The sequence below is a fragment of the Vibrio sp. D417a genome, from assembly GCF_030248595.1.
Classification (GTDB): domain Bacteria; phylum Pseudomonadota; class Gammaproteobacteria; order Enterobacterales; family Vibrionaceae; genus Vibrio; species Vibrio alginolyticus.
Genome location: NZ_JAHGAM010000011.1, coordinates 173,015 through 230,685 on the forward strand (window position 1 = coordinate 173,015; position 57,671 = coordinate 230,685).

The 57,671-nt window shown below is 44.8% G+C and carries 50 protein-coding genes and 2 tRNA genes (2 of these 52 running past the window's edge); 15 read left to right on the forward strand and 37 right to left on the reverse strand.

Annotated features, from left to right (window positions below):
• A protein-coding gene (gene radA, locus KI742_RS12600; protein WP_005386443.1) for a DNA repair protein RadA crosses the window boundary here: on the reverse strand, window positions 1-74 show its 5' portion. 1,306 nt of this gene lie to the left of the window's left edge; only the first 74 of its 1,380 coding nucleotides appear in the window; it begins with the start codon at window positions 72-74; its stop codon lies off the left edge, out of view.
• A 136-nt stretch (window positions 75-210) separates the two neighbouring features.
• On the opposite strand from radA, the gene KI742_RS12605 reads away from it, so the two are divergent.
• A complete protein-coding gene (locus KI742_RS12605) occupies window positions 211-2,559 on the forward strand; it encodes a PilZ domain-containing protein (protein WP_017635880.1) in 2,349 nt (782 codons plus the stop codon).
• Window positions 2,560-2,622: 63 nt separating this feature from the next.
• On the opposite strand, the gene serB is transcribed toward KI742_RS12605, so the two are convergent.
• The gene (serB, locus tag KI742_RS12610) at window positions 2,623-3,603 is read right to left on the reverse strand and encodes a phosphoserine phosphatase (protein WP_005386439.1); all 981 of its coding nucleotides are present in this window, start codon (window positions 3,601-3,603) and stop codon (window positions 2,623-2,625) included.
• A gap of 91 nt (window positions 3,604-3,694) precedes the next feature.
• On the opposite strand from serB, the gene KI742_RS12615 reads away from it, so the two are divergent.
• Window positions 3,695-4,300 carry a YtjB family periplasmic protein gene (locus KI742_RS12615; protein ID WP_005391677.1) on the forward strand — a complete coding sequence of 202 codons (606 nt, stop codon included), beginning with the start codon at window positions 3,695-3,697 and terminating at the stop codon, window positions 4,298-4,300.
• 95 nt (window positions 4,301-4,395) lie between these two features.
• Here the strand turns inward: KI742_RS12615 and deoD are convergent, their stop codons facing one another.
• The 4 genes from deoD to deoC all read right to left on the reverse strand — a co-directional run bounded on the left by deoD (window position 4,396) and on the right by deoC (window position 8,750).
• A complete protein-coding gene (deoD, locus tag KI742_RS12620) occupies window positions 4,396-5,115 on the reverse strand; it encodes a purine-nucleoside phosphorylase (RefSeq protein ID WP_005380140.1) in 720 nt (239 codons plus the stop codon).
• Between the two features lie 143 nt (window positions 5,116-5,258).
• The gene (locus tag KI742_RS12625) at window positions 5,259-6,479 is read right to left on the reverse strand and encodes a phosphopentomutase (RefSeq protein ID WP_238952099.1); all 1,221 of its coding nucleotides are present in this window, start codon (window positions 6,477-6,479) and stop codon (window positions 5,259-5,261) included.
• 68 nt (window positions 6,480-6,547) lie between these two features.
• Window positions 6,548-7,876 carry a thymidine phosphorylase gene (deoA, locus tag KI742_RS12630; protein ID WP_238952100.1) on the reverse strand — a complete coding sequence of 443 codons (1,329 nt, stop codon included), beginning with the start codon at window positions 7,874-7,876 and terminating at the stop codon, window positions 6,548-6,550.
• Between the two features lie 97 nt (window positions 7,877-7,973).
• Window positions 7,974-8,750 (reverse strand): deoxyribose-phosphate aldolase, encoded by a 777-nt coding sequence (gene deoC / locus KI742_RS12635; RefSeq protein ID WP_005380133.1) that lies wholly within the window; start codon window positions 8,748-8,750, stop codon window positions 7,974-7,976.
• 90 nt (window positions 8,751-8,840) lie between these two features.
• Between deoC and KI742_RS12640 the strand changes: the two genes are divergently transcribed.
• On the forward strand, window positions 8,841-8,975 hold the full coding sequence (locus KI742_RS12640) for a hypothetical protein (RefSeq protein ID WP_005391675.1): 135 nt from the start codon (window positions 8,841-8,843) through the stop codon (window positions 8,973-8,975).
• Window positions 8,976-9,333: 358 nt separating this feature from the next.
• On the opposite strand, the gene KI742_RS12645 is transcribed toward KI742_RS12640, so the two are convergent.
• From KI742_RS12645 to KI742_RS12670, 6 genes are all read right to left on the reverse strand, one after another.
• Complete coding sequence (locus KI742_RS12645) at window positions 9,334-10,617, reverse strand: NupC/NupG family nucleoside CNT transporter (RefSeq protein ID WP_005380131.1); 1,284 nt, start codon at window positions 10,615-10,617, stop codon at window positions 9,334-9,336.
• Between the two features lie 204 nt (window positions 10,618-10,821).
• A complete protein-coding gene (locus KI742_RS12650; RefSeq protein ID WP_031781042.1) occupies window positions 10,822-11,595 on the reverse strand; it encodes a TatD family hydrolase in 774 nt (257 codons plus the stop codon).
• Complete coding sequence (locus tag KI742_RS12655; protein ID WP_285385484.1) at window positions 11,582-11,779, reverse strand: DUF5363 family protein; 198 nt, start codon at window positions 11,777-11,779, stop codon at window positions 11,582-11,584. The genes KI742_RS12650 and KI742_RS12655 overlap by 14 nt, the downstream gene beginning before the upstream one ends.
• A gap of 94 nt (window positions 11,780-11,873) precedes the next feature.
• A complete protein-coding gene (prfC, locus tag KI742_RS12660; RefSeq protein ID WP_005380123.1) occupies window positions 11,874-13,463 on the reverse strand; it encodes a peptide chain release factor 3 in 1,590 nt (529 codons plus the stop codon).
• Window positions 13,464-13,748: 285 nt separating this feature from the next.
• The gene (rimI, locus tag KI742_RS12665; RefSeq protein ID WP_005386430.1) at window positions 13,749-14,204 is read right to left on the reverse strand and encodes a ribosomal protein S18-alanine N-acetyltransferase; all 456 of its coding nucleotides are present in this window, start codon (window positions 14,202-14,204) and stop codon (window positions 13,749-13,751) included.
• 12 nt (window positions 14,205-14,216) lie between these two features.
• Window positions 14,217-14,615 carry a DNA polymerase III subunit psi gene (locus KI742_RS12670; protein ID WP_053306748.1) on the reverse strand — a complete coding sequence of 133 codons (399 nt, stop codon included), beginning with the start codon at window positions 14,613-14,615 and terminating at the stop codon, window positions 14,217-14,219.
• Between the two features lie 159 nt (window positions 14,616-14,774).
• Here KI742_RS12670 and KI742_RS12675 point away from each other — a divergent pair, with 159 nt between their 5' ends.
• Window positions 14,775-15,221, forward strand: a complete 447-nt coding sequence (locus KI742_RS12675; protein WP_262656609.1) for a hypothetical protein — start codon at window positions 14,775-14,777, stop codon at window positions 15,219-15,221.
• A 62-nt stretch (window positions 15,222-15,283) separates the two neighbouring features.
• On the opposite strand, the gene KI742_RS12680 is transcribed toward KI742_RS12675, so the two are convergent.
• Together KI742_RS12680 and KI742_RS12685 are read right to left on the reverse strand one after the other, a co-directional pair.
• Window positions 15,284-15,787: a GNAT family N-acetyltransferase gene (locus KI742_RS12680; protein ID WP_017820425.1), complete on the reverse strand. Its 504-nt coding sequence runs from the start codon at window positions 15,785-15,787 to the stop codon at window positions 15,284-15,286.
• Window positions 15,771-16,298 carry an SCP2 domain-containing protein gene (locus KI742_RS12685; protein ID WP_285385513.1) on the reverse strand — a complete coding sequence of 176 codons (528 nt, stop codon included), beginning with the start codon at window positions 16,296-16,298 and terminating at the stop codon, window positions 15,771-15,773. Before KI742_RS12685 ends, KI742_RS12680 begins: the two co-directional genes overlap by 17 nt.
• Window positions 16,299-16,661: 363 nt before the next feature.
• Here KI742_RS12685 and KI742_RS12690 point away from each other — a divergent pair, with 363 nt between their 5' ends.
• The 3 genes from KI742_RS12690 (at window position 16,662) to KI742_RS12700 (ending at window position 20,747) form a co-directional block, all read left to right on the forward strand.
• A complete protein-coding gene (locus KI742_RS12690) occupies window positions 16,662-18,701 on the forward strand; it encodes a bifunctional diguanylate cyclase/phosphodiesterase (protein WP_005380112.1) in 2,040 nt (679 codons plus the stop codon).
• A 133-nt stretch (window positions 18,702-18,834) separates the two neighbouring features.
• Window positions 18,835-19,848, forward strand: a complete 1,014-nt coding sequence (locus KI742_RS12695; protein ID WP_005386427.1) for a peptidase U32 family protein — start codon at window positions 18,835-18,837, stop codon at window positions 19,846-19,848.
• Window positions 19,849-19,868: 20 nt separating this feature from the next.
• A complete protein-coding gene (locus KI742_RS12700) occupies window positions 19,869-20,747 on the forward strand; it encodes a U32 family peptidase (protein WP_031781039.1) in 879 nt (292 codons plus the stop codon).
• A 51-nt stretch (window positions 20,748-20,798) separates the two neighbouring features.
• Here KI742_RS12700 and KI742_RS12705 read toward each other — a convergent pair whose 3' ends face one another.
• From KI742_RS12705 to rlmE, 17 genes are all read right to left on the reverse strand, one after another.
• The gene (locus tag KI742_RS12705) at window positions 20,799-22,145 is read right to left on the reverse strand and encodes an MATE family efflux transporter (protein WP_005386425.1); all 1,347 of its coding nucleotides are present in this window, start codon (window positions 22,143-22,145) and stop codon (window positions 20,799-20,801) included.
• A gap of 124 nt (window positions 22,146-22,269) precedes the next feature.
• A complete protein-coding gene (locus KI742_RS12710; protein ID WP_213973341.1) occupies window positions 22,270-22,692 on the reverse strand; it encodes a MarR family winged helix-turn-helix transcriptional regulator in 423 nt (140 codons plus the stop codon).
• 99 nt (window positions 22,693-22,791) lie between these two features.
• Entirely contained in the window at window positions 22,792-23,712 is a 921-nt protein-coding gene (gene nlpI / locus KI742_RS12715; RefSeq protein ID WP_005380101.1) for a lipoprotein NlpI, read from the reverse strand.
• Window positions 23,713-23,890: 178 nt separating this feature from the next.
• Window positions 23,891-26,026: a polyribonucleotide nucleotidyltransferase gene (pnp, locus tag KI742_RS12720; protein ID WP_005380098.1), complete on the reverse strand. Its 2,136-nt coding sequence runs from the start codon at window positions 26,024-26,026 to the stop codon at window positions 23,891-23,893.
• A 292-nt stretch (window positions 26,027-26,318) separates the two neighbouring features.
• Complete coding sequence (rpsO, locus tag KI742_RS12725) at window positions 26,319-26,588, reverse strand: 30S ribosomal protein S15 (protein WP_005380094.1); 270 nt, start codon at window positions 26,586-26,588, stop codon at window positions 26,319-26,321.
• Between the two features lie 141 nt (window positions 26,589-26,729).
• Window positions 26,730-27,683: a tRNA pseudouridine(55) synthase TruB gene (gene truB / locus KI742_RS12730; RefSeq protein WP_017820421.1), complete on the reverse strand. Its 954-nt coding sequence runs from the start codon at window positions 27,681-27,683 to the stop codon at window positions 26,730-26,732.
• Entirely contained in the window at window positions 27,683-28,078 is a 396-nt protein-coding gene (gene rbfA, locus KI742_RS12735) for a 30S ribosome-binding factor RbfA (RefSeq protein ID WP_005380087.1), read from the reverse strand. The genes truB and rbfA overlap by 1 nt, the downstream gene beginning before the upstream one ends.
• 115 nt (window positions 28,079-28,193) lie before the next feature.
• Entirely contained in the window at window positions 28,194-30,905 is a 2,712-nt protein-coding gene (infB, locus tag KI742_RS12740) for a translation initiation factor IF-2 (RefSeq protein WP_005380086.1), read from the reverse strand.
• 22 nt (window positions 30,906-30,927) lie between these two features.
• Window positions 30,928-32,415, reverse strand: a complete 1,488-nt coding sequence (gene nusA, locus KI742_RS12745) for a transcription termination factor NusA (protein ID WP_005380084.1) — start codon at window positions 32,413-32,415, stop codon at window positions 30,928-30,930.
• Between the two features lie 36 nt (window positions 32,416-32,451).
• Window positions 32,452-32,907 (reverse strand): ribosome maturation factor RimP, encoded by a 456-nt coding sequence (gene rimP, locus KI742_RS12750; RefSeq protein WP_005386424.1) that lies wholly within the window; start codon window positions 32,905-32,907, stop codon window positions 32,452-32,454.
• 225 nt (window positions 32,908-33,132) lie between these two features.
• Window positions 33,133-33,209 (reverse strand) — tRNA-Met (locus KI742_RS12755).
• Between the two features lie 56 nt (window positions 33,210-33,265).
• Window positions 33,266-33,349, reverse strand: a tRNA-Leu gene (locus KI742_RS12760).
• A gap of 16 nt (window positions 33,350-33,365) precedes the next feature.
• Window positions 33,366-33,704 carry a preprotein translocase subunit SecG gene (gene secG, locus KI742_RS12765; RefSeq protein ID WP_005380080.1) on the reverse strand — a complete coding sequence of 113 codons (339 nt, stop codon included), beginning with the start codon at window positions 33,702-33,704 and terminating at the stop codon, window positions 33,366-33,368.
• Window positions 33,705-33,924: 220 nt separating this feature from the next.
• Window positions 33,925-35,265 (reverse strand): phosphoglucosamine mutase, encoded by a 1,341-nt coding sequence (gene glmM, locus KI742_RS12770; protein WP_005388992.1) that lies wholly within the window; start codon window positions 35,263-35,265, stop codon window positions 33,925-33,927.
• Between the two features lie 19 nt (window positions 35,266-35,284).
• Window positions 35,285-36,115: a dihydropteroate synthase gene (folP, locus tag KI742_RS12775; protein WP_017820419.1), complete on the reverse strand. Its 831-nt coding sequence runs from the start codon at window positions 36,113-36,115 to the stop codon at window positions 35,285-35,287.
• A 52-nt stretch (window positions 36,116-36,167) separates the two neighbouring features.
• A complete protein-coding gene (gene ftsH / locus KI742_RS12780) occupies window positions 36,168-38,141 on the reverse strand; it encodes an ATP-dependent zinc metalloprotease FtsH (protein WP_031781272.1) in 1,974 nt (657 codons plus the stop codon).
• A 108-nt stretch (window positions 38,142-38,249) separates the two neighbouring features.
• Entirely contained in the window at window positions 38,250-38,879 is a 630-nt protein-coding gene (gene rlmE, locus KI742_RS12785) for a 23S rRNA (uridine(2552)-2'-O)-methyltransferase RlmE (RefSeq protein ID WP_005388985.1), read from the reverse strand.
• Window positions 38,880-39,017: 138 nt separating this feature from the next.
• On the opposite strand from rlmE, the gene yhbY reads away from it, so the two are divergent.
• Window positions 39,018-39,314 carry a ribosome assembly RNA-binding protein YhbY gene (gene yhbY, locus KI742_RS12790; RefSeq protein WP_005380066.1) on the forward strand — a complete coding sequence of 99 codons (297 nt, stop codon included), beginning with the start codon at window positions 39,018-39,020 and terminating at the stop codon, window positions 39,312-39,314.
• 84 nt (window positions 39,315-39,398) lie between these two features.
• Here the strand turns inward: yhbY and greA are convergent, their stop codons facing one another.
• Window positions 39,399-39,872, reverse strand: a complete 474-nt coding sequence (gene greA / locus KI742_RS12795) for a transcription elongation factor GreA (RefSeq protein WP_005380065.1) — start codon at window positions 39,870-39,872, stop codon at window positions 39,399-39,401.
• A gap of 545 nt (window positions 39,873-40,417) precedes the next feature.
• Here greA and KI742_RS12800 point away from each other — a divergent pair.
• Complete coding sequence (locus KI742_RS12800; protein ID WP_005380064.1) at window positions 40,418-41,440, forward strand: porin; 1,023 nt, start codon at window positions 40,418-40,420, stop codon at window positions 41,438-41,440.
• Window positions 41,441-41,626: 186 nt separating this feature from the next.
• Window positions 41,627-43,048 (forward strand): serine-type D-Ala-D-Ala carboxypeptidase, encoded by a 1,422-nt coding sequence (gene dacB, locus KI742_RS12805; protein ID WP_285385482.1) that lies wholly within the window; start codon window positions 41,627-41,629, stop codon window positions 43,046-43,048.
• Here dacB and KI742_RS12810 read toward each other — a convergent pair.
• Window positions 43,027-43,872, reverse strand: coding sequence for a magnesium transporter (locus KI742_RS12810; RefSeq protein ID WP_005380062.1), 846 nt, complete (start codon window positions 43,870-43,872; stop codon window positions 43,027-43,029). The genes dacB and KI742_RS12810 overlap by 22 nt on opposite strands.
• Before the next feature lie 417 nt (window positions 43,873-44,289).
• Entirely contained in the window at window positions 44,290-45,477 is a 1,188-nt protein-coding gene (gene tyrS / locus KI742_RS12815; RefSeq protein ID WP_005386528.1) for a tyrosine--tRNA ligase, read from the reverse strand.
• Between the two features lie 130 nt (window positions 45,478-45,607).
• Between tyrS and KI742_RS12820 the strand changes: the two genes are divergently transcribed.
• On the forward strand, window positions 45,608-46,900 hold the full coding sequence (locus KI742_RS12820) for a peptidoglycan DD-metalloendopeptidase family protein (protein ID WP_285385480.1): 1,293 nt from the start codon (window positions 45,608-45,610) through the stop codon (window positions 46,898-46,900).
• A 65-nt stretch (window positions 46,901-46,965) separates the two neighbouring features.
• On the opposite strand, the gene vmeK is transcribed toward KI742_RS12820, so the two are convergent.
• The 3 genes from vmeK to erpA all read right to left on the reverse strand — a co-directional run bounded on the left by vmeK (window position 46,966) and on the right by erpA (window position 51,642).
• Window positions 46,966-50,070, reverse strand: coding sequence for a multidrug efflux RND transporter permease subunit VmeK (vmeK, locus tag KI742_RS12825; RefSeq protein ID WP_104969763.1), 3,105 nt, complete (start codon window positions 50,068-50,070; stop codon window positions 46,966-46,968).
• Between the two features lie 9 nt (window positions 50,071-50,079).
• Window positions 50,080-51,195: an efflux RND transporter periplasmic adaptor subunit gene (locus KI742_RS12830; protein ID WP_005386537.1), complete on the reverse strand. Its 1,116-nt coding sequence runs from the start codon at window positions 51,193-51,195 to the stop codon at window positions 50,080-50,082.
• Window positions 51,196-51,300: 105 nt separating this feature from the next.
• Window positions 51,301-51,642: an iron-sulfur cluster insertion protein ErpA gene (erpA, locus tag KI742_RS12835; RefSeq protein WP_005380031.1), complete on the reverse strand. Its 342-nt coding sequence runs from the start codon at window positions 51,640-51,642 to the stop codon at window positions 51,301-51,303.
• Window positions 51,643-51,888: 246 nt separating this feature from the next.
• Between erpA and hemL the strand changes: the two genes are divergently transcribed.
• The 4 genes from hemL to KI742_RS12855 all read left to right on the forward strand — a co-directional run.
• On the forward strand, window positions 51,889-53,184 hold the full coding sequence (gene hemL, locus KI742_RS12840) for a glutamate-1-semialdehyde 2,1-aminomutase (RefSeq protein WP_005380032.1): 1,296 nt from the start codon (window positions 51,889-51,891) through the stop codon (window positions 53,182-53,184).
• 345 nt (window positions 53,185-53,529) lie between these two features.
• Complete coding sequence (locus KI742_RS12845; RefSeq protein ID WP_005386541.1) at window positions 53,530-54,615, forward strand: AI-2E family transporter; 1,086 nt, start codon at window positions 53,530-53,532, stop codon at window positions 54,613-54,615.
• Window positions 54,616-54,691: 76 nt separating this feature from the next.
• Entirely contained in the window at window positions 54,692-55,717 is a 1,026-nt protein-coding gene (gene rsmC, locus KI742_RS12850) for a 16S rRNA (guanine(1207)-N(2))-methyltransferase RsmC (RefSeq protein WP_167415425.1), read from the forward strand.
• Window positions 55,718-55,943: 226 nt separating this feature from the next.
• Window positions 55,944-57,671: the 5' portion of a response regulator gene (locus KI742_RS12855; protein WP_167415426.1), read on the forward strand. Its footprint extends 1,659 nt past the window's final position; the window shows 1,728 of its 3,387 coding nt (coding positions 1-1,728); its start codon is at window positions 55,944-55,946; its stop codon lies beyond the right edge, outside the window.

Below are 57,671 nucleotides of genomic sequence, written 5' to 3' on the forward strand. Positions count from 1 at the left end.
TTACACTGCCCCTGCCAACGGGGAAAGTCCGCGCCACAATCATTACAAACATACGCTCGTTTTGCTTTCGCCATGATGCCTCAATTTTTTCTACAAATGTGACTAAGCACAGCCAAGTCAGACCTGAACTGAAATGAACTATTGATATACTTAAGTATTACTTCGCTTAGCCGATACAATTTAAAGTAACTACATACTCTAACAGAAATAATGCAGCAATCTGAAATTCTCTCGCTCGCAGAACGACTCATTCCCGTTTACGGTACGAATGACTTTGACTTTGTCCTTGGCCAACTGACCGAGGAAGAGCCGCCTTCGGCCAAAATTTTGGTTAAAATGGAACTTAACCGCTTAATGGCTCCATGCAAAAAAAGCATTGATTTGCGAGGTCGCGTTCAAGGCGAATGTCGCGAGTATATTTTGGATGGTATTCCACATTGGTTGGATGATGTTGCTTTCAACGCTTACCATAAAAACATCAAAAAGTTTGGCTGCTACACGGAAGGAATGTGGGAAGCATTGGTCAACACGCGAAATAACTTTCGCGTAATGAGCAAGCGCCTTACTCAGCAAAAAACGCAATCGTTAACGGATCCTAAAAGCCCGTTCTTAGCAGAACCCGTTCACCTAGGCTACGATTTAAAGCGCCAAGAAAAACGCTTGAAAGTCCAATCTCAAGTTGAAATTTGCCGTTCTAAAGGACAGCTTCTTCATGGATTAAGCATTGATTTATCTAGCTCTGGCGCAAAGTTCAAAGTCCCGAGCGCATTTAAATATAACCTTGGGGAAATTATTCAGGTCACGTTTACTGAATTTGCCAGCAAATCTAACGTTGCAGGTATAGAGAAACCGCTTGCATACCGCATACTCGCGGTTGATGACTGTTACGAAAATGACTCAGTTCGATACCTCAGAACCATACGCTTAACTGACACCAATGTCGTCACCAGAGTGATAGATGAAGCGCTCAACAGTGCTGCTAAAAGGGCTCGTCACGACAATCAAGACAAGATTATTCGAGCTCGAACTCGCGGTTATGAGCACATCGCACTAAAGCACACCAGCAGCTTGCCTCTATTCTTTGATGGTAGTGACCTAAAATTAGCAATGTTAACGCCAAACAATCAAAAGCTTTGGCAATACTGGCACGATGAGAGAAACCAGCAAATGTTTGGTTCCTTATTCAACGAGCAACGCATCGCGTCACTCATTAAGCCTGGTGTTAAAGGAACAACCAATGTCCTTTATTCATTTACTCACGAGCACGAGAATCGAACCTATTTCTATTCGATGTTTCGTCCAGAAGCAACTCGCGAACAGCGCCAGCTATTTTGGCATTTAGGTGGCAAACGAGAGAGTTGGCGCGCCTTTAGAATTTCAATCTTTGAACTATCAGAGCAAGAACAGGAAGACCTAGCAGCATTCTCTCCAGAGTTGGCAGAAACGTCTCAATCACTGACTCATATTGGTATTTTGCAAGAAATTGCTGACGAAAAGTCAGGGCAGGATTACCTGCTAACTGAAAAGCCGCGCTTACCCGCTAATACATTAAACGCGTTTCGCCATCCGAGAAGAGTTATCGGCAATCCAAAGGGCATTTATTTTGATGCAAAGTCTCGTCGAAAAGAGCCTCGTTATCGTTTTAAAACACCTTTAGAGTTGTACTCAGGACAGACTAAAACAGGCGGCAGTACTGTTGACCTTTCCAAACGAGGACTCGGAATTAGGCTAAGTGAGCCCACGATGTTACGTTCTGGGCAAGAGGTAAGAATCAACTTTCGAGAATTACAACTCTACGATAAAAAATTGCCGTTAATGTCGGTGCCATACCGAGTAATTCGTGTAAGCCCAGACGGTTGTAGCGTGCAGCTAGTTATTGATGAAAGCAGCCAAACCATGAAGGTAATCGCTTTTTTCAACAGCATTATCGAGCACAATCAAGACAAGCTAATCCCGCAAAAAGAGACGCTACCAAGTAATGCTCTACTTGAAAGGCTACACTGCATGTTGCTCTCGCGTACGCTGAGCACGCCCATTTTTATCAGTAAGAGTACGTCATCTTCAATCAAAACCCCCGTTATCGGGGTGAACTTGCCGCTACCTAAACACATTGAGCTTTTTGCCCGTCTTGGGCATGACCAACTGTTGTCACTTGAACCTATCTTTAAAGGCCGGACAAGCACATTAATCGCAGAGCCAATAAAACGTGTAGAAGGTGCTCAAGCCAGACATCAGGATATCTACATAAGCGCCGCAAAAGTAGGCAATAAAATTACAGGCATTGAGTCAAAGCTTCATCAAGAGTTCAACAGCGTAAAAGAGCGGATTCAATTTATAAAGAAAGCGCGAATGATGGGTGACTTTTACGTGCTTCGCCTTTCTACTGCACCAATTTTCGATCCGATGACATCATTACTGCAACAAGATTTAAGTGACTTAACCCAATTTGGTGTACATCAAGCGAGCAAGTTAGAAAAAGAGTTGACGGCGCTCGTTGGTTACAGTGAATTTGAAGACATTACTGAAGAGGTTGTAATTAGATTGGAGTTAACCGAGTAAATTCAAAGTCATACCAAATTGAAAAAAAACACCGCCTTTCTGGCGGTGTTTTTGAATGGATGGTTAAGGTTTAGCTTTCCAGCTAACCTTTTGCTGCTTCACCAATGCGCCAGATAAAATACAGAGCACACCGCCCAACCCAGCAAAGCGAATCGCAGATTGCGCTTGAGCTTCCACTTTTGGTTTTGCGTGATACGCAATCCCTAATCCTGCCACCGACATCATCACAAGATCATTAGCGCCATCACCGACAGCAACCGTGTTGTGCTGCTCAATTTCATATTCATCCGCCAGTTCCACTAGAATGTCAGACTTCATCTGCGCCGTTACCACATCACCAAGTACGTTACCCGTGAGTTTGCCGTCAATAATTTCTAATTGATTGGAGCGAGCAAAATCTAAGTCGACTTTATCTTTGATGTAATCAGAGAAGTAAGTAAAACCACCGGAAGCAATCGCTGTTTTCCAGCCCAAGGCTTTCAACGTCGCAATTAGCGCTTCAAAGTCCGGCATGAATGGTAACTGGGAACGAACTTGTTCAAGAATTGATTCATCGGCACCTTTGAGCTTACCAACTCGCTGACGTAAACTTTGCTCAAAATCCAGCTCACCTTGCATGGCACGTTCAGTGACTTCAGCGACCTCATCCCCTACTCCTGCCAGTTTCGCGATTTCATCAATACACTCTATCTGGATCGCCGTTGAATCCATATCAAATACAATCAACCCTTGGGTTGATAGATCGGGCACTTCATTAAGCGAGGCGTAATCTAGGTTGAGACTTTGTAAGATCGTTTCATGTTGAGGAGTCAACTCTCCGGCCATCAGGGCTACTTCATATTGGCCAACTTTCCACGTTTCTAGTATCGGGTTGTAAAAGCCGGTGAAGAAATCAATGTCTTCGAAGTGACTTGGCGAAAGGTACTCAGCAAATACGATCCAGTTTGCTTTTGCTTTATCTAATTGGGAGGCAAATCGAGTCTCGGGTAATCGTTTTAAAAGTGTCGTATGTTTTCTGATAGGCAAGCTTTTTGACGCGTCCATGTATATAATCCCTTATGACTTTGCTAAAACGTTACCTCAACAAACTAAAAAGGCAAGTCTTTGTTTTATTTTAAATGGATGAGTAAAGAGCATGAGTGAATCTTTGTTCTCAGTAAGGAATGCCCTAAGAATTCTGGCACTAATCCTACTGTGTGTGATGTTGTTTATCACAATAAAAAACAGTGTTGTGATCAGTAAGGGTAATGAGAAAATTCAAGCACAACAGCTTGAAACACTCACCAAAGTTTTGATTTCACAGGCGTCTCTTTCTGCCAGTGAGATGATTTTAACTAAAGATCAAGAACGATTACTTCAGCTAACAAACCAGCTAGCACAAGACCGTTTAGTGTTTGATGCAACAATCTACGATGCACAGGGTGTACGTTTAGCGTCTAGTGAAGAGGCATTATCGGTACGCGAAGTTCTTGGCCTGGATACGCCTTTGGCAACAGCTTCCATTGGTCGCCAGCAGTTGGTTGAACCAGTTTTTGCAGATGGTGCGCTTATCGGTTTTGTTCGCGTGACCTTTGAGACGGGCCGGGTGACGGCTATTTCTGACCACCACTATCGCAAGAGCGATCGTTATATGTACATGATGGTCTTAATGAGCTTTGTCTGTGGTATGTTGTTCATCTTGATTTTACGTCGACAACCGATACGTCGTAAAAAAGCGCCAAACCTGCTGCTAACCAAGTAACTAGGTAGCGCTAACAACTCATATAAAAACAGCCCGTAATGTGCGGGCTGTTTTTTTAGCTCTTGAGAGCGAAAAATAGAATGACTCTTCGTCGCTTACTCTTCGTCACCAAGCAATACTGAATCTAGTGCGATTAGCATCATGTCGTTGAATGTCGTTTGACGCTCGTCAGATGTAGTCTGTTCGCCAGTCTTGATATGATCAGAAACCGTACAGATTGTCAGAGCTTTTGCACCGTATTCTGCCGCAACACCGTAAATACCAGCCGCTTCCATTTCAACACCAACAATGCCGTACTTGTCCATTACATCGAACATTTCTGGATCTGGCGTGTAGAAAAGCTCTGCTGAGAATAGGTTACCAACTTTAACGTCAATACCGCGAGCTTTTGCAGCGTCTTCTGCCGCACGAACCATGTTGTAGTCTGCGATTGCCGCGAAGTCATGACCTTTAAAGCGGATACGGTTCACTTTAGAGTCAGTACATGCACCCATGCCGATCACAACATCACGCACTTTGATGTCTTCATTCACTGCGCCACAGCTGCCAACACGGATGATTTTCTTCACGCCGAAGTCTTTGATTAGTTCAGTCGCGTAAATCGAGCATGATGGGATACCCATACCGTGGCCCATTACCGAGATCTTACGGCCTTTGTATGTACCTGTGTAACCAAACATATTACGAACGTCACACACTTGAACGACATCTTCAAGGAAAGTCTCTGCGATGTATTTTGCACGTAGTGGATCACCAGGCATCAGTACGACGTCTGCAAATGCACCCATTTCAGCATTGATATGTGGAGTTGCCATTTTCTTTTCCTTAACCTTTCTCTAGCGCTCCGCGCTTAAGGCGATATAAGCCAGAGTATTCTCATTTCCGACAAGCAGCATTTACATACTGCAAACATAAAACTAGGAGCAATCAAGCTCCTAGTTTTCAAAAACCTAACTAATTATAGGAAGTTCTTACCGTAATCCATTGGAGAAGTACCGAAGTAACTTGCCAATGTTTGACCGATATCTGCGAATGTTTCGCGGCGGCCAAGAGAACCAGCTGGTACTTTTTGACCATAAACCAATACTGGGATGTGCTCACGAGTATGGTCAGTGCCTGGCCATGTTGGGTCACAGCCGTGGTCTGCCGTTAGGATAAGCACATCGTCTTCTTCCATAATCTCTAGCACTTCGTTGATGCGACCATCGAAGTACTCAAGTGCCGCCGCGTAACCCGCTACGTCACGACGGTGACCGTAAGCTGAGTCGAAGTCTACAAAGTTAGTGAATACGATCGTGTTGTCGCCCGCTTCTTTGATTTGCTCTAGCGTTGCTTCGAACAATGCAGGGATACCTGTCGCTTTCACTTTCTTAGTGATGCCGCAGTTTGCGTAGATATCAGCAATCTTACCAATAGAAACCACGTTGCCTTGCTTCTCTTCAACAAGTTTCTGTAGAACCGTTGCTGATGGTGGCTCAACAGAAAGGTCACGACGGTTACCGGTACGCTCAAATTGACCTTTACCAGCACCAACAAATGGACGCGCGATAACACGACCAATGTTGTAATCTTCTAGCTCTTCACGTGCGATTTGGCAAAGCTCTAGTAGACGGTCTAGACCGAAAGTCTCTTCGTGACATGCGATTTGGAATACAGAGTCCGCAGAGGTGTAGAAGATTGGTTTGCCAGTCTTCATGTGCTCTTCACCAAGATCGTCAAGAACTTGAGTACCAGATGCGTGGCAGTTACCTAGGAAACCGTCAAGACCTGCACGCTCAAGAATGCGGTCAGTCAATTCTTTCGGGAAGCTGTTTGCTTTGTCAGTGAAGTAACCCCAGTCAAACAGAACAGGCACACCTGCGATTTCCCAGTGACCAGACGGCGTGTCTTTACCTGAAGAAAGCTCTGCTGCATGACCGTATGCACCAATGATTTCAGCGTCTGCGTCTAGTCCAGGTGCGAAGCGACCTGTCGATTCTTTATGCGCCATTGCCAAACCAAGTTTCGATAGATTTGGAAGGCGAAGTGCACCTTGGCGATTGTCGTTATCTGCTAAGCCTTTTTCACATTGGTCAGCGATGTGACCTAGTGTGTCTGAACCTACATCACCAAATTTTTTAGCGTCGGCAGTTGCACCGATACCGAATGAGTCTAGTACTAAAATAAATGCTCTTTTCATTGCTCGTTCCTTAGGCCCACTCGGCTTTTTATTATGGTTGAGTAGGCCTTGTGTAATTACTTGTTCTATTAGATATCTTCTGCACGAATTTGGCGGTAAACCTCTGGAGTTGGTGTGTATTCACCACCTACTTTGATTGCACTGCGCAGTGCTTTTGCCGCTTCTTCCCATTGCTCTTCAGTGCGAGCGTGGATGACCGCAAGAGGTTTATCACTGTCTGCGACCTCACCTAGGCGGATGAACTCGTCGAAACCAACTGCGTAGTCGATTTCATCAGTAGCAACTCGACGACCACCACCCATAGCAACCACAGCCATGCCGATAGCACGTGTATCCATTGCAGAGACAATGCCCGTTTCTGTTGCGTAAACTGGCTTGATGATTTCTGCTTTTTCTAAGTAGTTGTCGTAGTTTTCTACGAAGTCCGCAGGGCCGCCTAAGCCAGCAACCATCTTGCCGAAGCACTCAGCCGCTTTGCCGTTATCCAGCACTTCCATCAGTTTTGCGCGTGCGTCTTCTGTGTCCTCAGCAAGCTTGCCAAGTACTAACATTTCAGCACATGAAGCCATGGTCACTTCAAGTAGACGAGGGTTACGGTATTCACCTGTTAAGAAACGAACCGCTTCACGAACTTCTACCGCGTTACCCGCTGAAGACGCCAATACTTGATTCATGTCCGTAAGAATTGCCGTAGTCTTAGTGCCAGCACCGTTTGCTACCGCAACGATTGATTTTGCTAGCTCTTCAGACGCTTCGTAAGTTGGCATAAATGCACCTGAACCCACTTTTACGTCCATCACTAGCGATTCCAGACCCGCCGCCAGTTTCTTAGAAAGGATCGACGCCGTAATCAGGGAGATATTGTCTACCGTTGCGGTAATATCACGAGTCGCGTAAACACGCTTATCCGCAGGAGCAAGGTCACCAGTTTGACCGATGATCGCCACACCAGCGTCTTTGGTTACTTGACCAAAAACATCGTTGCTCGGCGTAATGTTGTAACCAGGGATAGATTCAAGTTTATCCAGCGTACCGCCTGTATGACCAAGACCGCGGCCAGAGATCATAGGTACGAAACCGCCACACGCTGCCACCATTGGGCCAAGCATTAAAGAAGTTACGTCACCCACACCACCGGTTGAATGTTTGTCGACAATTGGACCACCGAAATTCATGTGGCTCCAGTCGATAACCATGCCCGAATCACGCATTGCACACGTTAAGGCGATGCGCTCATCCATGGTCATTTCATTAAAGAAAATCGTCATAGCAAACGCCGCAATCTGACCTTCAGATACCGTGTTGTTCGCTACGCCTTGAATAAAGAAGTTGATTTCGTCGGCGGTTAGGACTTCGCCGTCACGTTTTTTACGAATGATTTCTTGTGGTAAATACATTAGTGCCTCCCAAGCTCTTTTGAGCCATGGTTGTAGTAGGATAGAAGAGGTTTGGTAGCACCCGTTTAGGTGCTACCGTTCAGACGTATTATTGGAATTAGTACGCTGTTGGATCAGCGACGTCGTCCGATACTTCTAATGTATTTAGTAGGTTGGTTAGCAGGCTAGACGCACCAAAACGGTAGTGACGAGCATCAACCCAGTTGTCACCTAGGATTTCGTCAGCCATTGCTAGGTATGCTGCTGCGTCTTCAGCAGTGCGCACACCACCTGCTGGTTTGAAACCAACAGTTTCTGCAACACCCATGTCGCGAATAACTTCAAGCATCATGCGAGCGTATTCTGGTGTTGCGTTTACTGGCACTTTACCAGTTGAAGTTTTAATGAAGTCAGCACCTGCTTCAATACAGATTTGAGATGCTTTCTTGATTAGTGCTTCTTCTTTTAGTTCACCTGTTTCGATGATCACTTTAAGAAGAATGTCACCACAAGCTTCTTTACATTGCTTAACTAGTTCGAAGCCTACTTTCTCATCACCCGCCATTAGCGCGCGGTAAGGAAAAACTACGTCAACTTCGTCTGCACCGTAAGCAACCGCCGCTTTTGTTTCAGCAACTGCGATTTCAATGTCGTCGTTACCATGTGGGAAGTTCGTTACTGTTGCAATACGAACCTCTGGCGTACCTTGCTCACGAAGTGTCTTCTTAGCAATAGGAATAAAGCGAGGGTAAATACAAATTGCAGCTGTGTTGCCTACTGCTGTTTTCGCGTCATGACATAGTGAGATCACTTTTGCATCAGTGTCATCGTCATTCAACGTAGTTAGGTCCATAAGTTTAAGTGCACGTAGCGCTGCTGCTTTTAAATCGCTCATTTCTATCTCCGATCAATATTCAAAAAATTCACTACTCAGCCTTACATCACGTCTTTAACTATAATCAACAAGTCGAGACAATGTGAGTAAATGGCTAAACAGTCTATTAATGAACGGACTTGGTTCCCTGAAGACTCGGCATATACAGCGAAAATTTATCATATGCCAATTGCTATCCTTGTCACCGCACAGTACCAGTTTGGCCTATGGCACAACAATCTATGATTGCGGTGTCTTTAATATCACATCACAAAGCAAAACGCCTATTAGATCTGATATTGCAGGGCAATTCATTTGCCCATCGATTATGTAATATTCATTACGTGATTAAGAATCAAGCTTAACCACTATCCTGTGATTAATACATTATAGAGTTTCACCGCAAAACTGTAGCACCAAATAGAGCGCAAACGGTTTGTATCTCAAAATTTCCTAGCCCCTATTCCATTGACTGCGTAATACCTCGACTAAGGCAAACACCCGATGAAATTTTGGAGCCCGAAAAACGAAAAATGCCCCGCAGCAATCTCTTGCTACAGGGCATGATGTAAAACGGCGTCTATATATTAAGAACCGATTCTAATTATAGTGCTGCAAGGCTTAAGCAGAAGCCTGCAATTGTCGCTGCCATAAGGTTAGACAACGTACCTGCAAGAACTGCTTTAACACCCATGCGAGCGATGTCACTACGACGGTTTGGTGCAAGGCTACCTAAACCACCAAGTAGAATCGCGATAGAAGAAAGGTTCGCGAAACCACATAGTGCGAATGAGATGATAGCTGTTGTCTTCTCAGACATTACTTCACCAGTTGCCGCGATTACTTGAGCGTTTTCACCTAGGTATGGTGTGAAGTTCAAGTAAGCAACGAATTCGTTCACTACGATTTTCTGACCGATGAATGAACCAGCTGTTACAGCTTCTGCCCATGGAACACCGATTAGGAATGCTAGTGGAGAGAACGCGTAACCTAGGATTAGCTCTAGTGTTAGTTCTGGCATGCCGAACCAACCACCGATGCCACCTAGCATACCGTTGATTAGCGCGATTAGACCAACGAATGCGATTAGCATTGCACCTACGTTAAGCGCAAGTTGTAGACCAGAAGCCGCACCGCCCGCAGCTGCGTCGATTACGTTAACTGGTTTGTCGTCACCGCCGTCCATCGCTTCTTCGATACTTTCGTGAGGCTGGTCAGTCTCAGGGTGAAGGATTTTAGCGAACAGTAGACCACCTGGTGCTGCCATGAATGATGCCGCAACTAGGTACTCTAGTGGAACACCCATAGATGCGTAACCAGCTAGTACACCACCAGCAACAGAAGCTAGACCACCACACATTACCGCGAATAGCTCTGATTGAGTCATTTTTGGAACGAATGGGCGAACAACTAGAGGTGCCTCAGTTTGACCTACGAAAATGTTAGCTGCAGCTGACATTGATTCCGCACGAGAAGTGCCTAGCGCTTTTTGTAGTGCGCCACCAAGAATCTTGATAACCCATTGCATAACGCCAATGTAGTAAAGAACTGAAATCAGTGCAGAGAAGAAGATCAGTGTAGGAAGAACACGGAATGCGAAGATGAAACCGCCGCCGCCGAATACTTCGAACATCTTGTCAGAAACAAGACCACCGAATAGGAATGATGAACCATCGTTACCGTAGTTGATAACGTTAGAAACACCTGAAGAGAAACCGTTTAGTAGATCACGGCCCCAAGGTACATACAGAACAAATGCACCTAATGCGAATTGGATAGCGAATGCGCCACCCACAGTTCTAAAGTTGATAGCTTTTCGGTTGTTAGAAAATGCTACTGCAATCGCAAGAAGCACTACCATACCGATTAGGCTCATAAACAGGCTCATAGTTTATGACTTCCTTATAAGTTATTTATTGGCGTGTTACAAAATGGAGCTATAAAGCGGGGGCAATTATACTCATGCAGAATCAATTAAAGTAATGCCAGCCTCACACTTTCCTATAAGATTCATGATTGATTCAACCAGCTTTGTGAGTTAATTCACAATAAGCAGGAAAACGTTTTCGATTTCAAACCACATCTTTAGATTTTATTCACATATCGAGAAAGCAAAATTGCTATTTTTCCACAGTTGAGAGGCAATCGATTGCTTTCGGCCGTTATGCAACTCTACGAGCTCATTAAAGACGTGAATGAGTTTGGCTGGGTGATTTGACTCCCCTTGATATCCAAGTATAGGCATATCTGGTGCGTCTGTTTCGATTACTAGGTTTTCGAGTGGTAATTTTTGAATTGCGTCGCGTGTTTTCTTGGCTCTTGGGTAGGTAATCGTTCCTCCTACACCGATAAAAAAACCTAATTTGACCCACTCCATGGCTTGCTGATAACTCCCAGAAAAAGCGTGTAGCACACCACCTCTAGGGAGATTCGCCGCTTTCACCATTTGAATGAGGCGATTGTGCGCTTTTCGGCTATGTAAAATAACTGGGAGTTCGAAGCGTCTAGCCAGCTCAAATTGAACTTCAAGTATCTTTTCTTGCAACTGTGGATCAACATCAATGGCAAAATCTAAACCACACTCTCCTATTGCCACGCACTGTGGCCCTTTTTGATTTAGATAGCCTTCTAGCTCTGTAAGGTGCTGCTCAACGTTATCTTCAAGAAAATACGGATGAAAGCCGAGCGCATAATACAAATTGGCATGTTGCTCTGCCAAAGTTTGAATACGAGCCCAGTTTTGCGGACCGACGGAAGGAATCAAAATTCTTGCGACGCCTTGCGTTTGAGCAAGCTCAAGTTGATGCGCAAAGTCATCTTGAAACACATCAAAATCAAAGTGGCAGTGCGTATCAAAGAGCTTCATCTTGACGCTTTTTATCTGTATCTGCGGGCAGAAAATCAGAGGATGGTTGGGCTTCACTCTTCTCTTCAGTTTGATGGGTAGGGTCTTTTCGATATGGGACACAACTGCGTTTCTGATCGGGAGTTAACCCCATATCTTTACACCAGTTGTCGTAACGCTTTAGCCCACGTTTAAACCAATTCATATCTTATCCTTATATAAAAACGCCCTTGGCTAAGTTTATAGCCAAGGGCGTTTTAAAATCTAGTTTGCGTTAAGGCTTACCCTAACCGCGCAAATTAGTGCTCGCGCGTCGCACGGAAATCAACGTCAGGGAAACGCTCTTTCGCTAAGTTTAAGTTAACCATTGTTGGAGCGATATACGTTAGGTTATCACCACCATCCAATGCTAAGTTCGCTTGATTCTTGCGTTGGAACTCATCCAGTTTCTTCGCATCACCACACTCAACCCAACGCGCAGTTGCAACGTTAATGCCTTCATAAATCGCTTCAACGTTATACTCAGACTTCAAACGAGCCACAACAACATCAAACTGAAGTACACCAACGGCACCAACGATCAGATCGTTGTTCTGTAGAGGACGGAATACCTGTACCGCACCTTCTTCTGATAGCTGAACCAAACCTTTGAGAAGCTGCTTCTGCTTTAGTGGATCTTTCAGGCGAATACGACGGAATAGTTCCGGAGCGAAGTTCGGAATACCAGAGAACTTAAGTGATTCACCTTGCGTAAAGGTATCACCAATCTGAATAGTGCCGTGGTTGTGTAGACCAATGATGTCTCCGGCGTAAGCGTGTTCTGCGCGTGCACGGTCACCAGCCATAAAGGTTACTGCATCAGAGATACTCACTTGCTTGCCAAGACGAACGTGGTTCATCTTCATACCTTGCGTGTAAGTGCCCGATACAATACGCATGAATGCGATACGGTCGCGGTGTTTTGGGTCCATGTTCGCTTGGATCTTAAATACGAAACCAGAGAACTTCTCTTCAGTCGCTTCAACTTCACGTTCAACCGCTTGACGAGTTTTCGGCGCTGGAGCCCATTCAGTTAGACCGTCTAGCATATGATCCACACCAAAGTTACCTAATGCAGTACCGAAGTAAACTGGCGTAAGATCACCGGTTAGGAACATTTCCAAATCAAACTCAGGGCAAGCACCCATGACAAGCTCAAGCTCTTCTCGAACACTTTCCGCAAGGCCTGCACCAACTTTTTCATCAAGCTCTGGGTTATCGAGACCTTTGATGATTCGAACTTCTTGAATCTCATGACCGTGACCTGATTCGTATAAAATCGTTTCATCACGGTGAATGTGGTACACACCTTTAAATTCTTTACCACAGCCGATTGGCCATGTAATTGGCGCACACATCATGCCCAACTCGTTTTCTACCTCGTCCAATACTTCCATTGGATCACGAACGTCACGGTCAAGTTTGTTCATGAAGGTTACGATTGGCGTGTCACGCAGACGCGTTACTTCCATCAGCTTACGTGTACGATCCTCGACACCTTTCGCCGCATCGATAACCATCAAACACGAGTCTACTGCTGTTAACGTACGGTATGTATCTTCCGAGAAGTCTTCGTGTCCAGGCGTATCAAGTAGGTTTACCAGACAGTCATTGTAAGGGAACTGCATTACAGAAGTGGTTACCGAGATACCACGTTCTTTTTCCATTTCCATCCAGTCTGATTTTGCGTGCTGTGCGTTACCACGACCTTTAACCGTACCTGCTTTTTGGATCGCGTTTCCGAATAAAAGGACTTTTTCAGTAATGGTGGTTTTACCCGCATCCGGGTGAGAAATAATAGCGAACGTTCTGCGCTTAGACACTTCGCCTAAAAAAAGGGGATTTGACATTAGTTAATCTTCTAAATTACTTTCATGCTCACAAAATAGGCAAGCATATCTACTATTCGATATTGTGCGGTATTCTCGCTTATTATCGCTGTGCTAGCAAACTGGAAAGACATGAACTGAATTTACTCGGCTCACCAGCCTTTACCTGCAACTAACAAGGGAAAGCCAGCGCCACACAAAGAGATGTAAAAATTCAAAAAATTGTTATTACATATTCAAAAGCCTCGAATCCGGATACGCATTTAAAGCATAAGTGTTGATGAGGTAATTAGTAACGGCCTAAAACTAACTCAAAAATAAGTAACTCATGATAATGGCGTCTTCCTTACCATTTCCCGATTTAGCTGGGTAATAGTTGTAACGACGGTCCACTTCATTAAAACCTGCTTGCTCATAAATATGGATAGCTGGGTGATTACTTTCACGCACTTCTAACCAAGCACTCTCTGCTTTGGCTTGTTCACAGTGTTCAATAAACGCGTCCAGCAATTTTTGCCCTAGCCCTCTGCCCTGTTGAGAAGGCGCTACTGCAATATTTAATAGTGTCACTTCTCCAACAATATTCTGTCCATAGAAGTAACCAACCACTTGAGAGCCTTCCAGCATCACATGATGGCAAGCACCGCGACTGGATAAGTCACGAACCAAAGATTCGGCCCAAGGGTGAGAATGTGCTTGCTGCTCGATTTGCCAAACTTGGTCGAGGTGCTCTGCACGCATCGGCGTAATTTCAATTGTCACGCATTAGCTCCGTTAAGAGTACGAACAGATTTGTTGCCACAATGCGCGGCGCTGTTCGTTATTACCATCAATATCTTGTAATAGTGGCGAGATCAGGTGCTTTGCCTTGATGCTTTTATCAGCCTCACAGCCTGCAAACCACACCCACTCTAGCTGATGTTCACCCAGCATGGATAAGCGCTCAGGCTCTAGGTGCAGCGCATCATCAAGCGTGAGCTTAATGCTTTTTAATACGCGCTCAAACATCAATGCCGTCTCGTTTTCTGGACATATTGGCGATACCAATAGGAGTTTACATGAACTTTGCAAATCCAATAATGGCGATTGATAGCCTTCCAGTCTTTCAGGGTGTACCAGCTCCCATGTGCTGATCCCCATTTCACGTAAATACTGTTTCTCGTTAATTGACATTTTCCGTCACCTATTTGAACGAGGGCAATCCTATCAAATTATCGCGATTATACCTAAAGGACTTCAAGGAACACCTGAACACAATGAGATGATTTGGATATTCCTGAACATAGCGTTTTGCCAACGGCCACACATTGGGTATGACATATGAGGTACATTATGAAATTCTTAAATACGCTACTGCTTTGCACACTGGTAGCCGCCACCAGCATGAGTGTTTTTGCTAATAACAGCGATGAGTGGGAGCTGATTGCAACGAAAACCGTTAACTTTCATACAGAAACAGATACCGTGACACCAAATAGCCTATTCCGAAACCGAAGCTTCAGTAAAATAAAACTAAAATGTGTGCAAGGAACGGTAGACATTAATGGTTTAAAAGTCGTCATGACAGATGGTAGTGAGAAAAAGCTTTCCTCTATGGGCGTACTAACAAGCGGATTGTCGACTCGTGCCTGGAGCCTTCCAGGTACAAAAGAAGCCAAGATAAAACAGATTGAAATGACTTACAGTAGCTGGGGAAGCACAAAACTCAGCCTGCTAGGGGTAAGTAAAAAAGCGAAAATAGAGATCTGGGGCAAGAAGAAAAGTAACCAGTCATCCTAACCTCCCTATCTCAGTTTTCAGTGAATAAGAAAGAAGCCCACTTAGTCGTGGGCTTCTTTCATTTACAACTCAGAGAACTCTGGCGCATAGTCTATACGTCCGGAGCGTCCGGCACATTGACCTTCGACCAACTCTGCGATTCGAAATGCACCTTTAGGGACATCCCAAGCACATTCAAAGCCCATCTCGTCGCATGATTGAAAACCCTGGCGCGCGTAATAATCAGGATCGCCCAACACCACACACACTGGATAGCCAAAATCACGCAGTGAATCAAAACCTTCTTTGATCAACTCTGCAGCGATGCCTTGGCGACGGTAATCTTCATGAACAGCCAATGGCGCTAGCCCTTGCCATGACAAATCTTCACCATTTAAGGTCACAGGGCTAAATAAAGCATGGCCTATCACCTCTCCCTCATCTGTACACGCGACTAAGGAAAGTGTGAATTTGCTGTTTTCGCGCAAACGCATCACAAGCTCAGCTTCAGCTTCCGTTGGGAAGGCGTGTTTCAATAAGCGGTCAATGGTAAGAATGTCCGCAGGGGCTTCAGTTCGAATAAGCATTCGCTACTCCGGTTGGTTGTGCAGGCGCTTGAACTCCTTTCTGAACAAAATCAGCCAATTGATTCAAAGCGACTTGCATTGCTTTCGGTAACTGCTCTAAGTCGACACTGTCCATTAAGTTTTTCACTTCTAAGCCAAGCTCAGTATCACCTTCAATTGAAAGGCGACGTTGGAAGAACAGTGTGTCAGGGTCTTCTTTACGACCAGCAATCAGTACTAGGTCGTTTAGATTACCACTAAAACTCACATCTTCCTGAACTGGTTTTTCAGCTACCACCAATTTTTCGTCTTGATAGCTGATGTACCATGCTAAGTTCAAGTCTTTAATCGCAACTTTTAACCACTTGTCTTCAAGGAACTCAAAGTCACCATCTTCCAAGGCTTCTTTAAACACCATTTTTAGCCCTTCCAGCAACGCTTTTTGCTGAATTGGCTGTGGTAATAACTGGACTGGAGAACGCAAAATATTAGCTGTGTTCTTTACTAGTTGACTGCGAATCTTGTTTAACACGTTCATTATCCGTTACTTTGTCATTAGGTTGCTTATATTAAGCAATCGTGGCGATGAGATTACTGTTATGTATCAATAAAGTGCTTATTTTAGATTGGTGGTTTATTGCTCACTAACGCTTCTTTTTTTGAACTTACGTGTATTATTGATGCGAACAGGTGGATAAACACTTTTACAACCGTATTTTCAAAGTTATAGTTATCTGAGCGTATCCATGTGATTGTCGACTGCACAGCTAAAACCGCGAGCCCTTTAATGGCAAGTAACACTTTAGCTTGGTGGTAGACCGCCGCAGGCTTATCAGGGTGTCGCTTTTTATACACGGACGAATAATCTGGCTCATTGGAGATCGGTAATACCCTAATGCCTTCCCAGCAATTAAAACATTGGTTTGCCACGCTAACCTCAAATAGCCCTTTCTTCTTTGCCATTCTTGATAAAAAACACAATTATCGAATGGTAAGTGACCGTTACTGCGATATCGCAGGTTTAAGTCATGAGGAAATCGTCGGCTTAAACGATTGCCAAGTGCTGGGTGAACAGTTTTATAAGAAGCTTGCACCATACTATCAGCGCGCGTTCAAAGGGGCACATGTCGAAGCCGAAATCACGCTCGATGAAACCGACCTTGAAACCAGTCTTCACTTTAGTCTTTCGCCAGTTTTTGAAGGTAACGACATTCGCTTTGTTGTTTTTCACGCTGTCGATACTTCAGAAAAGCAGATACTCGTTCGCTCCTTAGAAGAGTCCGAAAGTAAGTTTGCGAAGTTAACACAACTGCTACCAGACGGCTTACTGCTTATCGAAGATGATATTGTCATCTCTGCGAACCCCGCATCAGCGCGCCTTCTCGGACTTAACTCTCCTCATGAATTGTTGGGCGAAGAGCTAAGTCGTTTATTCATCGATGAAAACAGTAAAAAGGTATTTAGTCATCGATTGAGTACATTAATTTCTGACAAACCTTTTGTCTGCTTAACCAGCGCAAGATGCGGCTTTGAACGGAAAGTTCAGCTACACGCGGATTCCACGGCGATATTAGGTAGCGAATCTCAAATTATCCTAATCCAAGATGCTGATGATGCGCCCAAAAACCTGTCTTCTGCATCGAATGAAGACATACACATTGACTCGCTCACCAAACTCTACAACCGCTTTGGCTTCACCAAACGTTTGGAACAGCTGATCAAAAAGCAAACACCGCTTCTGGTGTTCTATTTGGATATCGATAACTTCAAAAACATTAATGACTCACTTGGTCACCATATTGGCGATAAAGTGATTCAAGAGGTATCGGCCCGTCTTAAACGGTTACTACCAAACCAAGCGATTATTGGTCATTTGGGTGGCGATGAGTTTGGCGTCATTCTACCGGAGCCAGAAAATACCCGCATGGCTGAAATTTTGTCCGATCGCATTATCTCGTTGATCAACCAACCTTTCGACCTGCACCACTTCAGCAAACGCCTTGCCTGTTCAATTGGTAGCGTTCGATACCCTGAAGACGGACAAGATGCACGAATCCTACTACAAAATGCCGATACTGCGATGTATGAAGCCAAAGATCGTGGTAGAAATCGTCTGATCAAATTTAACGATCAAATGAACAAAGAAGCGCGTATGCGTTTGTGGCTTGAAATCGAACTGCAAAAAGCATTGCAGCAGAACGGTTTGGAAGTGTGGTATCAACCTAAGGTTAACGCGCGAGACTTCAGTATCAACGGCGCAGAAGCGCTCGTTCGTTGGAAGCATCCAGTCGAAGGGTACATTAGTCCTGGCTCATTCATTCCTGTCGCCGAGCGCGCTGGGTTAATAGAACACCTTGGACGTGTCGTGATGCGTGATGTTTTCAATACGGTAAAACGTTGGAAGCAACAAGGCATACTGCCAGGCCGTGTCGCCATCAACCTCTCTCCCGAGCAATTTGGCAACCCACAGCTGATCGACTTTATGGAAAAGCTGCTTCGCACTACCGAGCTTGATCCAAGCTGCATTACCTTCGAGCTAACCGAAAGTGCCGTGATGAGTGATAGCGAACATACACTGCAAATGTTGAATGCGATTAAAAAGCTTGGCTTCGCTCTCTCTATCGATGACTTTGGTACCGGCTACTCTTCTCTTTCCTACTTAGCGCGTTTTCCTATTGACGAGCTAAAAATCGACCGCGCTTTTATTAATGATATCGACACACTACCGAAACAAGTCACTGTGATTGAAAACATCATTAATCTGGGTAAGTCGCTCGACTTAACTGTCGTTGCCGAGGGGGTGGAAACCCACCAGCAAGCGACCCTGCTCTCTAACCTTCAATGTAATGCGATTCAAGGATTCCATTTTTATCGCCCGCAGCCAAAACATGAAATTGAAGAGCTGTTTGTACAGAATCGTCGTCACAAGAACTAACCCCGACCCGATACCCTTACTCGCAAGGGGTAAATATCGACTTTATTGAGCTAAACCTAACTTAGGTCAATTTCGCTATTCATAATTCTTCATAAAATGCGGACACCTTTTTATTCTCAATGATTGTGAGCATATGGAACTCTTGTGTCCCGCGGGTAACCTGCCTGCGTTAAAAACTGCGATTGATTGCGGTGCCGATGCCGTCTACATTGGTTTCAAAGATGATACCAACGCCCGTCACTTTGCTGGCCTCAACTTTAACGGCAAAAAGTTAGAAAAAGCGGTGCAATACGTTCATGACCGCAATAAAAAAATTCATGTCGCGTTGAATACCTTCGCTCATCCCAATGGCTTCGAGCGCTGGACGAACGCAGTAGACAATGCAGCGGCACTGGGTGTAGACGCGCTGATTGTTGCAGACATTGCAGTGCTGGAGTACGCGGCTCGCAAATATCCCGATCTAGAACTACACCTTTCAGTGCAAGCATCAGCGACCAACGTCGCAGCCATTGATTTTTACAAACAAAACTTCAACGTAAAACGGGTAGTATTACCTCGCGTTTTATCGATTCATCAGGTCAAACAGCTTTCACGCAACATCACTAGCGATGTCGAGTTAGAAGTCTTTGCTTTTGGTAGCCTTTGCATCATGTCTGAAGGTCGCTGCTACCTATCGTCATATATGACAGGCGAGTCTCCAAACACTGTGGGAGCATGCTCTCCAGCTAAGTACGTTCGCTGGCAAGAAACAGAAAATGGTCTGGAATCCCGCCTTAACGACATTTTGATCGATCGCTACAGCGCCGGTGAAAATGCGGGCTACCCTACCTTGTGTAAAGGTCGTTTCGAAGCTGAAATCGAAGGCGAGAAAAAACGCTACCACGCACTGGAAGAACCAACCAGTTTGAACACCCTCTCTATGCTACCAGAACTATTTGCTGCAAATGTGGCGTCTGTAAAAATTGAAGGTCGCCAACGTAGCCCTGCTTACGTAGAACAAGTCACTCGAACATGGCGAGCCGCGATTGACCGTTACCAAGCAAACCCAGAAGCTTACCAAGTCGAAGCGGCTTGGGATGCCGCATTGGCAAACGTGTCTGAAGGTACGCAGACCACACTTGGTGCTTATCACCGCAAATGGCAGTAGAGGTTAAGATGGATAATTCAATGAAATACGCGCTTGGCCCGCTGTTGTACTTCTGGCCAAAACAAGACATCGAAGCGTTTTATGAACAAGCGAAATCAAGCTCCGCGGACATCATCTATCTTGGGGAAACCGTATGTTCAAAACGTCGAGAAATGAAGCCTTCGCATTGGCTTGAAATCGCAAAAGAGCTGTCCGCATCTGGCAAGCAAGTGGTGCTATCAACAATGGCACTACTGGAAGCTCCGAGTGAAGTAAACATAATGAGGAAGTACATCGACAACGGTGACTTCGCGATTGAAGCAAATGACGTATCTGCTGTTCAATTGGCATCAGAGCATAAAGTGCCTTTCGTCGTTGGCCCTGCAATCAATACTTATAACGCACACACGCTCAACTTATTTTTGAAGCAAGGTATGATGCGTTGGTGCATGCCTGTCGAGCTCTCTCGCGAATGGTTAAACGATACTTTGGTTCAGTGTGACGAGCTTGGTATTCGTAACAAGTTTGAAGTTGAGGTATTTAGCCACGGTTATTTGCCTTTAGCGTATTCCGCTCGCTGTTTCACAGCCCGAGCTGAAAACCGAGCGAAAGACGATTGCGAAACCTGCTGTATCAAATACCCTACGGGTATCCAGGTCAGCAGCCAAGAAGGACAAGAAGTCTTTAACCTTAACGGCATTCAGACACAATCAGGGTATTGCTACAACCTCATCAATGACTTACCAAGTATGAAAGGACTGGTTGATGTGATCCGATTAAGCCCTCTTGGTATCGATACTTTTTCAGAGTTAGAGCGTTTTCGCTCAAACGAATACGGCGATAATCCTGAAAAGCTCGAAAGCCGCCAATGCAATGGCTATTGGCATCAACTAGCGGGCTTAGAAGTAAAAAACATTTAATCCCTAAAGAAAAAAGCGAGGTCTACCCTCGCTTTTATCTGTTAGCTTTTGTTAGCAGGCTTGCACCCTTGGTTCGACAGAACTCTCATTAAGCAGCTTTTTCACATCTCGCCACAACATACTGATCACGACCAAACTCAATGCAATGTTAGACAATGGGAAAGCTAACCAAATGCCTGTCACGCCGAAAAGTTTCGGCATAATGAATAAGAATGGCAACTGGACCAGCATGTTGCCTAGTGTTACAAACATGGCTTTGCTGCCTTTGTTTACTGATTGATAGTACGCGGCCGCCACAACTAAAAAACCATCTAAGAACAACGCAAACATGTGTAAACGAATCCCGATCACCGTGCTATCAATCAACTGTTGGTCTGCATTATTAAACACCGCAACCAGTTCGTACGGGAAAAGGTTCATCAAAACAACGAACGCCACCCCGCCAAGCACAGATGTCCCCATCGCGACCTTTAATAACTTTCTAATGTTATCCTGATTACGTGCACCGTGGTTGAAGCTCACTAAAGGCTGCATACCATTCGCAATTCCTTCGGCTATCAGATAGTAAACCGTCACGATGTACCCCAAAATCGCGTACGCTCCGATCAACATTGCACTTCCGTATTGAGCAAATAACGCGTTGTGCAGTGCCACCATCACAGAGCCGTAGGCGTACATAAAGAAACTTGATGTACCTATCATGATAATCTTTGGTGCAGCATCAACCTGAACTTTGAAGTCGCTGATACGAAGGCGTAATGTTGCTTTTGAAGTAAAGAAGTAACCAATACCGAGCACAGTGACCACTAATTGTGCAAGTGCAGTGGCAATAGCGGCTCCGGTTAACTCCCACTCCAACCAAGCAATAAATACGTAGTCTAATGCAATGTTAATAACGGCACCGATGACCATCAAAATCGTTGCTAAGTTCGGGCTGTCGTCATTGCGTAACAGAAACGGAACCGCGATAGAACCCAACGTGAATACGCACGCGACAATCAGAATATGCAAATATTGCAGCGCAAGTTCAAACACTCGCCCTTCCGCACCTTGCCAGCGAATAAATTCATCCGAAAACAAGAACAATATTGTAGCAACGACCGGCATCAATGCCGCTAACAACGTCAATCCGGTCGTTAGGATTCGCTTAGCGCCTTCATGATCGTTCTCTCCTTGCTTGATCGAAGTCAGCGCGCCAGTCCCCACCCCAATCATCATTCCTATACCTAGGATCGAGCCGATAATAGGCCACGCAACATTGATCCCAGCTAATCCGTCAGCGCCAACATAACGGCCAATAAAAATGCCATCAACTATTTGATACAAACCGTTCACGAGCATTGCTGCGACGGTTGGAATCGTATATTTCCAAAACTGTCTATAAATTGAGTTTTGCATGACTGTCACCAGTAGTTAGCAAAGCTAACCATTTAATTAGCAAGACTAACTAAATGGTTAAATTAAATAAAAGAAAAATGAAACACCAAAGGCTAATGCGTACAGCGGAGGCCTTTGGTTTAGTTTAAAATAACTTATTACTCAATGCTTTATTCAGTAAAGCTTGTAACTGCTCAGCTTCTTGCTGATTTAATTGTTGCATCATTTGGTCAGAGATATCTTTGTACACTACCTGCTCCAAAGACATTTTTTCTGCGACTTCTTCCGTAAGCAACACACGCTTAGCACGAGCATCCTCATTACATGCGATGCGTTTCACCAAACCCTTTTTTTCCAAACGCACAACCATTGTCGATGCGGAAGGCTTAGTCACTTGCAGCTCTTCTGCAAGATCGGTTATTCGCACACCCTCAGGGTAAACCTGAATCACACGTAAATAATCGAACTCATTAAAGCTTAGATGTGATAATGGATCTTCTTTGGCATAGACACGCCAAGCTTTGGCGCAAAAACGCTCTAAATCAATCAAGCTTTCTTCTAATGCCATAAAAGCCACCACCACTTAGTTAGCAAGACTAACTATTTTAAATGAGTCACTCATCAAGTTCAATCATAAAAAAAGCCGCTCTCATCGAGCGGCTCTAAATCATTCAATTTCCAGCTTCTTGGCAGCCTTTAACTTGGCCAATCTATCTTGCTGTAATTGATCGTAAATTTGCGCCAGCTCCAAGAAAGAATAGCGATGCTCAACATAATCGTAAACGTTGAACGAAATCGCGAGCTTATAAAGTGAGATGGCACTTGCGATATCACCTTCAAGCTGATTACGCTTTCCAAGGTAGAAATACGTTTCCGTCAATCGTTCAGCTAGACGATAATTCTCTCTCGTTCCATCCATAATTGCTTTAAGTGCGTCTTCGTCCGAGACGTCTCGTAGCATGATGGCAACAAGAACCCATCCCCACTCTTCACTACGATCTCGTAAATAACGCTGTTGAAGATTGGCTTTTGCTTGCTCTGGATTTTGCTCAGCTTCGATGATGTACAGCCATAATGAACGAAAAGGATCCGTTGGCATTTCTTGATAATGCTTGGTCATATCTTCTAAAGCGAGATCGATTCGGCCACCATAATACAGTGCAATCGCACGGTTGCGCTCAGCATAGGTATTATCAGGAGCCAACTCTATGGTCGAGTCAAACGCTTCATATGCCGCATCAAACTCTCCTACTTGGGTAAAGTATACTCCCAAAAGATTGAAGATGTCCGGCTGAGCAGGATTCAACTGCAAAGACTGGTTAAAGTCCAAACGGGCAAGATCACGCAAACCAACGCTGTCGTAGTAGCTACCGCGCTCATAATGCATTTTAGCGCGCACTTCATCACTAAGGTCGGGACGTTGTAGCAACTGCGAGAGACGCGCGATTTGTACTTCTTGTTGAACACTAGGCTGAAGTGGCACCGCCATCGGTGGATATAACCACTTTTGTGCTGATTGTTGAGAAGTATTTGCACAACCGGTCAGCGCGATAGCAACACATAAAATTGCGGTTTGAAACCATTTCACTAATTGATACTCCTGTTTGGACCGCTCAAGATTTGTTTCTCTTAATGCAATATAGGCGATAACCTCGTTTGAGGTTAATACATCGAAACAAACCAAAAAAGGGGAGCGAAAATGCTCCCCTTTTATAACATGCTTTCAGGCCCTTAATCTAATAAAAGGCTGAAAGTCTCATTTTGTCTTACTCGTCTTTAGCAGCCGGTGCTTCAGCAGCAGCTTCTTCAGCTGGCTTTTCTACCGCTTCTTTCATGCTTAGACGTACACGGCCTTGGCGGTCGATTTCAAGAACTTTAACTTGAACTTCTTGACCTTCAGCTAGGTAGTCAGACACTTTCTCTACGCGTTTTTCTGCGATTTGAGAAATGTGTACAAGACCATCTTTGCCTGGAAGAACCGTTACGAATGCACCGAAGTCTGCTAGACGTGCAACTTTACCTGTGTAGATACGGCCCACTTCCACTTCAGCAGTGATCTCTTCGATACGGCGGATAGCTTCTTTCGCAGCAGTGCCTTCAGTTGCCGCAATCTTGATAGTACCGTCGTCTTCGATTTCGATAGTTGTACCAGTCTCTTCAGTTAGAGCACGGATAACTGCACCACCTTTACCGATAACGTCTTTGATCTTCTCAGCGCTGATCTTCATCGTGTGAATACGCGGAGCAAATTCAGAGATGTCTTCACGAGCACCAGAGATTGCTTCATCCATTACAGATAGGATGTGCTTACGTGCGCCTTGAGCTTGGTTAAGCGCAATTTGCATGATTTCTTTAGTGATGCCTTCGATCTTGATGTCCATTTGAAGTGCAGTGATACCAGTGTTAGTACCTGCTACTTTAAAGTCCATGTCACCTAGGTGGTCTTCATCGCCAAGGATGTCAGAAAGTACAACGAAATCGTCACCTTCTTTAACAAGACCCATTGCGATACCAGCAACAGATGCTTTGATTGGCACACCTGCGTCCATAAGTGCAAGAGAAGTACCACATACTGAAGCCATTGAAGATGAACCGTTAGATTCAGTGATTTCCGATACAACACGTACTGTGTATGGGAACTCATCAACAGAAGGCATTACTGCAGCAATACCACGCTTCGCCAGTTTACCGTGGCCGATTTCACGACGCTTAGGAGAACCTACAAAACCAGTTTCACCTACACAGTATGGAGGGAAGTTGTAGTGCAGTAGGAAGTGATCTTTACGCTCACCAGTTAGCTCATCGATGATTTGAGCATCACGCTGAGTACCTAGCGTTGCAGTAACAATCGCCTGAGTTTCACCACGAGTGAATAGCGCGCTACCGTGAGTACGAGGAAGAACACCAGTACGTACATCTAGTGCACGAACCATGTCTTTTTCACGGCCATCGATACGAGGGTTACCTGCAATAATACGGCTACGTACTACTGTCTTCTCTAGATCATGGAAGATAGTATGGATTTCTTTTGTGTCTGCTTCAGGATCTTCAGCAAGAAGAACTTCATTTACTTCCGCAGCGATCTCGTGGATGCGGTCGTAACGAGCCATTTTCTCAGTAATTTGGTAAGCCTCAACAAGTTTAGCTTCTGCTAGATCAGCAATCTTATTTTTAAGCGCTGTGTTCTCTTCAGGAGCAACCCAATCCCAAGCAGGAGTTGCAACTTCTGCTTTGAATTCGTTGATAGCTTGAATAGCAACTTGTTGTTGGTCATGACCATAAACAACCGCCGCTAGCATTTCTTCTTCAGTTAGGTTGTCCGCTTCTGACTCAACCATCAGCACTGCTGACTCTGTACCTGCAACAACAAGGTCAAGCTTAGAAGTTTCTAGTTCAGTTTGGCTAGGGTTAAGTACAAGCTGACCATCGATATGACCAACACGCGCCGCACCGATAGGGCCGTTGAATGGAATGCCAGAGATAGCAAGAGCAGCAGAAGTACCGATCATTGTAACGATATCTGGCTGAACATCTGGGTTTACAGACATTACTGTCGCGATAACCTGAACTTCGTTTTTAAACGCGTCTGGGAATAGCGGACGGATTGGACGGTCGATTAGACGAGCTGTTAGCGTTTCGCCTTCAGAAGGACGACCTTCACGTTTGAAGAAGCCGCCTGGGATTTTACCCGCAGCGTAAGTACGCTCTTGGTAGTTAACCGTTAGGGGGAAGAAGTCTTGACCTGCAACGGCTTCTTTTTTACCTACAACAGATACGAATACAGACGTATCATCCATTGTGACCATAACTGCTGCTGTAGCTTGACGTGCAATAACGCCAGTTTCTAAAGTAACTGTGTGGTTACCGTACTGGAACGTTTTAACAACTGGTTTTTCGAACATTGTTATTCCTTGTTTCTAATCTTCCTTTAGTGCTTAAAGAAATCTTAGATGTGTTAATTGACACTCAAGGCATTACGAATCGCGACTAGTAAAAAGAAACTCGGAAATTCCTTTTGAATAGTCGCGACCTTTTGGTCGACGTGGTTGACTGTAATGCTATGAGCTTTTGAGAAAACCTCTTACAAGGTTTAGCCGCCAGTATTATAACGGCATAAGTCTAATTTGGCTAAATTTAGGCAACAAAAAAGGGGCATAAAGCCCCTTTTTAGACAAACTGCTATGCAGTCGCTGATTAGCGACGTAGGCCTAGACGTTTGATTAGGTCTTGGTAGCGAGCTAGGTTTTTACCTTTTAGGTAATCTAGAAGCTTACGACGACGAGAAACCATGCGTAGAAGACCACGACGGCTGTGGTGATCGCCTTTGTGCGCTTTGAAGTGACCTTGTAGGTGGTTGATAGAAGCTGTAAGTAGAGCTACTTGAACTTCTGGTGAACCAGTGTCGCCTTCGCCTTGTGCGTATTCTGCAACGATTGCTGCTTTAGTTTCTGCATTCAGAGACATAATTCTCTCCTAATAAGAGTAGGTTTAAAGTTGTAGCAGCCAATCTCTGATTCAGCCGCTACGCGAAGCGCGGATTATAGGGAAATTTCCTATCTCGTGCAATATAAAAATACCGACACTCAGGTCGGTATTTTCAATCATTTACTTGGATGCAACGTCATCTCGGAACACGACCAATCGCTTAGGAGCGATTTTGCCATCTTCGTTCATTTCGCCAACGCCAATAAATAAGCGTTCTTCACCCATAGTAAGGCGAAGTGAGCCCTCTGTCGGAGCACCAAATACTTGAACGGGCTGCCCATGTTGGACCATATCCGCCAGTTCAGGCACCAAGTTGACTTCTGGTAAGTCTTCTACCGCTGTATCCATTGGCAAAAGTAGCGGGTCCAGTAGTTCTCGAGGCGCTCGTTCCTCGCGGTGAGCTTGCTCTAGCAACTCATTTAGTTGCTCAAGTGTTACCATATTCTCGTAAGGGTATTTAGCCACACCAGTACGACGAAGCATAGTTACGTGCGCACCACAACCTAACATTTCGCCCAGATCATCAACGATAGTACGAATATAGGTACCTTTAGAGCAGTGCACTTCCATCTCTACTTCATCGCCTTCAAAACGGTGAAGAACAATCTCATATACCGTGATCTTACGAGATTCACGCGGAACTTCGATGCCTTTACGAGCGTATTCATACAAGGGTTTACCTTGATACTTCAACGCAGAGAACATGGAAGGCACTTGATCAGATTCACCACGGAACTGATCGATGCACGCTTCTAGCTTGTCTAACGTAACATCGACTGGACGCGTCTCTACAACTTCACCATCCGAGTCAGACGTATTGGTACGTTCACCCAGCTTTGCGATCACACGGTAGCGTTTATCAGAATCAAGAAGAAACTGAGAAAATTTTGTCGCTTCACCCAAGCAAATTGGCAGCATGCCTGTCGCTAATGGGTCCAAGGCTCCAGTGTGGCCTGCTTTCTCAGCAAAGTAGATTCGCTTTACTTTTTGCAGTGCATCATTGGAAGAGATACCTGTTGGTTTGTCCAACAGTATAACGCCATTAATTGGACGACCTTTACGACGACGAGCCATTATTCTTCGTCCTCACGACCAGAATCTTTTTGCTTTTGTTTGTCTGAACTAACGACTTCAGACACTAGGTTAGACATACGCATACCTTCAACAAGCGTATTGTCATAGTGGAAGCGGATTTCTGGCGTTAAACGTAGACGAATACGCTTACCTAACATCATGCGAATGTGCACTTCGTGCTCACGTAGCGCTGCTAGACATGATTCAGGTGTTTGCTCACCCACACACAGGAAGGTCACAAATACTTTTGCGTAAGCTAGGTCACGAGAGACTTCTACGTCTGAGATCGTCACCATGCCAAGGCGAGAGTCACGAACTTCACGTTGAAGGATCATCGCTAGTTCTTTTTGCAGCTGCTGTGCAACGCGCTGCGTGCGGCTAAATTCTTTTGACATATCTTTACTCTTATATAGAAAGAATGGGGGGTTGGTCAAAGCCAGCCCCCCCATGGTGTATTCAACAACCAATTACTACTTATCTTTCAAAGACAATATTAGTAATTTTAGTCAATTAGTCTAGAGTACGTTTAATTTCAACGATTTCGAAGACTTCGATTTGGTCACCAACGCGAACATCATTGTAGTTCTTAACGCCGATACCACATTCGTAGCCATTCTTAACTTCTTGAACGTCATCTTTGAAACGACGTAGTGACTCTAGTTCACCTTCGTAAATAACAACGTTATCACGTAGTACACGGATTGGGTTGTTACGCTTGATCACACCTTCTGTAACCATACAACCAGCGATAGCGCCCAGTTTCGGTGACTTAAACACGTCACGAACTTCAGCAAGACCAATGATCTCTTGCTTGAATTCTGGAGCAAGCATACCGCCCATTGCTTGTTTCACTTCGTCAATCAATTGGTAAATGATTGAGTAGTAACGTAAGTCAACAGCTGCGGCTTCAACAGCACGACGAGCAGAAGCATCTGCACGAACGTTAAAGCCAAGGATGATTGCGTTTGAAGCTTCCGCTAGTACTACGTCAGTTTCCGTAATACCACCAACACCAGAACCAACGATGTTCACTTTAACTTCGTCAGTAGATAGCTTAACTAGTGAGTCTGCGATTGCTTCTACAGAACCTTGAACGTCTGCTTTAAGTACAACGTTAAGTTCAGCAACTTCACCAGCAGTCATGTTAGAGAACATGTTCTCTAGTTTAGATTTCTGCTGACGAGCAAGTTTCACTTCACGGAACTTACCAGCACGGTAGTTAGCTACTTCACGCGCTTTACGCTCGTCACGAACTACTGTTGCTTCATCACCTGAAGATGGTACACCTGAAAGACCTAGGATCTCTACAGGGATAGATGGGCCAGCCGAAGTAATTTCTTTGCCTAGCTCATCACGCATTGCACGAACACGGCCGTATTCTTGACCACAAAGAACGATGTCGCCTTTGTTTAGTGTACCTGATTGAACAAGTACTGTTGCAACTGGACCACGACCTTTATCTAGGCGAGATTCAACAACAACACCAGATGCCATGCCTTCAGCTACAGCTGTAAGTTCAAGAACTTCAGACTGAAGAAGGATTGCTTCTAGAAGACCATCGATGTTTGTACCCTGTTTAGCAGAGATGTGAACGAACATGTTCTCACCGCCCCACTCTTCAGGAATAACGTCGTATTGAGCAAGCTCGTTCTTAACGTTATCTGGGTTCGCGTCTTCTTTATCGATCTTGTTCACAGCAACAATTAGAGGAACGCCTGCCGCTTTCGCGTGCTGAATCGCTTCTACTGTTTGTGGCATTACGCCATCGTCTGCTGCAACTACAAGAACAACGATATCTGTTGCTTGAGCACCACGAGCACGCATTGCAGTAAACGCTGCGTGTCCAGGAGTATCAAGGAACGTGATCATGCCGTTGTCTGTTTCAACGTGGTACGCACCAATGTGCTGAGTAATACCACCCGCTTCGCCAGAAGCAACGTGTGTGCGACGGATGTAGTCAAGTGTTGACGTTTTACCGTGGTCAACGTGACCCATGATAGTAACAACTGGAGCACGTGGAACTGCTTCCGCGTTAGTGTCACGGTCAGATAGTACCGCTTCTTCCAGTTCGTTCTCTTTACGAAGAACTACTTTATGGCCCATTTCTTCAGCAACAAGTTGTGCTGTTTCTTGGTCGATCACTTGGTTGATAGTCGCCATAGCGCCCATCTTCATCATTACTTTGATAACTTCTGTCGCTTTAACCGACATCTTGTTAGCAAGTTCTGATAGAACGATCGTTTCGCCAATTACAACGTCTTGCTTAGCAACCGTTGCTGACTTATCAAACCCGTGCTGCATTGAAGTCGGCTTAGCAAGTTTGCCCTTACGACCTCTACCGCCACGTTGGTTGTTACGGCCACCGCGAGCTTGGTCGTCTTTACCCGAAGCTGCTTTTTTCTTCTTACGACGACCGCCTTCTACTTTGCGATCTGCTTCATCTTCGGCTTCACGTGCGTATTGTGAAGTCGTTACATGGTAATCTGTATCTTCCATATCACCCTTTTTCTCTTCTGCAGCAGACCAACGCTCTTTATTCTTTTCAGCCAATTCGCGAGCTTCTTCAAGCTTGCGCTGACTTTCCTCTTCAGCCTTACGCTTAGCTTCTTCTTCCTGACGACGTTTAAGCTCGTCGGCCTCTTTTCGCGCTGCTTCTTGCTTAATTTTCTCTTCAGCATCACGCTTTGCTTTTTCTTCAGCATTACGTTGTGCATTCGTATCTACGTCTCGCTTCGCTTTTTCTTCAGCTTCACGTTTCGCTTTTTCTTCCGCTTCACGTTTTGCAGCTTCTTCAGCTTCACGTTTTGCAGCTTCTTCAGCTTCACGTTTTGCAGCTTCTTCTGCTGCACGTTTTGCTGCTTCTTCTGCTTCACGTTGTGCTGCTTCTTCAGCTTCACGTTTCGCTTCATCTTCAATTGTGCTGCGCTTCACGTATGTACGTTTTTTGCGCACCTCAACCTGAACATTCTTACTCTTACCACCACCCGCGTTCACACTAAGTGTACTACGAGTTTTACGCTGAAGCGTAAGGCGAGTCGGCTCTGAATCACCTGATTTATCACCGTGTTCTTTCTTTAAATGAGAGAGAAGCTTCTGCTTCTCTTCATCAGTAACATTGTCAGAGCTCGCCTTTTTAATGCCAGCGTCAGCAAGTTGTTCAATCAAGCGGTCGACTGGCGTACCAATCTCATCACTCAGTGCTTTAACTGTTAATTGTGTCATGCCGCTTCCTCCTTGCCGAAAATTATGCTTCTTCGCCGAACCAACAGATGTTACGTGCGGCCATAATTAGCTCACCTGCACGTTCTTCGGTCAGGCCTTCGATACCTTCTAAATCGTCAATACCTTGGTCAGCAAGATCTTCCAGTGTCGCTACACCTTTCGCTGCCAATTTAAATGCCATCTCACGCTCAAGACCTTCAAGTGCAAGTAGGTCCTCAGCTGGTTCTAGACCTTCAAAAGACTCTTCTTGTGCTAGTGCGATAGTCGTTAGTGCATCTTTTGCACGTCCACGAAGCTCTTCGATTAGTTCTTCATTCAAACCATCGATTTCTAGTAGCTCGTTAACTGGCACGTATGCGATTTCTTCTAGCGTTGAGAAACCTTCTTCAACAAGAAGTTGAGCGAAGTCTTCTTCAATATCTAGGTACTTCATGAAGTTTTCAATAGATGCTTGTGATTCTTCAGCGTGTTTCTTCTGAAGATCAGCAACTGTCATAACATTCAGTTCCCAACCGGTTAGTTGAGATGCTAGACGCACGTTTTGACCGTTACGACCAATAGCTTGCGCTAGGTTGTCAGCTTCAACTGCGATGTCCATTGAGTGTGCATCCTCATCAACGATGATAGAAGCAACATCAGCTGGCGCCATTGCGTTGATAACGAATTGAGCTGGGTTATCATCCCAAAGAACGATATCGATACGCTCACCACCAAGTTCGCCAGAAACAGCTTGTACACGTGCACCACGCATACCAACACACGCACCTACAGGGTCGATACGTTTGTCATTTGTTTTGACAGCGATCTTAGCGCGAGAACCAGGATCACGTGCTGCGCCTTTCAGCTCGATAATATCTTCTGCGATTTCAGGCACTTCAACACGGAACAGTTCTGCCAACATTTCTGGCTTAGAACGAGTGATGAACAATTGGAAACCACGTGCTTCAGGCGCGACTTTGTAAAGAAGGCCACGTACGCGGTCGCCTGGACGGAAGTTTTCACGAGGAAGTTGGTCATCACGCAGGATTACCGCTTCAGCGTTATTACCAAGATCAAGCACGATTGTGTCACGGTTTACTTTTTTCACGACACCAGTGATTAGATCACCTTCATTATCGATGAACTGTTCAACGATTTGTGCGCGCTCAGCTTCACGAACTTTTTGAACGATAACTTGCTTAGCAGTTTGAGTCGTAATACGGTCAAACGTTACTGATTCGATTTCGTCTTCTACGTAGTCGCCAAGCTCGATTGAGTCATCTTCGTATTGCGCTGCTTCTAGTGAGATCTCTTTTGTAGGGTTCTCAACGTCATCAACAACTAACCAACGGCGGTAAGTTACAAACTCACCGGTTTTACGGTCAATGGCAACACGTACGTCGATTTCGATTTCGTATTTTTTCTTTGTAGAAGTTGCTAGAGCAATCTCAAGAGCCTCAAAGATACGCTCACGAGGTACCGCTTTTTCGTTCGATACCGCTTCTGCTACCGCTAAAATTTCTTTACTCATTGTATTTAGCCTCTAAGCTTAAACTTTTTTAGGGAACTAAAATTTAGGGATCAGGTTAGCTTTGGAAATGTTACTTAGAGCAAACTCTTCTTGCTGACCGTCTACAGTAATTGTCACTGTTTCGCCATCAACACCGTGGATAATACCTTTCCACTTACGACGGTTTGCTACAGCCATTTTCAATACGATGCTGACCTCGTGACCAATAAATTGCTCGTAATGTGCTGCTTTAAAAAGTGGTCTTTCTAAACCTGGAGAAGACACTTCTAGGCTGTAAGCAACAGAAATTGGATCTTCAACGTCTAAAACTGCACTAACTTGGTGGCTAACTTCTGCACAGTCGTCTACGTTAATACCATTTTCATGGTCAATGTAGATACGTAACGTTGAGTGCGCGCCTGCACGAATGAATTCTAATCCAACTAACTCATAACCTGATGCCGCTACTGGCGCGTCAAGCATTTCAGTAAGTTGTCTTTCTAAACCAGTCATTTAACCACTCCAGAAACAAAAAAAGGGCTCAGAGCCCAATCAAAAAACCAAGCAGTATCTGAGCTATTTCAAAAAGCTCAGATAACAAAAAACCCCGATAGTCGGGGTTTTATGCTGCTGGACCCTGATACGTTAAGAATAGCCAACAATTGCTTTTCTTAACTCGTAGTGTGGTTAGCACTACGCAAACTTGCCAATCTACGATTTCCTTTTAAAGAAAGAGATTGGTTGCGGGGGCCGGATTTGAACCGACGACCTTCGGGTTATGAGCCCGACGAGCTACCAAGCTGCTCCACCCCGCGTCCGACTTGCTGAGCATTATACTCGCAAACAAGTGATTTACAAGTTTGTAAATACATGGTGCCGAGAGAGGGACTCGAACCCTCACACCTAAGGCACTAGCACCTCATGCTAGCGTGTCTACCAATTTCACCATCTCGGCATCAAAACCTTACAGCTTATTGAGGAATTTCATCACCCGCAGGGGCAGGAACTTCACTCGCTGCATCCTTAACTTGTTCGACAACTGGTTGACCTAACGTTGGGTCTACCCATTGTGATTCAGTCTGGTGCGTAGACATACGACCAAGTAACAAGCTAACGATAAAGAATACGGTTGCTAAAATAGCAGTTGTTCGGGTTAAGAAATTACCTGAGCCGCCAGCACCAAACACTGTGTTTGAAGCACCAGCACCGAACGAGGCTCCCATATCTGCGCCTTTACCTTGTTGAATCAACACAAGGCCAATCACACCAAGCGCTGCCAACAGGTAAATCACAAGTAGAACTGAAAACATTTTTTCCACCTATGTTCCAAATTGTTGAGCCAGCGCCGTTCAAAAGAACAAATCATAATGAACAAGGCTAGCGACCTCCTAACGGGAGGCGGAGCAATACTAGCGAAAGCCAGTAACGCTGACAAGGGAAAATTAGTAAAAAATCAATGCCAATGCGTTAAGCGCTCAAAAAAAGGGCAAAAGATGCCCTTTTCATTCAAGACATGCTTTAACGCAATGATTAACAACTTGCTTTAACAGCCTCAGCGATTTTCAATGCTGAGTGTTGAACTAGTTCACCATCTTCGCCTTCCACCATAACGCGGATCAAAGGCTCAGTGCCAGACTTACGCAGCAGTACACGCCCTTTATCACCAAGTGTCGCCTCTACTTCAGCGACAGCGTTTAATACAGCTGTAGCTTCAAGAGGGTTACTTTCTCCTGAGAAACGGACATTTTCTAAAACCTGAGGATATAATGTCATTCCTTGCGATAGTTCATATAAAGACATATCGCTGCCAATTACAGAAGCAAGTACTTGAAGTGCAGCAACAATCGCATCGCCGGTTGTGACTTTATCTAATAAGATCACATGGCCTGAGTTTTCAGCACCAATTTTCCAACCTTTTTCTAGCAGTTGCTCCATGACATAACGGTCACCAACAGCAGCACGTACAAACGGAATGCCTAGCTGCTTTAAACCATTTTCCATACCCAAGTTAGTCATTAGTGTACCAACAACACCACCCTTTAGCTCACCACGACGAAGTGCATCACGAGCGATGATATAAGCAATTTGGTCACCATCAACTTTGTTACCTAGGTGGTCGACCATAATGATGCGGTCACCATCACCATCAAATGCGAGACCAAGATGCGCTTGCTCTTCAACAACACGCTGTTGAAGAGCTCGTACGTCTGTTGCGCCCACTTTTTCATTAATGTTGATGCCGTTAGGCTCTACGCCCATAGCGATAACTTCTGCCCCAAGTTCTTTGAAAACATTTGGAGCGATGTGGTACGTTGCACCGTGCGCACAGTCTACTACGATCTTAAAGTTCGCAAGGCTCAACTCAGATGGGAAAGTACTCTTACAGAATTCGATGTAACGACCAGCTGCATCATTTAGGCGGGTTGCTTTACCAAGCTCAGCAGACTCCACACATTCAATTTCTTTATCTAACTCAGCTTCGATCGCCAATTCGATATCGTCAGGTAGCTTAGTACCCTCAGAAGAAAAGAATTTAATGCCGTTGTCGTAATATGGGTTATGTGATGCAGAAATCACAATACCAGCCTCGGCACGGAAAGTCTGAGTTAAATATGCCACAGCTGGAGTTGGCATGGGACCAGTAAATGTTGCTTTAAGTCCCGCAGCTGCAAGGCCAGCCTCTAGTGCAGATTCAAGCATATAACCTGAAATACGTGTATCTTTACCTATGATAACTTTCTTTGTGCCTTGTTTCGCTAGTACACGACCAGCAGCCCAGCCAAGCTTAAGTACGAAGTCTGGAGTGATTGGGTATTGTCCTACTTTACCGCGCACACCGTCAGTACCAAAGTAACGTCTTTCATTCGACATAAACTTTCCTTTATTATTTTTAAATATTGTTTTTCGTCATCTCAACAACTTTCATTGCTTCGATTGTCTCTTCAAAGTCATGCACGCGAATGATCTGCGCGCCTTTCATCGCGGCAATCGTAGCACAAACAACACTTGCGTTCGTACACTCTGCTGCTGGCTTGTCTAACAGTTTGAAGATCATGGATTTACGAGACATGCCAGCCAAAATAGGCAGGCCGAATTCATGAAACTTTTCAAGATGAGCAAGCATATGATAATTGTGTTCGATTGTTTTGCCAAAGCCAAACCCAGGATCGAGAATCAGTTGAGATTTATCAATCCCTGCAGCTTCACACGCCGCGATACGTTCTTCTAGAAAAGCCGACACGTCCCCCATTAAATCATCATAATGAGGGTCAACTTGCATGGTCCTAGGTTGACCTTTCATATGCATCAGACAAATTGGAAGGTTTGCTTCTGCTGCGACTTCCAGAGCGCCTGGCTCTTGCAGCGAACGGATGTCATTGATCAAATCAGCCCCAGCATCAATTGCTTGACGCATCACTTCTGCTTTACTGGTGTCAACGGAAATCCACACATCATACTTTTCACGAATGGCTTTGATTACTGGGACAACACGCCTAAGCTCTTCTTCCAAAGACACATCCGGTGCACCAGGCCTTGTCGATTCACCACCAACATCAACAATACTTACACCAGCCTTTATCATTTTATCAACTTGAGCAAGAGCAAGTTCAATTGAGTTGTATTTACCGCCATCCGAAAAGGAATCCGGTGTCACATTTAGAATGGCCATGACATGTGGACGCGAAAGGTCCAAAGATTTGTTATTTGCTGTAATCATCATCATAAACACAAAAACCCCGAGATAACTCGGGGTTTAATATTATCGATACTCTTTATTCAGAGTCTTTCTTTTCAGGCGCTTCGTTAGAAGTTGTTTCAGAAGAGCTAGGCTGTTCTACATCTTTCGCAGTCTCCGTTGCTTCTTCTTTAACTTCTTGCTTTGCTTGAGGCTTGTCGCTGTCTTCTGGTTTGCTTGCTGAGTTATCACTCCAGCCCGCAGGCTCACGAATTTCAGCTTTGCGCTCCATTAAGTCATCAATCTGGCGAGCATCAATGGTTTCATACTTCATCAGCGCATCTTTCATCGCATGCATGATATCCATGTTCTCTTGAAGAATCTTCTTCGCACGATCGTAGTTGCGGTCAATGATCTGACGAACTTCGTCATCAATCAACTTCGCTGTATCGTCAGACACATGTTTAGTCTGAGTTACACTACGCCCTAAGAACACTTCGCCTTCATCTTCTGCATACAGCAGAGGGCCAAGCTTTTCAGAGAAACCCCATTGAGTAACCATCTTACGAGCAATATCTGTTGCGCGCTCGATATCATTAGAAGCACCGGTTGATACTTTGTCAGCACCGTAGATAAGTTCTTCTGCTAAACGACCACCGTACAAGCTAGAAATCATTGACTCTAGGTGTTGGCGAGACATACTCACGCGGTCCTGCTCTGGAAGGTACATTGTTACACCCAACGCACGACCACGTGGAATGATAGACACTTTGTACACTGGATCGTGTTCAGGAACCAAGCGACCAACAATCGCGTGACCCGCTTCGTGGTATGCTGTTGACTCTTTCACTTCCTCAGACATCACCATTGAACGGCGCTCAGCACCCATCATGATTTTGTCTTTCGCCAGTTCAAACTCAACCATAGAAACGTTGCGCTTGTTACCGCGCGCAGCAAACAGTGCAGCTTCGTTAACTAAGTTTGCTAGGTCAGCACCAGAGAAGCCTGGAGTACCACGTGCGATGAGAGAAGGCTCTACATCACCCGCTAGAGGGACCTTACGCATGTGAACTTTTAGGATCTGTTCACGGCCACGTACATCTGGAAGACCAACTACCACTTGACGGTCAAAACGACCAGGACGCAGTAGCGCAGGGTCTAGCACGTCCGGACGGTTAGTCGCAGCGATAACGATAATACCTTCGTTACCTTCGAAACCATCCATCTCAACGAGCATTTGGTTTAGTGTTTGTTCACGTTCATCATGACCACCACCAACACCTGCGCCACGTTGACGACCTACCGCATCGATCTCATCGATAAAGATGATACAAGGTGCAGCTTTCTTTGCTTGTTCAAACATGTCACGCACACGAGATGCACCAACACCAACGAACATTTCTACGAAATCAGAACCAGAGATAGTAAAGAATGGTACTTTCGCCTCACCGGCAATGGCTTTCGCTAGAAGCGTTTTACCCGTACCAGGAGGACCAACCATTAGAACACCCGTTGGAATCTTACCGCCCAGTTTTTGGAAGCGGCTTGGATCGCGTAGGTAGTCCACCAGTTCTTTCACGTCTTCTTTTGCTTCGTCACAACCAGCAACGTCAGCAAAAGTTGTCTTGATTTGTTCTTCGCTCATCATTCGAGCTTTACTCTTACCAAAAGACATGGCGCCTTTACCACCGCCGCCTTGCATTTGACGCATGAAGAAAATCCATACACCAATTAGTAAGATCATTGGGAACCAAGAGATGAAGATAGTACCAAGCAAGCTTTGCTCTTCTGGAGGCGTGCCTTGTACTTTCACGTTTTGGTTAATTAGGTCATCTAGAAGCTTTTGGTCATACACTGGCATGTAAGTGACCATTTTGGCACCGCCGCCACGACGAACAAAGCTAATTTCACCGTCTTTAAAAGTTGCTTCTTGAATCTGGCCTTGGCCAACTTCCTGTACAAACGTGGTGTAATCCACGGTTCTGCCATTGCTTTCTCCAGGGCCAAAGCTCTGGAATACCGACATCAATACGACGGCGATAACAAGCCACAGAATTAAATTTTTTGCCATGTCACTCAAGGTGTAAGCCTCTCGATAACTAATTGTAATTAAAGGTAGGGTACTACAGTTCATTAACTGTAGCTATAGTGTTAACACGCTCTCAAGAGAGCAAAATGGTTAACCTTTGTAACCAGTGGCTACGACGAAGACCTCTCGAGAGCGAGCTCGCGATGAGTCTGGTTTTCTAATTTTTACGGCTTTAAACATGTCTCGGACTTCTTTCACATACTGATCGAAGCCTTCCCCTTGGAAAACCTTTACGACAAAGCTACCATTAGGCGCTAGAACTTGTCGACACATATCTAAAGCTAATTCAACTAAATACATAGCGCGAGGTTGATCAACAGAATTGTTTCCCGCGATGTTAGGCGCCATATCAGACATTACTACGTCTACCATGGAAGGTTGGATCCTTTCTAGCAAAGCTTCCAATACCGCATCATCACGAAAGTCGCCTTGTAAAAAGCTAACGCCAGCAATCGGGTCCATAGGAAGCAAGTCACACGCGATGATCTGACCACTGTCCCCTACTATCTTAGCAGCATATTGAGACCATCCGCCCGGCGCAGCCCCCAAGTCGACGACTGTCATTCCAGGCTTTAACAATTTATCTTTCGTTTGAATCTCATCGATCTTGAAATAAGCACGTGAGCGGTAGCCTTTTTTTCGGGCTTCATTCGCGTATTTATCATCAAAGTGTTCTTTCAACCAACGACCAGAACTAGCCGAATGTTTTTGTTTACTCATTTTAATCCCAACAAGGCACAAATTGGAGCTATTGTTTTAATAGGCGCTACCTATTACTCAATAAATTATAGTCTTCAGCAATAGATGGCGTTAAAATAGCTTTTTTCAACCCTTATTTTAAAGAAAATTGGCCGCGTAATGAACCTAAGCACCAAACAAAAGCAGCACCTTAAAGGCCTAGCTCACAGTTTAAAACCTGTTGTGCTAATGGGCGCAAATGGACTTACAGAAGCCGTGCTAGCAGAAATTGAAATCGCTCTTAACCATCACGAACTTATCAAAGTAAAAGTTGCTTCGGAAGATCGTGAAACAAAACAGCTAATCATCGACGCTATCGTACGTGAGACGGGCGCTGAAAAAGTTCAGACTATTGGTAAAGTGCTTGTGCTATACCGCCAGTCTGAAGAGCGTAAAATCGAAATCCCTCGTAAGTAACTCTACTTACGTTGCTGAAGAAAAAAGGTCGCCTGAGGCGACCTTTTTGCGTTTTATCAGAGTAGTAATGCTACTCCAAACGACTTAGATATATTCTACTCGGTCAATTTCGAAGTCTTTCGCGCCACCCGGAGTTTGAATAGCAACTTCATCGCCTTCCATCTTACCAATCAGGCCACGAGCAATAGGTGAGCTCACTGAAATGCGACCTGCTTTGATATCGGCTTCGTCATCACCAACGATTTGGTACGTTTTTTCTTCTTCGGTGTCGATATCAATCAAGGTTACGGTTGAACCAAAAATAACTTTACCCGTGTTCTCCATCTTCGTTACATCAATAACTTGAGCAACTGACAGTTTGTATTCAATGTCACGGATTTGTGCTTCACAAATGCCCTGCTCTTCACGAGCGGCGTGATATTCAGCATTCTCTTTTAAATCACCTAGCTCACGAGCTTCAGCAATTGCCTCTGAGATCTGAGGACGTAGTTTAAGTAGACGATCGAGTTCTGCACGTAGCTTTTGCTCGCCACGTAGTGTCATTGGAACTTTTTCCATTTTATAACCTCAAGCCCAAATGGGTCTTTGGACAAAAAAAGCCCACCCTGTCATAGGACTGGGTAGTGCGCTTAAAGATGTATTTCGTTTAGTGTAAACAAACTCCCGGACGAAATCATCTTAATTCGAAAGACAGCAAGACTATGCCTTTTCGGCATAATGATATAACTCACTTTTAGAGCGGTTCTAGGGCGAATCACCTTCTCAATTTATTGAAAAACAACACTGTTCATTACACCAAAAACCTCAAAAAAGATAAAAACTAATCAATGTCAGGCTAATGTCATTGCCAATAATTTCAATCAAAAACAGCAATTTAAATAAAAACAACGCACAATTGAACAGTGTTCATCAGTGGGATTTATATCATTTTACTAACTCATACGGAAACTTTAGCAGTAAAACATGTCCAGCGAGTTGTTAGATCAATGGCTTACAAGTGCGAACTATATCGCTCAATTAGCCAATTTTGGACCAACAACTTGTGAGAGATCACCTCTCCCCCATACAACAATGATTATGGACAGCTAACTAGGACAAATAAGATGAAAAAGACTCTAATTGCTCTTTCTGTATCTGCAGCAGCTATGGCAACTGGCGTAAACGCAGCTGAACTTTACAACCAAGACGGTACTTCTCTAGAAATGGGCGGCCGTGCTGAAGCACGTCTATCTATGAAAGATGGCGACGCTCAAGACAAATCTCGCATCCGTCTAAACTTCCTTGGTAAACAAGAAATCAATGACAACCTATACGGTGTTGGTTTCTGGGAAGGTGAATTTGAGACTGCTCAAAACGGTACTGTAGACGGCGACGACAAGAGCGATCTAGAAACTCGTCTTGCTTACGCTGGTCTTGGCGGTGCTTACGGTGAGTTCGCATACGGTAAAACTGAAGGTGCACTAGGCGTTATCACTGACTTCACAGATATCATGGCTTACCACGGTAACTCTGCAGCAGACAAACTAGCTGTATCAGACCGTACAGACAACATGATGGCTTACAAAGGCCAGTTTGAAAACCTAAGCGTAAAAGCAAGCTACCGCTTCGCTGATCGTATGGAAAACAAAAACACTGGTGAGTACTACGACAACAAACAAGACGGTTACTCTCTATCTGCAATCTACGCTCTAGCTGACACTGGTCTTGAGCTAGGTGCTGGTTACGCAGATCAAGACAAAGCTAACGAGTACATGCTAGCTGCATCTTACACAATGTCTGATCTTTACTTCGCTGGTGTATTCACTGACGGCGAGAAAATGGAAGATTCAAACAACAGTAACACAGTTGATTACACTGGTTACGAGCTAGCGGGTGCTTACACTCTAGGCCAAACAGTATTTACAACATCATACAACAATGCAGAAACTAACAACGAAACTTCTGCAAACAACTTCGCTGTTGATGCTTCTTACTACTTCAAGCCTAACTTCCGTGGTTACATTTCTTACAACTTCAACCTGATTGATGCAGGTGACAAGTTTGGTTCAACTGACACTAGCAAAACAGTTGCAACTAAGATCGATGCTGAAGACGAGCTAGCTCTAGGTCTACGTTACGACTTCTAATTCCGGTCTTTGACTAGAATATCGAATGCCCGCTTTAAGCGGGCATTTTTTATACTTCATTTTAAGCAGCGCGCCTTTCTCTCGTGTCTCATTCATGAAGACATTTGAAGCATTTATTTAGTTACCTAGCATATTGAAAGGACTTGCGTATACTCAATCACATAACTCACCTTAGAAAGTATCATTATGCGTTTACGTTGGCCCTTGCTCATATTCTCTTCATTACTTTCTGCTTTTTCACAAGCGTACCCTCATCAAGAGGTGTTGCCTGAAGGCGCCCGCATCAGTTTAGTTGCGGAAAAACTCAGTGAAAATGCTGAGCTTGACGGTGTTCATCCTACCGAACAACTGTTCCCACCAGCGAGTACATTAAAAATCGTCACCGCATTAGCCGCAAAGCTAGAACTGGGTGATAATTTCCGGTTTCGAACCAAGCTGGAAACGTCGAACTCAGATGCAGTGATTTACTTTGTCGGCGACCCAACACTCCAAACCAACGACTTAAAATCACTTCTCACTCTAGCTAAGAAAAATGGCTTAAAACGGATTAACGGTGACCTATGGCTCGATAACAGCGCATTCACTGGTTATAACCGTGCGGTGGGCTGGCCGTGGGATATCTTGGGAGTTTGCTACAGCGCTCCGGCATCGACCATCACACTCAATAACAACTGTGTACAAGCCTCTATCTATACACAAAAAGATGGTGGAACGCGGGTCTACGTACCAGAGCATCAACCTATTCGTGTCACAAGTACCGTAGAAACAGTTTCTAAAACCATTAAGAAAAGTCGTCATTGTGACTTAGGTTTAGTTGCAAATCCCGATAACAACTACAAGCTAACAGGGTGCTTGGTTGAAAGAGACAAACCATTGCCACTGAAATTTGCGGTTCAAGACCCTGAGCGTTACACCAGTCAAAGGTTGGCGACTTTGCTCAAGGAGCTCAACATTGGGGTATCAGGAAAGATTAGGGTCGGTACGGCGCCAGAAAAGCAGCGAAAGCTCATCGCAATGCATCAATCAAAGGCCTTACCAGACATTCTTGAAGATATGCTCAAAAACTCTGACAACTTGATTGCCGACACATTAACCAAAACACTTGGTGCTAAATTTTTCGTTCAGCCAGGCAGTTTTACTAACGGTACAGAAGCGATCAAGCAGATCATTTTCGCCAACACTGGTATTGATATTCGTAATGCGCGCCTAGAAGACGGCTCAGGACTTTCGCGAAATAACCGGATCTCCGCGACCAAGATGGCTGAAATGCTGCGCTATATTTGGAAGCATGAAAACGAACTCAAATTGATTGCCATCATGCCGAAATCAGGTGAATCCGGCACATTAAAGTACCGACAAAGTATGCGAAAACTTCCAATTAAAGGACAGCTGATCGCGAAAAGTGGCTCTATCTACGGGACTTACAATATGGCTGGATATGGCTTGGACAAAAGTGGTCAACCTAACACCATTTTTGTTCAGTTTGTTTCAGACTACTTCCCAGAAAAACGGGACGACAACACACCTGTCATCGCCCCGATTACACATTTTGAGCAGCTTTTTTACAATGACATTGTGAACTTTAGTCAGGCAATACCTAAGAAATAGTTCACCACGTTAAAGTAAATCCACATTCCTGAAATATCGACGATAGACGCAAGAACTGGACTCACCAATACGGCTGGGTCCAACTTGCAAGCTCGTGCAATAATTGGCAACAGCCCGCCCAATGTTGTAGAAATGGTGACTTGAATGAACAGCGCAACTGCTATTGCCAGTGCGATATCGGTCAGTTCAAAGCCTCCTGTTGATTGTCCTGCACTAAATAACATAATGCGTCCAATCATCACGATAGCGATCGCTAGCGCAATAAATAGAGCGACTCGGCTCTCTTTCCACAAAACTTCTAACCATTGGCGTTTTTTTAACTCTCCAGTAGCAAGAGCACGAATCACCAAAGTTGCTGCTTGTGTTCCTGTGTTACCACCAGCAGCTGCAATCACTGGCATGTACACTGCAAGTAAAACAAGCTGACTAAGGGTGTCCTCATACTGAGCGATGATCAAGCCTGACACTATCCCTAAAAGAGCCAGCGCAATGATCCATCCAATACGCTGTTTTACATGCCCTAAAACACTAGTTGATAAATAACCATCGGGTGTATCAACTTCAGACATATGCAGACCCAGTTGGTGAGCATAATGACGTGCGCGTTTGTCATGACCTGCTTGCTCAAGTTGAGCAATAAGACTATTCACATAGCCGACAGAGCAATGCTGTAAAATACCTACAGCCTCATCAATCGGCATAACCGTAAGCAAATGGACTTGTTGCTCTTGCTCGTACTGCAAGAATGCATTGCGAGCTGCACCAATTTCTACTTCAGAAAAGTTTGGTGTTGTTTCAATAAAAGTGTTGTTCATTACCGTCATGGCGAATCTCCCGATTGGCATTGGTAACGACCATCGACAAAGCATGAAAAGCCACTCTTGCACGCTAAAAGTCAGACAACAATTAAGATGCACAGAGAAAACCAATGCGAATGCACTGTCTATTCAGAATGTATGAAGGAAATAACGAGAAGAAAATTAGAAAAGTGCCTCACCACTTAGGTAAGGCGGAGATCGCCAATACCGAAGCGGGTTATTTCGCTCCCTTAATCTTACTCACCCAACGACTGGGAGGATGGTCGGTATTGTTCATGTAAATCTCCGATAGCGCTGCCATTATTGGCAGCGCAAGTATAGTAGCAAAGTTCATCAGGTATGGAAGTTTTACTTTGCCGTTTTTGCTAAATTTTCATACAAAAAAAGCGCCCTTCGGACGCTTTCATTTGCAGTCATTATGAATTACTGAATAGTAATACGAGCAAATTTACGTTTGCCGACTTGGAACACGTAAGTACCCGCTTCTGGAGCAAATTTGCTGTCCGCAATTTTTTCACCATCAATCTTCACAGCGCCCTGCTTAACCATGCGCATCGCATCTGACGATGATGGACATAAGCCTGCTTCTTTCAACAGATTACTCACTGGGCGACCTGCGTCAAAGTCAAACTCTGGCATCTCATCAGGAATTTGGTTCTTCGCAAAACGGTTTACGAATTCTTGCTCTGCTGCATCGGCATCATATTCACTGTGGAAACGAGCAATAATTTCTTTTGCTAGCAATACTTTGATGTCACGAGGGTTTTTGCCCGCTTCTACATCAGCTTTGAATTGAGCAATCTCTTCCAGAGGACGGAAAGAGAGCAGCTCGTAGTAGCTCCACATTAGGTCATCAGAAATAGACATGATTTTACCAAACATTTCGCTTGGCGCTTCGCTGATACCAATGTAGTTGTTTGCTGACTTAGACATCTTCTTCTCGCCATCAAGGCCCACTAGAAGCGGCATCATCAGTACAACCTGAGGTTTTTGACCGTGAGACTTTTGTAGTTCACGACCCATTAGAAGGTTGAACTTCTGGTCTGTACCACCTAATTCAACATCCGTTTCCATTGCTACTGAGTCCCAACCTTGTAGAAGTGGGTACATGAACTCATGAATAGCAATTGGCTGACCACCCGCGTAACGCTTTTTAAAGTCGTCACGCTCTAGCATACGAGCAACGGTTTGGTTTGCCGCAAGGCGAATCATACCTTCTGCGCCTAGTTCAGACAGCCACTCAGAGTTAAACTGAATTTTAGTCTTTGCAGGATCGAGAATTTTGAACACTTGCTCTTTGTACGTTTCAGCGTTACGCAATACGTCTTCACGACTTAGCGGTGGACGAGTTGTGTTTTTACCTGTTGGGTCACCAACCATTGCAGTGAAGTCACCGATTAGGAACGTCACTTCATGACCTAGTTCTTGGAACAAGCGAAGCTTATTGAAAATAACCGTATGGCCTAGGTGAATGTCAGGTGCTGTTGGATCAGCGCCCAATTTAATACGTAGAGGACGGTCTTCTTTTAGTTTTGCGATTAGCTCTTCTTCTGGAATCAGCTCTTCAACACCGCGCTTAATCTCGGCTAGTGCAGCTTCAATGCTCGCCATTCTTGTTCACTCCCACAGATTTGGCAAAAATATAATAGCTGAACATATTACTTGAATAGCGATGCATTTTGAAACACGTTAGACTAGGTAGTTGTCACTTTTTCCGTTTAATTTAGCAATCAAGTACCTCATGCATTCGATTTTTGTCCGACTTCCACTCTTGCACAAAGTATTGATCGGTTTTTTTAGTGCGCTGATTATCTTCGCGTTCTTCTTTTTACCTGATCCGCAAGACCTAGACCCGCAGCAGAGCCGATTAAAAGTTGGTCAACATTATCCTGTTCCAGTTTCCCTCGAACTCAGTGCACTAAATAGTTCATCGCCTGCGGTTCCCGCCGTGCTGCGCTGGGAGACATACAAGGTAAAAAATGGCGAGAGTGCTGCCATCTTATTTAGTCGCGTAGGGCTTTCTGCTCGTCTATTACATGAACTGGTGTCATCAGACAAAGAAGTGGAAAAACAGTTAACTCGGCTTCGACCTGGTGACCGATTGCAATTTGGTTTTGACGAAAATAACGACTTGGTGCAGCTAAGAAGAACACTAAGCGCGTTCGAGACTTTTCGTATCACATTAAAAGACGGCAAGTACGTTTCTGAAGTTGATAAAAAAGAAGTCGACTTCCAGTACAACTACGCTGAAGCCACCATCAAATCAAACTTTTGGAATGCAGGAATATCTTCTGGATTAAATGGTAACCAAATCATGGAACTGGCTGGCATATTTGGTTGGGACATCGACTTTGCTTTAGATATTCGTAAAAACGACAGCTTCCGAGTACTTTACCAAGAGGAAGTGGTAGAAGGTGAAGTAATCGGCCGTGGAAAAATCATTGCTGCGATCTTTAAAAACCAAGGCGATACCTTTACCGCAATATTGGATCAGAAAAGTGGCAAGTATTACGACGAAAATGGGCGTGCAATGAAAAAAGCATTCTTACGCGCGCCGTTGGATTTCCGTCGAGTTTCGTCTAACTTCAACCCACGCCGCTTACATCCAGTGACGGGACGCGTTCGTCCTCATAGAGGCACGGACTATGCAGCACCAGTGGGCACCCCGATTTGGGCGGCTGGTGATGGTGTTGTTCAAAAATCGTCTTACAACAAATTTAATGGTAACTACGTTTTCATTAAACATAGTAATACTTACATTACCAAGTACCTGCACTTAACCAAACGTACTGTACGAGCTGGTCAACGCGTTAAGCAAGGCCAAACCATTGGTACGCTTGGCGGAACTGGCCGTGTAACTGGCCCTCACCTGCACTATGAGTTCCTTGTGAATGGTGTCCACAAAAACCCGCGTACGGTGAATTTGCCACAGTCTAAATCCCTAACAGGCAAAGCAAGACAAACTTTCATGGCAAACGCAAAAATTAGCATGGACAAACTTGAGCGCTACAGCAAACTGTTAGCAATGAAGTAAATTGATATATTGAAAAGGGCAGATCAGCTGCCCTTTTTGTTTCTTCAATATCATCACGATGAAGCTTACTTTTCGGAGTGATGCTCTCTCCCGAGCATGAGCAAGCATGGTGTCAGAACCAGTGTTAGCAAAGTCGCAAACGCCAATCCACCCGCGACAGCCGTCGCAAGTTGAGACCACCATTGAGTGCTTGGCGCGCCAAATTCCACTTTTTGGTTAACTAAGTCGATGTTCATTTCTAGCACCATTGGCAATAAGCCTAGTATGGTGGTCACCGTCGTGAGTAAAACGGGTCTTAAACGCTGCACACCTGTACGCAAGATCGCCTCAGATTTCTCTAAGCCACGTTTACGCATCTGATTATAAGTATCGATTAATACGATGTTGTTATTCACAACAATACCTGCAAGCGCAATCACCCCTATTCCCGACATGATGATGCCAAATGGCTTTTGGAAAATAAGCAATCCAGCAAAGACCCCAACGGTAGAAAACAACACAGCACTGAGGATTAAGAAAGCTTGATAAAAGCTATTAAACTGCGTAATTAAAATCAGAGCCATCACACCAAGCGCGACAATAAAAGCATTTTGTAAGAATGCTGATGAGTTTTCCTGCTCTTCATTTTGACCCCGAATCTTATATTCAATGCCTTCCGGTAAGTCGAGCTGTTCCATTCCAGCGGCAATCTTCGGTAGCTCAAGAGCCAAATTGTAACCTTCCACCATATCCGCTTTAATATTGATAACTCGATGACCGTCGACCCGACGAATGGTGTCTTGCTTATGATCTGGTTTGATTTGAGCAAAATTCGTAATCGGTACCAGACCAGCTGCCGTTTTCACTCTCAGTTGGTCAAATCGACCAATATCGCGCTTATCTTGTGGATAGCGCACCAAAATATCGACTTCTTCATCCGCATCATCGGGCAAATAATCGCCTATTTTCAAACCGTTTGTAACAAACTGAACAGTATTCCCGACTAAGGTCGCATCCGCTGCAAAGCGAGAGGCGTCATCTCGCTGGATGTCAATTTGCCAATCAATCCCTTCCTTATTAGTGGTATCACTCAAATTGGTCAGTGCAGGATTACCATCAGCCCAGTGTCGGACTTGTTTGGCCGCTTCATCTAACGCACTAACACTCAAGTTTCGTGATGACACTTCAATCACGAGATCATGCTCGACAGGCGGTCCTGCGTCCGGGAATTTATACTCAAGTTCAACACCATAAAAGCGATCTGTGGTCTCTTTTAGTTCCTCAATAATGGTTTTCACTTTGCGTCGATACTGCCAATCCACAGGTGTTATCTGAATCTGGCCGATTTCATCCCCATTATCACTTGAGCCTGTACGCGTGTAGACACTTTCAAACTCGTCATGACCGAGCATCACCTTCTCGATTTCACGCATAACAACATCTTTTTCGTGAATAGACAGGTCACCATAAGAACGAACTTTAACGGTAAAAAAGGCAGGGTCCACTTCAGGGAAAAACTCTGCACCCAAGCCAGCTTTGTTGTAAGTGAAGCCGACACCTGCCGCTAGCAGTATCGCGCTGAGTAAGACTTTCCATGGATGACGAATCGCTACCGACAGAGTCTGGTAATAAAGCTTGGTAATGCCTGTCGCTTTTTCAAAGTTGCCGTTATGCAGCTCAACCATTTCTCGCTGAGCTTTCTGATTGACGACTTGAGGCTTGCCAATGATCCCACCGATGACAGGAACGAACAATAAAGCCATCATCAGAGAAGCGGCCAAAGTAGCAATTAAAGTAAGTGGTAAGTACTTCATGAACTCACCAGTGATGTCTGGCCAGAAAAGTAACGGAGCAAACGCAGCCAATGTGGTTGCTGTGGATGCGGTAATAGGCCAGGCCATTCGCTTTGCTGCATCTCGATAGGCTTCTTTACGTGGCGTTCCTTCTTGCATGCGCCGATCTGCAAACTCTGTCACCACAATGGCACCATCCACCAACATGCCTACTGCCATAATTAAAGCAAACAGTACGACGATATTGACCGTCAGCCCAAATACCGATAACACCAACAACCCAGTCAAGAACGATCCTGGAATAGAAATCCCCACGAGAAGCGCGGTCCTAACCCCCAATATGGCAATAATGACGATAACTACGAGGATAATTGCGGATAAGATATTGTTTTGTAGATCACTGAGCATCAATTTGACATCGTCGGATTGATCCCAAGTGTATTTAACTTGCAAATTGTCGGGCCACTCGGCGCGCTTCTGTCCCTGAGCCAGTACTTCTTTTACCAGCTCAACCGTTTCAATGATGTTTTCCCCTGCCCGTTTTTTTACGTCCAAAACGATGGCAGATTCGCCATCTAAACGAGCAAAACTTTCAGGATCGCGAAATGCACGCCGTACTGTCGCCACATCGCCAAAAGTGATCACCTCTTTGCCATTCACCTTGATCGGTAGTTCAAGCACATCTTTCAGTGAATCAAAAACCGATGGGACTTTTACCGAAAAGCGTCCATACCCAGTATCGACAAACCCCGCAGCCACAACTCGGTTATTCAAGGCAATTAAATTATAGATATCCGCTTGATCGAGACCGTAGCTTTCCATCAATAGCGGATCGACAACTATTTCCACGATGTCTTCGCGATCCCCTGCGATTTCAACTTCAAGAACCTGACGGAAACTCTCCAAACGATCACGTAGCGTTCTGGCAATCTGTACAATGGTCCGCTCTGGTACGGTGCCATATAGAACAACAGTCAAAACAGGCTCTTCAGATGCAAACGTGACTTCATTTACCGTTGGCTCATCACTGTCCTCTGGTAATTTTGGCTTTGCAAGATCAACCGCATCACGCACATCTGCCATCGCTTTATCAAGATCCACTCCAACACTAAATTCCAGCGTCACCGAAGCATGACCTTCTGATGCCACAGAGGTCATCTCTTTTACGCCTTCAATAGAGCGCAACTCTTGCTCTATTGGCCGAACTAATAAACGTTCGGCATCGACGGGAGAAATGCCTTGATGCCCAACAGAAACGTAGATAATAGGAATGGTAATATCTGGGCTCGATTCCTTGGGGATAGTGACGTAAGTAATGACACCGGCAATTAAGATCATCACCAGTAATGTCAGCATGGTGCGAGCGCGGGATAACGCAGCATCAATCAGAGTGTACATAAGTGCTCCTTACTGCTCACTAGCCGCTTCAACAACTACGTCATCAACTTTATTGGCCAGTACTTGATCACCATCTCGCACAAAACCTTGTCCCAGCACGATAATGTCTGCACGCTCTCCTAACCCAGAGAGCCACACACCATCATCCTCGGCCTTAACGAGTTGAATTGGAACAAACTCAACATACTCATTACGCAGTGTCTTGACACCTAAGTTACCTTCTTCATCTAGTGCTAACATGGCAGCCGTAATCTTTACTGCCAACACTTCACTCAAAGGCAGCTGTACTTCTGCGCTCATACCGGCAGGAATTCTTGCGTCTTGATTATCAATTTCGATTTCAATTGGAAATGTATTAGTAGAAGCAGAAGAAACACGTCCAATGTAGCGCACACGACCTTGATGATGCTGTTGGTTAATGGTTCTTACGTCGGCTTCTAGGCCTTCCTTAAGGTATTGTATATGCCGTTCACTGACATCGGCTTCAATCACTAAAGTATCCAAATCAATGACCGTCGCAATAGGATCGCCAATCCCGACAAAATCACCTAACTCAACAAAGTGGTGATCTACGATGCCATCAAATGGCGCTTTAACCTCAGTATTTCTTAAAGCCGTTTGCACGTTACTCAAATTCGCACGTGCATCTACCAACGCTGCTTGCGCTGTCGCAAATGCAACCTCACCTTGCAGTCCACGACTTTTTAGCGATTTAGCTGCATTAAACTCTTTCTCTTTAACCAACAGCATCGCCTGGGCCCGTTTAAGTTGAATGCCAAGGTCGCGCTTATCGATGTTTGCGATCACTTGTCCCTGTTTGACCGCTTGGCCTTTCTTTATGTTAAGACTGACTATTTTACCGGCAACTTCGGCGCCAAGACGCGCTTGACGATTGGGCGCTGTTCGTCCATACAATTCAATGGTTTTACTGGTAGGTTCGGCAAGAAAAGTATCAAACATCACCTTTGCAAGTGGTGTCGTGTTCGTGGATGTTGAAGAGTTAGGATGATCATCTTGTGCTTTGAGTTGGCCGATGGTTAGCCATGCAACAAGAAGTAAGACGAGGATAAGAGATACTAGCCAAGGGCGCTCGACAATTCGGCGTCCAAAAGAAAGTCCAGACATATAAAGTCCTTTTTATTATTTCTCTGCATATCTGCGAGCGTGCGCTTTACGTGACATCCTTCTACATAAAGCACAGGCAGCCATTAGCTGCCTGTTAGGTGTTAATTACACACTGAACGATGCACCACAACCACATGTTGTCGTTGCATTGGGGTTATTTACGAAGAAGCGCGCTCCTTCCAACCCTTCTGTGTAGTCAACAATACCGCCTACGAGATATTGCAGACTCATAGGGTCTACAACCAGTGTTACACCACTGTTTACGATTGTCGTATCGCCTTCGTTTACATTTTCATCAAAAGTAAAGCCGTATTGGAAGCCGCTGCAGCCGCCGCCAGTAATGTATACGCGCAGTTTCAATGCTGGGTTTTCTTCTTCAGCAATCAATGCTTTAACGCGAGATGCTGCTGCGTCAGAAAAAGATAATGGTACGTTTACTTCGCTCACGAAGACCTCTCTCACTCGTGTAATGCGTCAAGCCTGAAGCAAGACGTCAAATTTGTGCTAATTGAGACGATTATCCAATACCTGACAAACTCGTTCAAGTATTCGCCGCCGATTCTTTATAACAGATGCGGATATATAAGATTACACTGCGAAACAACACATAAATTAAGCAAAACGTTTCTAACTTGATTATAGCTAGGTACAATGCGCTCCACTTGGTCCGAGCAATCAAAAGAGGATAACCCCATGACCAAATCATCAGAGCTGTATCAAAAAGCTCAGCAAACCATCCCTGGCGGTGTCAATTCACCAGTTCGTGCATTCAACGGCGTTGGCGGCTCTCCGCTATTTATCGAACGAGCAGACGGTCCACTGATTTTTGATGCCGATGGTAAAGCGTATATTGATTACGTTGGCTCTTGGGGTCCAATGATTCTTGGCCACAACCACGCGGTTATCCGCGAAGCAGTAATTGATGCAGCGCAACGCGGTCTTAGCTTCGGTGCGCCAACAGAGCTTGAAATCGCGATGGCAGAATTAGTTTCTGAGCTTGTTCCATCAATGGAGCAAATCCGCATGGTAAGTTCTGGTACTGAAGCTACTATGAGCGCGATTCGCCTTGCACGTGGCTTCACCGGTCGCGACAAGATCATGAAATTTGAAGGTTGTTACCACGGCCACGCTGACAGCTTGCTAGTAAAAGCAGGTTCTGGAGCACTAACTCTAGGCCAACCAAGCTCTCCTGGCGTTCCTGCAGATTTTGCTAAGCACACGCTAACAGCAACATTCAACGACCTAGATTCTGTACGCGAGCTATTTGCTGCTAACAAAGGCGAAATTGCTTGTATCATCGTTGAGCCAGTAGCAGGCAACATGAACTGTATTCCACCAGTGGAAGGCTTCCACGAAGGGCTACGTGAAATCTGTGATCAAGAAGGCGCGCTACTAATTTTTGATGAAGTAATGACAGGCTTCCGTGTTGCTCTAGGCGGCGCGCAAGCACACTACAACATCAAACCCGACCTAACGACACTGGGTAAAGTGATTGGTGGCGGTATGCCAGTAGGTGCTTTCGGTGGCCGTAAAGAAGTGATGCAATACGTTGCACCTACAGGCCCAGTTTACCAAGCTGGTACCCTTTCCGGTAACCCTGTCGCAATGGCAGCAGGCTACGCATGTTTGAACCTTCTAAAAGAAGAAGGCAACGAAAAGCGCCTAGCTTCTAAAACGAAACAACTTGCTGAAGGCTTTAAGTCTCTAGCAGAAAAACACGGTATTCCGCTAGTTGTTAACCAAGTGGGCGGTATGTTCGGCTTCTTCTTCACTGACCAGGAAAAAGTAACTTGCTACGAAGACGTAACGAAGTGCGATGTAGAACGCTTCAAGCGTTTCTTCCACTTAATGCTAAAACACGGTGTCTACCTTGCGCCATCTGCGTTTGAAGCGAGCTTTACTTCACTCGCTCATGGTTCAAAAGAGATTGATGCCACATTAGAAGCGGCTGACCGCTGTTTTGCTGTTCTTGCAGAAGAAGCGAAATAATCGCTAAAAACGGCGATAACGCATTTAGAAAAGGACCGTAACGGTCCTTTTTTATTGCCAATTCAAAATAACCAATATCGCTAATACCCCAACGACAATGCCAAACCACGGTATTCGCTTAGCTTTTTTCTCAGTTTGACACTTTTTATCACCGTTGCAACAACCCATAGCTCATCTCTTGATTGATAACCGACTGATTTGTAGTCATTATAGCAAGGTACATCGCCCTGCTCTAATTCGGCATTGTCATAAGCTTGAAAGAGTTAAGAGTGCAAAGTAATAAAGGTTACACGCCATCATTGAAGGCATAAACCGTAAACGTCACCTGTAAGTTGGACTAATACCATGCCAAATAATGTAAAAATAACGTCGAGTCACCGAGTACTAATGGTTGCTTTACTCGCCGCTGCTTTTGCTTGCTACTTATTGGTTGAGCCATATATCAATTCCATTGTGATGGCTTTTATCATTTCTTTGCTCATGTTTCCGATACACGAATGGTTTGAGCAGAAAATTCCCAAGCACCCCAATATGGCGGCACTGCTGTCATGTGTCGTCTTGACGTTTATTATTGTTATCCCGCTTTTATTTGTGTTTGCCGCCATTGTTCAGCAAGGCTCTGTTTTCTCACAAAATACATATAATTGGGTTACCAATGGTGGTATCCAAGATATATTCCAACATCCTTTCGTTATCAAAGGCTTAGCGATTGTTAATGAGTACTTACCTTTTGATAAAATCGAGCCCAAAGCCATTGCTGAGAAAATTGGTCAATTTGCCACATCGTTTGGCTCTAACTTAGTCGCTATCAGCGCAAAGATTTTAGGAGACGCAACCAACTTCCTAATGAACTTCTTCCTAATGCTGTTTGTGCTGTTTTTTCTGCTTCGTGACCACGACAAAATTATCTCTGCGATTCGTCATATCCTGCCACTCTCACGTAGCCAAGAAGACCGCATATTGACAGAGATAGAGCAAGTTTCTAAATCAGCCGTAATGGGCTCATTCATGACAGCGATTGCTCAAGGTCTGGCTGGCGGTATCGGTATGTGGCTAGCAGGCTTCCCTGGGTTATTTTGGGGAACGATGATGGGCTTTGCATCATTCATTCCAGTGGTAGGAACCGCGCTAATCTGGATTCCTGCAGCAGCGTACTTGTTCTTAACAGGCGATATGACTTGGGCTATCTTCTTGACGGTGTGGAGTGTAGTTGTCGTTGGCTCTATAGATAACCTATTGCGCCCGTTGCTAATGCAAGGCAGCGCCGGCATGAATACCCTTATGATTTTCTTCTCATTACTGGGTGGTCTGCATCTGTTTGGTTTGATTGGTCTTATCTACGGCCCACTTATTTTTGCCGTGACCATGGTACTGTTTAATATCTACGAGGAAGAATTCAAAGACTTCCTTAACCAACAAGACAACAGCTAGTCACCGCTTAATCACTTCAAGCTTGGGGCAGATTGTGCGAAAATCTGCCCCAAATTATTTCTGATGAACCAAATTTATGTCTGCTTATATCGCTCCTAGCCAAATAGCTCAGCGCCAACTTGAATACTTCAACGGAAAACACGTTTTAGTCGCTGGTGAAGTTGAAGACCTATTTCCTCTTGAGTTAGTGGCTCATTGTGAGTCTGTTGAAGTGTTTACTTCCAACTATAGCTACTACCGCCAAATTCAAACCTCTGACAAAGTGAAAAGTCATTTTGGCTCTGTGTTTGATGTTGAAACAAAAGCAGACATGGTCCTTTTATACTGGCCAAAAGCAAAAGCTGAAGCAGAATACTTGCTGGCGATGTTGATGGCGAAACTGGGCATTAACACCGAAATCGTCATCGTTGGTGAAAACCGCTCCGGCATCAAGAGCATCGAGAAGATGTTCCAAGAATACGGCCCTGTGAACAAGTACGACTCTGCTCGTCGCTGCTCATTTTACTGGGGTAATTGCCTCAATGAACCAAAACCTTTCAACCAAGCAGATTGGTTTAAGTCTTACACTGTTACACTCGGTGAGCAGTCGCTAGCGGTTAAGAGCCTACCTGGCGTATTCAGCCATGGCGAGTTCGACTTAGGTAGCCGATTTCTGCTTGAAACCTTACCTAAGCTGTCGGGCAAAGTGCTCGACTTTGGTTGTGGTGCAGGTGTGCTCGGTGCGTTTATGGCGAAAGCGAATCCAGAGATCGCGATTGAGATGTGTGACATTAATGCTTATGCGATCACTTCTAGCCAAGCCACATTAGAAGCGAATGGTTTATCCGGACGCGTATTTGCATCAGATATATACTCGGATACCGCAAAAGACTACCGCTTTATCGTCAGCAACCCGCCATTCCACAGTGGTTTAGACACAAATTACAACGCAGCGGAAACCTTGTTGGGCCAGGCACCACAATATCTAACCAAAGACGGCGAAATGGTGATTGTCGCGAATAGCTTCTTAAAATACCCACCAATTATCGAGCGGGCGTTTAATAATTGCGAGACGCTAAATAAGACCAATAAATTTTCTATCTACTACGCGAAAAAATCATAACTTCCCCCCGCGCAGGCACAAACCTGCGCGATTTTTTCTCATAAATTCAACACTCATAAGAAAAACTGCGTCACCCTGCACGCTTTACAACTAACTTTCTTGTCAAAGAAAAAAAACTCGTTAATTTTGTTAATTCTATCTAGTTGAACATCTTATCCGTTTTTAACGAGAACCTCGGCAGCGAAGTATGTTTTAGAACTGCCCATTATGAGTTGTAATCTTATCCATGTTTAAATTCTACAAAAAACAGAAATTTAAGCGCCTTCAGAGTACACTGATGACCGCATTTCTGGTGCTCAGTATCACACCTCTTACCATTACTGCGATCTTTTTCTTGCAGTCCCACAGTAAAGATCTGCAAGAACAAAGCACCTCGCACTTACTGTCTGTTCGAGATACAAAACAGCAGCAAATCATCGACTACTTTGAGGCACGAGAAACCGAAGTCATGGGCTTTGTGCGCTCAGAGTTGGCTTACGCCAGTGGTGGCCGATTCTACGGTCTCGTCAATGCTTTTAGTCGTTTAGGCAATGATATTGAAGAGTCTCGTAAAAACGCCCAACAGCGCTACATCGAGGGCAGCGGAGACCAAATCAAAACCTCAACGTTACCCGAGTCATCCAACTATGTAGGAAGTGAACGTTACCGACTTTTGCATAAACGCTATCATTGGGCCTACTTGGAGCTCCTCAAGCGCTCTGATTTTAATGACATTTTGCTGGTCGACATCAATGGTAACGTCACCTACTCGATCAACAAAGACGATAACTACGGAACGAACTTGTTATCAGGCCCCAACAAAGACTCGGCACTTGGCAAAACTTTCAAGCGTCTCGCCGATGATGTGACTGAACGTCGAAAAGTAAACGAAGACTACACTCCTGTGATTGTGTCTGACTTCGAGCTGGAAGGGGGTAAATCAGTCGCTTGGCTAGGTGCACCAATTGTTCAGCAAGGTTATCTACACAGCTATGCCATGTTCCGCTTGCCAAATAATGGCATCACTAAGTTAGCCGCAGACGCTAATCGAGAGTCATCCATTAACACCCTGCTGGTTGGAAATGATCACCAACCTCGCACAATTAACACGAAACAAGACGACATTAAGAACAGTTTAGAAGTGATCGATAAAGCACTCTCTGGTGCGTTTGGTGTCGGCACTTACACGAACGGCTTAGGTGAAGAAATCATCGCGGCTTATGCACCGATTGAAACTCGTGGTGTGATTTGGGCGCTCGTCGTACAGTTACCAGAAAACGAAGCTTTCGCTCGTATCCATCAACTCGAAAAACTATTCGTTATCGCTATGTTGATCGCCATTATCCTTGTGGTGATAGCTTCTCACTATTTATCAAACTTTATCACTTCTCCGTTGCTGAAATTGACTTGGGTTGCCGAAAAGGTCTCTGCAGGGGATCTTGATGACACGTCTTTTAATACGGTTCGTAAAGATGAAATTGGTCGGCTTGCGTTAAGCTTTGAACGAATGCAACGCTCTATTCGAGAGAAGATTCAAACCATTAAGAAGCAAAATGAAGAACTAGAAAGCAACATACAGATCATTCAAAAACAGAATGAAGAACTGCAATTGGCCGATAAATTAAAAGATGAATTCTTAGCCACGACTTCTCATGAACTTCGTACACCGTTACACGGCATGGTCGGGATTGCTGAAACCTTAGCGTCCGGCGCCAATGGTGCGATCCCCGCTAGCCAGAAATATCAGCTTGATATCATCATTAAAAGTGGTCAGCGTCTCGCTAATCTAGTCGATGACTTGTTGGATTATCATAAAATGCGTTATGGAAGCATGGATATCCAGAAATCAGCAGTGAGTTTGGGCAGTGCAACACGATTGGTTTTAGAGCTTTCTAGCCATTTACTCGGAAGTAAAACCATCCGCATCATCAACCAAGTCCCAGCGGATTTAAAAGCAGTGTCAGCTGACCCGCAA

Bases quoted from the DNA above. Each gene is read 5' to 3' on its own strand.
- KI742_RS12605 (WP_017635880.1), top strand. From the start codon at position 211: ATGCAGCAATCTGAAATTCTCTCGCTCGCAGAACGACTCATTCCCGTT.
- serB (WP_005386439.1), bottom strand. From the start codon at position 3,603: ATGGACGCGTCAAAAAGCTTGCCTATCAGAAAACATACGACACTTTTA.
- KI742_RS12615 (WP_005391677.1), top strand. From the start codon at position 3,695: ATGAGTGAATCTTTGTTCTCAGTAAGGAATGCCCTAAGAATTCTGGCA.
- deoD (WP_005380140.1), bottom strand. From the start codon at position 5,115: ATGGCAACTCCACATATCAATGCTGAAATGGGTGCATTTGCAGACGTC.
- KI742_RS12625 (WP_238952099.1), bottom strand. From the start codon at position 6,479: ATGAAAAGAGCATTTATTTTAGTACTAGACTCATTCGGTATCGGTGCA.
- deoA (WP_238952100.1), bottom strand. From the start codon at position 7,876: ATGTATTTACCACAAGAAATCATTCGTAAAAAACGTGACGGCGAAGTC.
- deoC (WP_005380133.1), bottom strand. From the start codon at position 8,750: ATGAGCGATTTAAAAGCAGCAGCGCTACGTGCACTTAAACTTATGGAC.
- KI742_RS12640 (WP_005391675.1), top strand. From the start codon at position 8,841: ATGGCTAAACAGTCTATTAATGAACGGACTTGGTTCCCTGAAGACTCG.
- KI742_RS12645 (WP_005380131.1), bottom strand. From the start codon at position 10,617: ATGAGCCTGTTTATGAGCCTAATCGGTATGGTAGTGCTTCTTGCGATT.
- KI742_RS12650 (WP_031781042.1), bottom strand. From the start codon at position 11,595: ATGAAGCTCTTTGATACGCACTGCCACTTTGATTTTGATGTGTTTCAA.
- KI742_RS12655 (WP_285385484.1), bottom strand. From the start codon at position 11,779: ATGAATTGGTTTAAACGTGGGCTAAAGCGTTACGACAACTGGTGTAAA.
- prfC (WP_005380123.1), bottom strand. From the start codon at position 13,463: ATGTCAAATCCCCTTTTTTTAGGCGAAGTGTCTAAGCGCAGAACGTTC.
- KI742_RS12670 (WP_053306748.1), bottom strand. From the start codon at position 14,615: ATGTCAATTAACGAGAAACAGTATTTACGTGAAATGGGGATCAGCACA.
- KI742_RS12675 (WP_262656609.1), top strand. From the start codon at position 14,775: ATGAAATTCTTAAATACGCTACTGCTTTGCACACTGGTAGCCGCCACC.
- KI742_RS12680 (WP_017820425.1), bottom strand. From the start codon at position 15,787: ATGCTTATTCGAACTGAAGCCCCTGCGGACATTCTTACCATTGACCGC.
- KI742_RS12690 (WP_005380112.1), top strand. From the start codon at position 16,662: ATGCCTTCCCAGCAATTAAAACATTGGTTTGCCACGCTAACCTCAAAT.
- KI742_RS12695 (WP_005386427.1), top strand. From the start codon at position 18,835: ATGGAACTCTTGTGTCCCGCGGGTAACCTGCCTGCGTTAAAAACTGCG.
- KI742_RS12700 (WP_031781039.1), top strand. From the start codon at position 19,869: ATGAAATACGCGCTTGGCCCGCTGTTGTACTTCTGGCCAAAACAAGAC.
- KI742_RS12705 (WP_005386425.1), bottom strand. From the start codon at position 22,145: ATGCAAAACTCAATTTATAGACAGTTTTGGAAATATACGATTCCAACC.
- KI742_RS12710 (WP_213973341.1), bottom strand. From the start codon at position 22,692: ATGGCATTAGAAGAAAGCTTGATTGATTTAGAGCGTTTTTGCGCCAAA.
- pnp (WP_005380098.1), bottom strand. From the start codon at position 26,026: ATGTTCGAAAAACCAGTTGTTAAAACGTTCCAGTACGGTAACCACACA.
- rpsO (WP_005380094.1), bottom strand. From the start codon at position 26,588: ATGTCTCTGAATGCAGAAACTAAAGCAGCAATCGTTGCAGAATACGCA.
- truB (WP_017820421.1), bottom strand. From the start codon at position 27,683: ATGGCTCGTCGTCGTAAAGGTCGTCCAATTAATGGCGTTATACTGTTG.
- rbfA (WP_005380087.1), bottom strand. From the start codon at position 28,078: ATGTCAAAAGAATTTAGCCGCACGCAGCGCGTTGCACAGCAGCTGCAA.
- infB (WP_005380086.1), bottom strand. From the start codon at position 30,905: ATGACACAATTAACAGTTAAAGCACTGAGTGATGAGATTGGTACGCCA.
- nusA (WP_005380084.1), bottom strand. From the start codon at position 32,415: ATGAGTAAAGAAATTTTAGCGGTAGCAGAAGCGGTATCGAACGAAAAA.
- rimP (WP_005386424.1), bottom strand. From the start codon at position 32,907: ATGACTGGTTTAGAAAGACAACTTACTGAAATGCTTGACGCGCCAGTA.
- secG (WP_005380080.1), bottom strand. From the start codon at position 33,704: ATGTTTTCAGTTCTACTTGTGATTTACCTGTTGGCAGCGCTTGGTGTG.
- glmM (WP_005388992.1), bottom strand. From the start codon at position 35,265: ATGTCGAATGAAAGACGTTACTTTGGTACTGACGGTGTGCGCGGTAAA.
- folP (WP_017820419.1), bottom strand. From the start codon at position 36,115: ATGATGATTACAGCAAATAACAAATCTTTGGACCTTTCGCGTCCACAT.
- ftsH (WP_031781272.1), bottom strand. From the start codon at position 38,141: ATGGCAAAAAATTTAATTCTGTGGCTTGTTATCGCCGTCGTATTGATG.
- rlmE (WP_005388985.1), bottom strand. From the start codon at position 38,879: ATGAGTAAACAAAAACATTCGGCTAGTTCTGGTCGTTGGTTGAAAGAA.
- yhbY (WP_005380066.1), top strand. From the start codon at position 39,018: ATGAACCTAAGCACCAAACAAAAGCAGCACCTTAAAGGCCTAGCTCAC.
- greA (WP_005380065.1), bottom strand. From the start codon at position 39,872: ATGGAAAAAGTTCCAATGACACTACGTGGCGAGCAAAAGCTACGTGCA.
- KI742_RS12800 (WP_005380064.1), top strand. From the start codon at position 40,418: ATGAAAAAGACTCTAATTGCTCTTTCTGTATCTGCAGCAGCTATGGCA.
- dacB (WP_285385482.1), top strand. From the start codon at position 41,627: ATGCGTTTACGTTGGCCCTTGCTCATATTCTCTTCATTACTTTCTGCT.
- KI742_RS12810 (WP_005380062.1), bottom strand. From the start codon at position 43,872: ATGACGGTAATGAACAACACTTTTATTGAAACAACACCAAACTTTTCT.
- tyrS (WP_005386528.1), bottom strand. From the start codon at position 45,477: ATGGCGAGCATTGAAGCTGCACTAGCCGAGATTAAGCGCGGTGTTGAA.
- KI742_RS12820 (WP_285385480.1), top strand. From the start codon at position 45,608: ATGCATTCGATTTTTGTCCGACTTCCACTCTTGCACAAAGTATTGATC.
- vmeK (WP_104969763.1), bottom strand. From the start codon at position 50,070: ATGTACACTCTGATTGATGCTGCGTTATCCCGCGCTCGCACCATGCTG.
- KI742_RS12830 (WP_005386537.1), bottom strand. From the start codon at position 51,195: ATGTCTGGACTTTCTTTTGGACGCCGAATTGTCGAGCGCCCTTGGCTA.
- hemL (WP_005380032.1), top strand. From the start codon at position 51,889: ATGACCAAATCATCAGAGCTGTATCAAAAAGCTCAGCAAACCATCCCT.
- KI742_RS12845 (WP_005386541.1), top strand. From the start codon at position 53,530: ATGCCAAATAATGTAAAAATAACGTCGAGTCACCGAGTACTAATGGTT.
- rsmC (WP_167415425.1), top strand. From the start codon at position 54,692: ATGTCTGCTTATATCGCTCCTAGCCAAATAGCTCAGCGCCAACTTGAA.